Annotated in this window: 45 protein-coding genes, 1 tRNA gene and 1 pseudogene (1 of these 47 running past the window's edge); 23 read left to right on the top strand and 24 right to left on the bottom strand. The window is 72.4% G+C overall.

All coding sequences use genetic code 11. The annotated features are described in order from the left end of the window. Window positions 1-335, bottom strand: a pseudogene (gene aroA, locus IF37_RS39440) (3-phosphoshikimate 1-carboxyvinyltransferase) (it extends 900 nt beyond the left edge of the window). A 188-nt stretch (window positions 336-523) separates the two neighbouring features. Here aroA and IF37_RS0115405 point away from each other — a divergent pair. Beyond that, a complete protein-coding gene (locus IF37_RS0115405; RefSeq protein WP_030742183.1) occupies window positions 524-2,419 on the top strand; it encodes a glycoside hydrolase family 3 protein in 1,896 nt (631 codons plus the stop codon). Between the two features lie 16 nt (window positions 2,420-2,435). On the opposite strand, the gene IF37_RS0115400 is transcribed toward IF37_RS0115405, so the two are convergent. The 6 genes from IF37_RS0115400 to IF37_RS0115375 form a co-directional block, all read right to left on the bottom strand. After that, window positions 2,436-3,851, bottom strand: a complete 1,416-nt coding sequence (locus IF37_RS0115400; RefSeq protein ID WP_030742181.1) for a S28 family serine protease — start codon at window positions 3,849-3,851, stop codon at window positions 2,436-2,438. 152 nt (window positions 3,852-4,003) lie between these two features. Then, entirely contained in the window at window positions 4,004-4,393 is a 390-nt protein-coding gene (locus tag IF37_RS0115395; protein ID WP_030742179.1) for a hypothetical protein, read from the bottom strand. A 110-nt stretch (window positions 4,394-4,503) separates the two neighbouring features. Continuing rightward, window positions 4,504-8,232 carry an ABC transporter ATP-binding protein gene (locus IF37_RS0115390; protein ID WP_030742177.1) on the bottom strand — a complete coding sequence of 1,243 codons (3,729 nt, stop codon included), beginning with the start codon at window positions 8,230-8,232 and terminating at the stop codon, window positions 4,504-4,506. A 92-nt stretch (window positions 8,233-8,324) separates the two neighbouring features. Further along, window positions 8,325-9,359 (bottom strand): esterase-like activity of phytase family protein, encoded by a 1,035-nt coding sequence (locus IF37_RS0115385; RefSeq protein ID WP_030742175.1) that lies wholly within the window; start codon window positions 9,357-9,359, stop codon window positions 8,325-8,327. A gap of 112 nt (window positions 9,360-9,471) precedes the next feature. Then, entirely contained in the window at window positions 9,472-10,395 is a 924-nt protein-coding gene (locus tag IF37_RS0115380; RefSeq protein WP_030742173.1) for a serine hydrolase, read from the bottom strand. Between the two features lie 331 nt (window positions 10,396-10,726). After that, entirely contained in the window at window positions 10,727-11,485 is a 759-nt protein-coding gene (locus IF37_RS0115375) for a GntR family transcriptional regulator (protein WP_030742171.1), read from the bottom strand. 198 nt (window positions 11,486-11,683) lie between these two features. Here IF37_RS0115375 and IF37_RS0115370 point away from each other — a divergent pair, with 198 nt between their 5' ends. Next, window positions 11,684-12,139, top strand: coding sequence for an ATP-binding protein (locus IF37_RS0115370; RefSeq protein WP_079165749.1), 456 nt, complete (start codon window positions 11,684-11,686; stop codon window positions 12,137-12,139). On the opposite strand, the gene IF37_RS0115365 is transcribed toward IF37_RS0115370, so the two are convergent. Genes IF37_RS0115365 through IF37_RS0115355 form a run of 3 tightly spaced genes read right to left on the bottom strand, consistent with a single transcriptional unit; the run spans window position 12,123 to window position 16,302 of the window. Next, window positions 12,123-13,808 carry a thiamine pyrophosphate-binding protein gene (locus IF37_RS0115365; RefSeq protein ID WP_030742166.1) on the bottom strand — a complete coding sequence of 562 codons (1,686 nt, stop codon included), beginning with the start codon at window positions 13,806-13,808 and terminating at the stop codon, window positions 12,123-12,125. The two genes, IF37_RS0115370 and IF37_RS0115365, sit on opposite strands and share 17 nt — an antisense overlap. Then, the gene (gene speB / locus IF37_RS0115360) at window positions 13,805-14,785 is read right to left on the bottom strand and encodes an agmatinase (protein WP_030742164.1); all 981 of its coding nucleotides are present in this window, start codon (window positions 14,783-14,785) and stop codon (window positions 13,805-13,807) included. Before speB ends, IF37_RS0115365 begins: the two co-directional genes overlap by 4 nt. 56 nt (window positions 14,786-14,841) lie before the next feature. Continuing rightward, the gene (locus IF37_RS0115355) at window positions 14,842-16,302 is read right to left on the bottom strand and encodes a sodium:solute symporter (protein ID WP_030742162.1); all 1,461 of its coding nucleotides are present in this window, start codon (window positions 16,300-16,302) and stop codon (window positions 14,842-14,844) included. 189 nt (window positions 16,303-16,491) lie between these two features. On the opposite strand from IF37_RS0115355, the gene IF37_RS0115350 reads away from it, so the two are divergent. Both IF37_RS0115350 and IF37_RS0115345 read left to right on the top strand, forming a co-directional pair. Beyond that, window positions 16,492-18,027 carry a PucR family transcriptional regulator gene (locus IF37_RS0115350; protein WP_173456833.1) on the top strand — a complete coding sequence of 512 codons (1,536 nt, stop codon included), beginning with the start codon at window positions 16,492-16,494 and terminating at the stop codon, window positions 18,025-18,027. A 63-nt stretch (window positions 18,028-18,090) separates the two neighbouring features. Beyond that, window positions 18,091-18,882: a phosphatase gene (locus tag IF37_RS0115345; protein ID WP_030742157.1), complete on the top strand. Its 792-nt coding sequence runs from the start codon at window positions 18,091-18,093 to the stop codon at window positions 18,880-18,882. A gap of 96 nt (window positions 18,883-18,978) precedes the next feature. On the opposite strand, the gene IF37_RS44930 is transcribed toward IF37_RS0115345, so the two are convergent. The 4 genes from IF37_RS44930 to IF37_RS0115325 all read right to left on the bottom strand — a co-directional run bounded on the left by IF37_RS44930 (window position 18,979) and on the right by IF37_RS0115325 (window position 22,533). Continuing rightward, window positions 18,979-19,398 carry a hypothetical protein gene (locus IF37_RS44930; RefSeq protein ID WP_173456831.1) on the bottom strand — a complete coding sequence of 140 codons (420 nt, stop codon included), beginning with the start codon at window positions 19,396-19,398 and terminating at the stop codon, window positions 18,979-18,981. Window positions 19,399-19,711: 313 nt separating this feature from the next. Continuing rightward, window positions 19,712-20,587, bottom strand: coding sequence for an acyl-CoA thioesterase II (locus IF37_RS0115335; RefSeq protein ID WP_030742153.1), 876 nt, complete (start codon window positions 20,585-20,587; stop codon window positions 19,712-19,714). 35 nt (window positions 20,588-20,622) lie between these two features. Then, window positions 20,623-21,780: an acyl-CoA dehydrogenase family protein gene (locus IF37_RS0115330; RefSeq protein ID WP_030742151.1), complete on the bottom strand. Its 1,158-nt coding sequence runs from the start codon at window positions 21,778-21,780 to the stop codon at window positions 20,623-20,625. A gap of 153 nt (window positions 21,781-21,933) precedes the next feature. Further along, window positions 21,934-22,533, bottom strand: a complete 600-nt coding sequence (locus IF37_RS0115325) for a TetR/AcrR family transcriptional regulator (protein ID WP_030742149.1) — start codon at window positions 22,531-22,533, stop codon at window positions 21,934-21,936. A gap of 98 nt (window positions 22,534-22,631) precedes the next feature. Here IF37_RS0115325 and IF37_RS0115320 point away from each other — a divergent pair, with 98 nt between their 5' ends. The 10 genes from IF37_RS0115320 to IF37_RS0115275 all read left to right on the top strand — a co-directional run bounded on the left by IF37_RS0115320 (window position 22,632) and on the right by IF37_RS0115275 (window position 35,494). Then, window positions 22,632-24,248 carry a carboxyl transferase domain-containing protein gene (locus IF37_RS0115320; protein WP_030742148.1) on the top strand — a complete coding sequence of 539 codons (1,617 nt, stop codon included), beginning with the start codon at window positions 22,632-22,634 and terminating at the stop codon, window positions 24,246-24,248. An 11-nt stretch (window positions 24,249-24,259) separates the two neighbouring features. Then, window positions 24,260-26,176, top strand: coding sequence for a biotin carboxylase N-terminal domain-containing protein (locus tag IF37_RS0115315; protein ID WP_030742146.1), 1,917 nt, complete (start codon window positions 24,260-24,262; stop codon window positions 26,174-26,176). Then, a complete protein-coding gene (locus tag IF37_RS0115310; RefSeq protein WP_030742144.1) occupies window positions 26,173-27,117 on the top strand; it encodes a hydroxymethylglutaryl-CoA lyase in 945 nt (314 codons plus the stop codon). The genes IF37_RS0115315 and IF37_RS0115310 overlap by 4 nt, the downstream gene beginning before the upstream one ends. A gap of 5 nt (window positions 27,118-27,122) precedes the next feature. Continuing rightward, window positions 27,123-28,283 (top strand): acyl-CoA dehydrogenase family protein, encoded by a 1,161-nt coding sequence (locus IF37_RS0115305; protein WP_030742143.1) that lies wholly within the window; start codon window positions 27,123-27,125, stop codon window positions 28,281-28,283. A gap of 137 nt (window positions 28,284-28,420) precedes the next feature. Further along, the gene (locus IF37_RS0115300) at window positions 28,421-29,467 is read left to right on the top strand and encodes an ABC transporter substrate-binding protein (protein WP_030742141.1); all 1,047 of its coding nucleotides are present in this window, start codon (window positions 28,421-28,423) and stop codon (window positions 29,465-29,467) included. 58 nt (window positions 29,468-29,525) lie between these two features. Further along, window positions 29,526-30,371 carry a siderophore-interacting protein gene (locus IF37_RS0115295; protein WP_030742139.1) on the top strand — a complete coding sequence of 282 codons (846 nt, stop codon included), beginning with the start codon at window positions 29,526-29,528 and terminating at the stop codon, window positions 30,369-30,371. 123 nt (window positions 30,372-30,494) lie between these two features. Beyond that, complete coding sequence (gene desA / locus IF37_RS0115290; RefSeq protein ID WP_030742137.1) at window positions 30,495-31,937, top strand: lysine decarboxylase DesA; 1,443 nt, start codon at window positions 30,495-30,497, stop codon at window positions 31,935-31,937. Further along, window positions 31,921-33,207 (top strand): lysine N(6)-hydroxylase/L-ornithine N(5)-oxygenase family protein, encoded by a 1,287-nt coding sequence (locus IF37_RS0115285; protein ID WP_030742135.1) that lies wholly within the window; start codon window positions 31,921-31,923, stop codon window positions 33,205-33,207. Before desA ends, IF37_RS0115285 begins: the two co-directional genes overlap by 17 nt. Next, window positions 33,204-33,728, top strand: coding sequence for a GNAT family N-acetyltransferase (locus tag IF37_RS0115280; RefSeq protein ID WP_030742130.1), 525 nt, complete (start codon window positions 33,204-33,206; stop codon window positions 33,726-33,728). The genes IF37_RS0115285 and IF37_RS0115280 overlap by 4 nt, the downstream gene beginning before the upstream one ends. Next, complete coding sequence (locus tag IF37_RS0115275) at window positions 33,725-35,494, top strand: IucA/IucC family siderophore biosynthesis protein (RefSeq protein ID WP_030742129.1); 1,770 nt, start codon at window positions 33,725-33,727, stop codon at window positions 35,492-35,494. The genes IF37_RS0115280 and IF37_RS0115275 overlap by 4 nt, the downstream gene beginning before the upstream one ends. A gap of 55 nt (window positions 35,495-35,549) precedes the next feature. On the opposite strand, the gene IF37_RS0115270 is transcribed toward IF37_RS0115275, so the two are convergent. Then, the gene (locus IF37_RS0115270; RefSeq protein WP_030742128.1) at window positions 35,550-37,115 is read right to left on the bottom strand and encodes a metallophosphoesterase family protein; all 1,566 of its coding nucleotides are present in this window, start codon (window positions 37,113-37,115) and stop codon (window positions 35,550-35,552) included. Window positions 37,116-37,280: 165 nt separating this feature from the next. Here IF37_RS0115270 and IF37_RS0115265 point away from each other — a divergent pair, with 165 nt between their 5' ends. Further along, a complete protein-coding gene (locus tag IF37_RS0115265) occupies window positions 37,281-37,538 on the top strand; it encodes a hypothetical protein (RefSeq protein WP_030742126.1) in 258 nt (85 codons plus the stop codon). 60 nt (window positions 37,539-37,598) lie between these two features. Then, entirely contained in the window at window positions 37,599-39,416 is a 1,818-nt protein-coding gene (gene glmS, locus IF37_RS0115260) for a glutamine--fructose-6-phosphate transaminase (isomerizing) (protein ID WP_030742124.1), read from the top strand. A gap of 220 nt (window positions 39,417-39,636) precedes the next feature. On the opposite strand, the gene IF37_RS0115255 is transcribed toward glmS, so the two are convergent. Next, the gene (locus tag IF37_RS0115255) at window positions 39,637-40,164 is read right to left on the bottom strand and encodes a universal stress protein (RefSeq protein ID WP_030742122.1); all 528 of its coding nucleotides are present in this window, start codon (window positions 40,162-40,164) and stop codon (window positions 39,637-39,639) included. 855 nt (window positions 40,165-41,019) lie between these two features. Here IF37_RS0115255 and IF37_RS0115250 point away from each other — a divergent pair. The 3 genes from IF37_RS0115250 to IF37_RS0115240 all read left to right on the top strand — a co-directional run bounded on the left by IF37_RS0115250 (window position 41,020) and on the right by IF37_RS0115240 (window position 43,170). After that, a complete protein-coding gene (locus IF37_RS0115250; RefSeq protein ID WP_030742116.1) occupies window positions 41,020-42,240 on the top strand; it encodes a helix-turn-helix domain-containing protein in 1,221 nt (406 codons plus the stop codon). Between the two features lie 100 nt (window positions 42,241-42,340). Continuing rightward, window positions 42,341-42,943: an oligoribonuclease gene (orn, locus tag IF37_RS0115245; protein WP_030742113.1), complete on the top strand. Its 603-nt coding sequence runs from the start codon at window positions 42,341-42,343 to the stop codon at window positions 42,941-42,943. A gap of 154 nt (window positions 42,944-43,097) precedes the next feature. Then, window positions 43,098-43,170 (top strand) — tRNA-His (locus IF37_RS0115240). A 113-nt stretch (window positions 43,171-43,283) separates the two neighbouring features. Here IF37_RS0115240 and IF37_RS0115235 read toward each other — a convergent pair. The 5 genes from IF37_RS0115235 to IF37_RS0115215 all read right to left on the bottom strand — a co-directional run bounded on the left by IF37_RS0115235 (window position 43,284) and on the right by IF37_RS0115215 (window position 49,599). Next, on the bottom strand, window positions 43,284-44,339 hold the full coding sequence (locus IF37_RS0115235) for a LacI family DNA-binding transcriptional regulator (protein WP_030742111.1): 1,056 nt from the start codon (window positions 44,337-44,339) through the stop codon (window positions 43,284-43,286). A gap of 112 nt (window positions 44,340-44,451) precedes the next feature. Continuing rightward, on the bottom strand, window positions 44,452-45,894 hold the full coding sequence (locus tag IF37_RS0115230; protein WP_030742109.1) for a GH1 family beta-glucosidase: 1,443 nt from the start codon (window positions 45,892-45,894) through the stop codon (window positions 44,452-44,454). Window positions 45,895-46,012: 118 nt separating this feature from the next. Then, a complete protein-coding gene (locus tag IF37_RS0115225; RefSeq protein ID WP_030742108.1) occupies window positions 46,013-46,933 on the bottom strand; it encodes a carbohydrate ABC transporter permease in 921 nt (306 codons plus the stop codon). 14 nt (window positions 46,934-46,947) lie between these two features. Then, window positions 46,948-47,940 (bottom strand): carbohydrate ABC transporter permease, encoded by a 993-nt coding sequence (locus IF37_RS0115220; RefSeq protein WP_030742106.1) that lies wholly within the window; start codon window positions 47,938-47,940, stop codon window positions 46,948-46,950. Window positions 47,941-48,279: 339 nt separating this feature from the next. Next, the gene (locus tag IF37_RS0115215; protein WP_030742104.1) at window positions 48,280-49,599 is read right to left on the bottom strand and encodes an ABC transporter substrate-binding protein; all 1,320 of its coding nucleotides are present in this window, start codon (window positions 49,597-49,599) and stop codon (window positions 48,280-48,282) included. A 492-nt stretch (window positions 49,600-50,091) separates the two neighbouring features. On the opposite strand from IF37_RS0115215, the gene IF37_RS0115210 reads away from it, so the two are divergent. After that, window positions 50,092-51,141 (top strand): LacI family DNA-binding transcriptional regulator, encoded by a 1,050-nt coding sequence (locus IF37_RS0115210; protein WP_030742101.1) that lies wholly within the window; start codon window positions 50,092-50,094, stop codon window positions 51,139-51,141. 171 nt (window positions 51,142-51,312) lie between these two features. Here the strand turns inward: IF37_RS0115210 and IF37_RS0115205 are convergent, their stop codons facing one another. After that, entirely contained in the window at window positions 51,313-52,179 is an 867-nt protein-coding gene (locus IF37_RS0115205) for a spermidine synthase (protein WP_030742099.1), read from the bottom strand. 34 nt (window positions 52,180-52,213) lie between these two features. Beyond that, window positions 52,214-52,648, bottom strand: coding sequence for a hypothetical protein (locus tag IF37_RS0115200; protein WP_030742097.1), 435 nt, complete (start codon window positions 52,646-52,648; stop codon window positions 52,214-52,216). A gap of 266 nt (window positions 52,649-52,914) precedes the next feature. Between IF37_RS0115200 and IF37_RS0115195 the strand changes: the two genes are divergently transcribed. Further along, on the top strand, window positions 52,915-54,435 hold the full coding sequence (locus tag IF37_RS0115195) for a hypothetical protein (RefSeq protein ID WP_030742095.1): 1,521 nt from the start codon (window positions 52,915-52,917) through the stop codon (window positions 54,433-54,435). Window positions 54,436-54,847: 412 nt separating this feature from the next. Here IF37_RS0115195 and IF37_RS0115190 read toward each other — a convergent pair whose 3' ends face one another. Further along, a complete protein-coding gene (locus IF37_RS0115190; RefSeq protein ID WP_030742093.1) occupies window positions 54,848-55,444 on the bottom strand; it encodes a histidine phosphatase family protein in 597 nt (198 codons plus the stop codon). 239 nt (window positions 55,445-55,683) lie between these two features. Here IF37_RS0115190 and IF37_RS0115185 point away from each other — a divergent pair, with 239 nt between their 5' ends. Further along, window positions 55,684-56,628 (top strand): phosphatase PAP2 family protein, encoded by a 945-nt coding sequence (locus IF37_RS0115185; protein ID WP_030742091.1) that lies wholly within the window; start codon window positions 55,684-55,686, stop codon window positions 56,626-56,628. 1 nt (window position 56,629) lies between these two features. Further along, window positions 56,630-57,671, top strand: a 1,042-nt coding sequence (locus IF37_RS0115180; protein ID WP_052845200.1) for a hypothetical protein, incomplete at its 3' end; no start/stop codon positions are given.

Here is a 57,671-nt window from a genome sequence, read left to right as displayed (position 1 = left end):
GCCGAGGGGGCGGCGGCGCATCTGCGGGGAGGCGTCGAAGCGGTAGGTGCCGTGGCCGGCGGCGGCCAGGGTGGGCAGGAAGCGGGCGGTGGTGGCGCCGTCCCGGCAGAAGACGTCGGCCTCGGGGCGGGCCGGGCCTTGCGGGCGGCCGTCGATCCGCCAGGCGTCGGGGGTGCGCCCGACCCGGTAGCCGAGCCGGATCAGGCCCTCGGCGAAGCCCTCGGTGTCGTCGGAGCGCAGGGGCCGTACGAGGTGCTGACGCCGTCGGCTGCGGCGGCGAGGAAGAGCGCGCGGGCGGTGACGGACTTGGAACCGGGGATGTCGACTGCGGGCATGATCGCCATGATGACGGCTCGCCCGCGCCCCCGTCCGAGCCTTCCGGGAGCTGGACGCGCGCCCCGTGCGTCCGCGGTCGGCGGCCCCCCGCTGGTTACTGTGCGGTCCCTTGACGGAAAGAAACTTCCCGGATATTGGTGACTCCTTGGAAGTTTCCTTCAGCGGTTCTCCTCCGGAAGGAGCGCACGTGCACGACACCAGCACGGGAAGCGACACCGACACGGGCAGCGGCACCGGAAGTGGAAGCGGAAGCGGAAGCGATACGCGGACGGGAAGCACCGCGCGGCCGTCCAGACGCGCCGTCCTCACCGCGACCGCGGGTCTCACCGCCGCGCTGACCGTCCCGACGACCGCCCAGGCCGCCCCCGACGCGGCCGACGACCGCCGGCTGCGCGCCCTGATCTCCCGTATGACGCTTCAGGAGAAGGTCGGCCAGCTCTTCGTGATGCGGGTCTACGGCCACTCCGCCACCGCCCCGGACCAGGCGGATATCGACGCCAACCTGAAGGAGATCGGCGTCCGCACCGCCGCCGAGCTGATCGCGAAGTACCGGGTCGGCGGCATCATCTACTTCACGTGGGCGCACAACACCCGCGACCCGCACCAGATCGCCGAGCTGTCCGACGGCATCCAGCGGGCCGCGCTGGACCAGCCGCGCGGCCTGCCGGTGCTCATCGCCACCGACCAGGAGCACGGCGCGGTCTGCCGGATCGGCAAGCCCGCCACCCTGTTCCCCGGCGCGATGGCGATCAGCGCGGGCCGCTCCCGCTCCGACGCCCGCACCCTCGGCCGGATCTCCGGAGCCGAGCTGCGCGCGATGGGCATCAACCAGGACTACGCCCCGGACGCCGACGTCAACGTCAACCCGGCCAACCCGGTGATCGGGGTCCGCTCCTTCGGCGCCGACCCGGACGCGGTCGCCGCGCTGGTCGCCGCCGAGGTGAAGGGCTACCAGGCGGCCGGGGTGGCGGCGACCGCCAAGCACTTCCCGGGCCACGGGGACACCGCCGTCGACAGCCACTACGGCTTCCCGGTCATCACGCACAGCCGGGAGCTGTGGGAGGAGCTGGACGCCGTGCCCTTCCGGGCGGCGATCGCGGCCGGGATCGACTCCATCATGACCGCGCACATCCAGTTCCCGGCCCTGGACGGCTCCGGTGACCCCGCGACCCTGTCCCGCCCGATCCTCACCGGCATCCTGCGCGGGGAACTCGGCTACGACGGGGTGGTGATCACCGACTCGCTCGGCATGCAGGGCGTGCGCTCGAAGTACGGCGACGACCGGGTGCCGGTGCTCGCGCTCAAGGCCGGGGTGGACCAGCTGCTCAACCCGCCGTCGCTGGACGTGGCCTGGAACGCGGTGCTGAAGGCGGTCCGGGACGGCGAGCTGACCGAGGCCCGGCTCGACGAATCGATCCTGCGCATCCTGCGGCTGAAGGCCCGGCGCGGGCTGCTCGACGACCCCTACACCCGCCGCTTGGGCGTCGACCGCACCGTGGGGACCCGGTCCCACCTGGCCACCGCCGACCGCATCGCCGAACGCACCACGACCCTGCTGGTCAACGAGGGCGGCACACTGCCCTTCGACCGCCGCCGGGAGCCCCGGGTGCTGGTGGTCGGCGCCGACCCGGCCTCCCCGTCCGGCACCACCGGCCCGCCCACCGGTGTCCTGGCCGCCGCCCTGACCGGGCTGGGGTTCACCGCCACGGCCCTGTCCACCGGCACGGCGCCCTCCGCCGCGACCGTCGACAAGGCGGTCGCGGCGGCGCGGGACGCGGACGCGGTGGTCGTCGCCACCTACAACGTGACGGCGGACAGCTCCCAGCGGACGCTGGTGGAGCGCCTGCTGGCGGCGGGCGGACCGGTGGCGGTGGTCGCGATCCGCAACCCGTACGACATCGCGCACCTGCCGTCCGCCCGGGCCTGTCTGGCCACGTACTGCTGGACGGACGTCGAACTGCGCGCCGCCGCACGGGTCATCGCCGGACGGGTGGCACCGCGCGGGAGGCTGCCGGTTCCGGTGCAGCGGGCGGACGACCCGGCGCGGGTGCTGTACCCGATCGGCCATGGGCTGACGTACTAGCCGGCCGCTCAGCCGCTCAGGGCCTGAGCGCGGGCTCCCGTTCCGGGTCCCGGACGTCCAGCTTCGCGTCGTACCCGGCCAGCGGCCTGGCCTGGGCGACGGTGGCCGGCGGCAGGCCCGCCCAGTCGAGGATGCGGGCCGTGGCGAGGCTCCTTAGGTCCGGGACCAGGCCCGCCACGTTCGCCCCGTGGTTCAGGCCGGGCGCGGTGAGGACGTAGGAGTCACGGGCGCCCGCGCCGAGCCGGAAGCGCTCCGACCCCCAGGGGTCGTTCTGGCCGTAGACGAAGAGCATGCGCGTGGCGTGGTGCCGTACCCAGGTGTCCACGTCCCGCATCGCCCCCGGCTGGAAGCGCATCGGGACGGAGCGGGGCACGTACTCGCGCGGCGGCTGGTAGCCGTAGCGGATCAGCCGCTTCTCGATGTACGGGAAGTGGATGGTCGGCGCGCCCAGCTGGGTGCCCGCCTGGTAGTAGTACGGCGTGTACTGCGCGAGGCCCTGGTCGGTGTAGGCGGAGAAGCCGGAGATGGCGTCGACCGAGTCCCAGATCTCCTCGTCGCTCGCCGTGGCCGCGTCCGCCGGGACCGTGTCGCAGTCCTTCAGCAGGCTGTACTGCCAGAAGCCCCAGACGTAGTCGAGGACGACCGCCTCGTAGGCCTTGTCCAGGCTGCCGACGGTGTCGAAGGTGTAGCCCTCGTCTGCCGCGTACCGCGCGTACCGCTGCTCCAGCGGCGCGCGCCGCATGAGTGCCTCGCGCTGTACGGCGTTCAGCCGGTCCCGGCACTCCTTGGTGCCGACGCGGGCGAAGAACCGGTCGTAGGCCGAGTCCTCGTCGTTCACGACGTCGTTCGGGGCCACGTAGGCGACGACGCCGGCCATGTCACCGGGGTGGAAGCGCTCGTAGTAGGTGGCCGTCATGCCGCCCTTGGAGCCGCCGGTGGCCAGCCAGTTGGCGGGGTAGATGCCCTTCAGCGCCCGGTACACGCGGTGCTGGTCGCTCGCCGCCTGCCAGATGTCGAGCTTGGACCAGTCGGCCGGGTCGGGGCGGGACGGGGTGAAGAAGCGGTACTCCAGGGAGACCTGGTTGCCGTCCACGATCTGGGTGGGCTCGCGGCGCGAGGGGGTCGTGGAGACGTTGTAGCCGCTGGTGTAGAAGACCGTGGGACGGCTGGTGTCCCGGTGCAGCACGGTGATCCGCTGCCGGAAGGTGCCCCGGTCCGGATGGCGGTGGTCGACGGGCTGGGTGTAGTTCAGGACGAAGTAGCGGTAGCCGGGGTACGGCTTCTCCTCGATCAGGCTCATGCCGGGTATCGACAGGAGCCGGTCCTTGATGTCGGTGGGCTCGGATGCGGCGGCGGTGGCCGCGGCGGCCGTCGTGCCCGGCGTGCCCACGCACACCAGGAGCGCGAGCAGCCATCTGAGCGCCTTGCGCATGCGCACTCTCCCCTGTGAGACGGATGTGCGCCGGAAGCTATCCCAGCAACCGCTGTCCCACCAGGGGGTGTTGACGGGCCCCCGGACCACGTACCAGGCCCGGGGACCCGGCTCAGCGGCTCAGCGGCTCAGCGGCTCAGCGGCTCAGCGGCTCAGCACAGGATCCAGCCGGAGCTGACCGAGGACCCGCCCACCGCGCCCTTGATCCAGACGCAGCGGTGGCCGGCCTGCACGGTCACCGGGCCGGCCTGGATCCTGTAGCGGCCCTGGTCCACGACCGGCCGGCTGCCCCGGGCCTGGACGCTGACCGACATGGTCCGGGCGGACCCGGGGTGTCTGGCGACGGTGACGGCGCAGAGGTAGCCGTCGCGCTTGTAGACGTGGGTGACACCGGTCTTGAACGGCAGCGTCCGCACCTCGCGCCCGCCGCAGCCGCCGGACGCGGCCTGCGCCGTCCCCGTCGCCGTCAGCGCCAACGCGCCGGACGCGGCCAGCACGGCCGCACCGAGCGCCATCCGCCGGCGTATCGCACCACTGCCCACTGTCGTCCTCCCCGTACCGCTCGCACACCCCCGTGCCCGTACTGCTGTACGGACGCGCGGATGTGTCGGATGGTTGCACGGCCGTCAGCGATCCGCCCCGGCCCGATCCCTCAGCGGGTCACGCCCACCGGCTCCTCCGGCTCCGACCGGCCGACGAAGGTCCGCCACAGCTCGGCGTACCGGCCGCCGCGGGCCAGCAGCTCCTCGTGGGTGCCGTCCTCGGCGACCCGCCCGTGGTCCATGACCACCACCCGGTCGGCGCGCGCCGCCGTGGTCAGCCGGTGCGCGACCACCAGGGTGGTGCGGCGGCCCGCCAGGCGGTCGGTGGCCTGGTTGACCTGCGCCTCGGTGGCCAGGTCGAGGGCGGCCGTGGCCTCGTCCAGGAGCAGGATGTCCGGGTCGACCAGTTCGGCGCGGGCGAGGGCGATCAGCTGGCGCTGGCCCGCCGAGAGGTTGCGTCCGCGTTCGGCGACCTCGTGCAGGTAACCGCCCTCCAGCAGGGCGATCATCTCGTGCGCGCCGACCGCCCGGGCCGCCGCCTCCACCTCGGCGTCGGTGGCGTCGGGACGGCCGTAGGCGATGGCGTCGCGGACGGTGCCCGGGAAGAGGTACGCCTCCTGCGGCACGACCCCGAGCCGGTGCCGGTAGGCGGTGAGGTCCAGGTCGCGCAGGTCCGTGCCGTCGACCGTGACCCGCCCGGCGGTCGGGTCGTAGAACCGCGCGACCAGCTTGACGAGGGTCGACTTGCCGGCGCCGGTCTCGCCGACGAAGGCCACCGTCTGCCCCGCCGGGATGGCGAGGTCGATGCCGGACAGGGCCTCCTCGGGCGCGTCCGCGGGGCCGTACGCGAAGCGCACGTCCTCGAAGGCGATGTCGCCCCGCAGGGAGAGCACGTCGAGGGGTTCGCCGGCGGAGCGCGTGGAGGTGGGCTCGCGCAGCAGCTCCTGGATGCGGCCCAGCGAGACGGTGGCCTGCTGGTAGCCGTCGAAGACCTGGGAGAGCTGCTGGACGGGGGCGAAGAACAGGTCGATGTAGAGCAGGTAGGCCACCAGCGCGCCGGTGGTGAGGGTGGCCGCCTCCACCCGGCCCGCGCCCGCGATCAGCACGGCCGCCGCGGCGACCGAGGAGAGCAGCTGGACGAACGGGAAGTAGACCGATATCAGCCGCTGGCCGCGGATGCGGGCGCGGCGGTAGTCCGCGCTGCGCCCGGCGAACCGCCGTCCGCCGTCCCGCTCCCGCCGGAAGGCCTGCACGATCCGCAGCCCGGCGACGGTCTCCTGGAGGTCGGCGTTGACCGTCGAGACGCGCTCGCGGGCGAGTTCGTACGCCTTCACGCTGGCCCGGCGGAAGAAGAAGGTGGCCACGGCCAGCGGGGGCAGGGTGGCGAAGACGACGAGGGCGAGCCGCACGTCGAGCACCAGCAGGGCGACCATGATGCCGAAGAAGGTGACGACCGAGACGAACGCCGTGACCAGCCCCGTCTGGAGGAACGTCGACAGGGCGTCGACGTCGGTCGTCATGCGGGTCATGATCCGGCCGGTCAGCTCGCGCTCGTAGTAGTCCAGGCCGAGCCGCTGGAGCTGGGCGAAGATCTTCAGGCGCAGGGAGTACAGGACGCGTTCGCCGGTGCGGCCGGTCATCCGGGTCTCGCCGATCTGCGCGGCCCACTGCACCAGCACGGTCAGCAGGGCGAGCAGGGAGGCGGACCACACCGCGCCGGTCGCCATCCTGGTGACACCGGAGTCGATGCCGTGCCGGATCAGCACCGGCAGCAGCAGGCCCGCGCCCGCGTCCACGGCGACCAGCAGCAGGCTGACCAGCAGGGGCAGCCGGAAGCCATGCAGCAGCCGGCGCAGGCCGTAGGAGTCCTCGGGCAGGACCGCGCGGCTCTCGTCGATGTCCGGGGTGTCGTCGGCCGGGGGCAGCGCCTCGACCTGGGCGAGCAGTTCCGGGGTGGCCGGGGTGCCGGCGAGCGCCAGGTCCCTGGGTGCGCGGTCGCCGGTCCACAGCCGGGGGGTGACGCCCCGCTCGGCGTCGAACTCGGCGTCCAGCTCCTCGCGGAGGGAGGTGTCCTCGGCGGGTTCGGCCGCCGGGGCGCGGCCCGGGGAGACCCCGCCCAGTTCGTCCGGGTCGGCGAGCAGGCGGCGGTAGAGGGCGGAGCGCTCCTGGAGCTCCTCGTGGGTGCCGAGGTCGGCGAGCCGGCCGCCGTCCAGGACGGCGATGCGGTCGGCGAGGTTCAGGGTGGAGCGGCGGTGGGCGATGAGCAGGGTGGTACGGCCCCGCATGACGTGCTTGAGGGCCTCGTGGATCTCGTGTTCCACCCGGGCGTCGACGGCGGAGGTGGCGTCGTCGAGGACGAGCAGGCGCGGGTCGGTGAGCAGGGCGCGGGCGAGCGCGATGCGCTGGCGCTGGCCGCCGGAGAGGGTGAGGCCCTGTTCGCCGACCTTGGTGTCGTAGCCGTCGGGCAGCTCGGCGATGAAACGGTCCGCCTGGGCGGCGCGGGCGGCGGCCTCGATCTCCTCCGCGGTGGCGTCCGGGCGGCCGTAGGCGATGTTGTTCCGGACGGTGTCCGAGAAGAGGAACGAATCTTCGGGGACGAGTCCGATCGCGGCCCGCAGCGAGTCCAGGGTCAGCTCGCGGACGTCATGGCCGCCGATCAGGACGGCGCCGTGGGTGACGTCGTAGAAGCGCGGCAGGAGCAGGGAGACGGTCGACTTGCCGGAGCCGGAGGAGCCGACGACGGCGAGGGTCTCGCCGGACCGGATCTCGAAGCTGAGCCCTTGGAGGACGGGGCGGTCGTGGTGGTAGCCGAAGGAGACGTCGTCGAACTCGACGGTCGCGGGCGCGTCGGCGGGCAGCTCCTTGGTGCCGTCCTTCAGCGTCGGCTCGGTGTCGATCAGCTCCAGCACGCGCTCGGTGCCGGCCCGGGCCTGCTGGCCGACGGTGAGCACCATGGCGAGCATCCGGACCGGGCCGACCAGCTGGGCCAGGTAGGTGGAGAAGGCGACGAAGGTGCCGAGCGTGATGTGGCCGCGTACGGCGAGCCAGCCGCCGAGGGCCAGCATGGCGACCTGGCCGAGCGCCGGGACGGCCTGGAGCGCCGGGGTGAACCTGCTGTTCAGGCGGATCGTGCGCAGGCGGCCCGCGAACAGCCGGCGGCCGACCTCGCGCAGCTTGCCGGTCTCCTGGTCCTCCTGTCCGAAGCCCTTCACCACCCGGACGCCGCTCACCGCGCCGTCCACCACGCCGGCCACGGCGGCGGCCTGGGCCTGCGCGTACCAGGTGGCGGGGTGCAGCCTGCTGCGGCTGCGTCTGGCGATCCAGCCGAGGGCGGGCGCGACGGCCAGGGCGACCAGGGTCAGCGGCGGTGACAGCCACGCCATGATCCCCAGGGAGATCAGGAAGAGCAGCACGTTCCCGATGGTCATCGGGAGCATGAAGAGCAGGCCCTGGATCAGCTGGAGGTCGCTGGTGGCCCGGCCGACGACCTGCCCGGTGGACAGCTCGTCCTGACGGCGGCCGTCCAGCCGGGTGATCGTGGCGTACATCGCGGTCCGCAGGTCGTGCTGGACGTCCAGGGCGAGCCGGCCGCCGTAGAAGCGGCGGACGTAGGTGAGGACGTAGACGAGGACGGCCGCGCCGACCAGGGCACCGGCCCAGGGGGCCATGGCGCGGGTGTGGCCGCCGATCACATCGTCGATGATCACCTTGGTGATCAGCGGGACGACGGCCATGACCGCCATGCCGGCGAGCGAGGAGCCGAGGGCGAGGATCACGTCCGCCGGGTAGCGCCAGGCATAGCCCGCCAGCCGTCTCGCCCATCCCCGTTGCGGTACCACGCCGGTGCCTTCCTGTCGTCCTGCTCGTCCGGAAGACACCAACGCCGAAGGGAGCGGATTTCATCCCTCCGCAACAAGGCCGGGGGCCGCGGTCAGACGCGTACCCGCAGGTAGTAGAAGCGGGTGGTCTGTTCCGCGTTGTGGTTGTCGTCGCTCACCAGAAGGACCTTCAGGCGGCCCGAGGCGTCCCGGCCGGTGATCGTCATGCCCTCGATGTTGTCCAGCAGCGGATTGGGCTGGGGCTGCTTCGCGGTGGCACCCAGGGAGGGGCAGCTGACGATGTCCGTCAGGAGGGTCTTCTTGATCAGCCGGACGCCGGCCTGGCCCGTCAGGTTCTCCACGCCGCTGGTGTCCGTGGCGTGCCGGGGGTCGGCCAGGTAGAGGCGGACCGTGTTGCCGACGCCGGGGGTGAAACCGCGCTCCAGGACGAGGAGGCGGCCGTCGGGGATGGCCTGGACCTCGGGGACGCCGAGGCCGGCGGCGTCGGTGCGGTAGGCGTACTGGGCGCCGAGCACGAAGCGTCCCCGGTGGCGCTCCCAGGTCTGGAAGCGGAGGGTCCCGGTGCTGTCACCCGCTATCGCGTACTCCATGGAGGCCAGCAGGGTGTGGCCGCCGGGCAGCATGGTCAGGCCCTCGAAGGTCTGGTTGACGGCGGCCCGGCCCGCCGGGGTGACCCGGAGCGCGGGCGGCACCGGCAGCCGGTCGAGGATCTTGCCGTCGGCGGAGTAGCGGCGCACGGAGGGCTCGACCTCGGAGCTGATGAGCCGGGTGCCGTCGCGGTCGATGACGAGGCCCTCGGAGTCCAGGTCGGCGCCGTTCTCGTCGGCCAGGTGGACGACGGCCTTCGGCCGGAGGGTGCGCGCGTCCAGGCGGAACAGGTCCGAGCGGTCCGACAGGGCCGCGAGCGAGCCGTCCCGGTCGGTGGCGAGGGCGGAGAAGTTGCCGACGTAGGAGCCGTCGTACGTCGTCTTGTCGAGCGCGTCGGAGAAGCGGTCGAGCGAGACGTACGGCGAACAGTCCTGGCCGGTCCGGCCGGCGTGCGAGTCGGCGGCGGCCGGCCCGGCGGTGAGGCAGGTGGCCGCCGCCAGGCCGGCGACGAGGCCGGTGAGTACGGTTCTGAGGTGCATGCGGGGGACCGTAGGACGGAAGTGTGTCCGTGGGGAAGCCGTGCCGTAAAAGATCGCCCCCGCAGCGGCCCTGTCTTCCCTTTGGATCAGCCCTGCGGCGGCACGGCTTGGATCAGCCCTGCGGCGGCACGGCGACGAACGCCTCGCGCGGCTCGCTGGTCGGGGTGAAGCGGGTGACGCCCGCGGTGGTCGGCACCAGGTCCTTGTGGATCGCCTTGGCCACGTTCTGGATGGTGGTGACGCCGTAGTCCATGGTGCTGTTGTCCTGCGTGAGCACCGTGATCATGTAGTCGTGGCCGGCGCCGTTGAAGGTGCCCAGGCTGTGCACCCGCCAGCCGTGGGTGGAGCGCTGGAGCCAGCCGTTCTTGACGTGCACGGCGACCTGGGACGGAGCGCCGGCCGGGGTGCCCCAGCGCTGCGAGGAGACGACCTGGCCCATCAGCTTCAGGATGTAGGCGCGGGAGTTGTCGCTGAGCACGCTGTTCCTGGCGGTGATCAGCTTGAGGAGCTTCTGCTCGTCGCCCACGTTCTCCTGCGTCAGCCCCCAGTAGCCGTTCGCGCCCGGCACGGTCTTGGTCATGCCCGCGGCGGCCAGGAAGCCCTTGATCTTCGTCGTGCCCAGCTGCTTCCACAGCTTGCTGGTCGCGTTGTTGTCCGACTGCGTGATCATGGCCTTGGCGAGCGACTGCTCGGTGGTCGTCAGGTACCGGTTGTGCTTCTTGGCGTCCCACAGCAGCGTGGCGAGCACGGTGACCTTGACGGTGCTGGCCGAGTCGTAGGCGCTGGTGGCCCGCAGCGTGCAGGTCGTCTTGGTGCTGCGGTCGTACAGACCGATGGCGACGGTGCCCTTGCGGTTCGCCAGCGCGGCCGTGATGTCCTTCTTCAGTTTGTCGGCCAGGCCCGCCTTGGCGGAGGTGCAGGCCACGGCCGGCGTGGCCGCGGCGGCCGGGGTGGCGGCGGTGACGGCCGGTATGAGCAGCGCGGCACTGACGGCGGCCGCGAGCACACCGGCCCGACCGGATGTCCGGTAAGTCATGAATTTCCCCTCGAACGTCGTACGGGCGTCCCCCTGAACGCCGTTGAGCGCACCCGTGCGCTACCTGACTGGACTCGCCAAGGGGATCGAAAGTTGCACGCGCGTTCGGAAAAGGGGTTGCCCGGACCGCCGAGGGGGCACCGAGCCGCCGCTGCCGCCCCCGTTCAGCCCAGGTGGGTGGGGGCGAACATGCGGAGTACGGCGGGGAGTACGAGGACGACCGAGGTGCCAACGCGACCGGACGGAGCGACCGCCCGGCCAAGTCGGCACCTCACGACGTCAAGTCATGCGGAACGCACCGCACTTGCCGCCTGTGCGGCGGCCACACGGTTCATGCCTCGAAGTCGTACTCCAGCACATAAGCGGCCGAGTCCAGCACCATCTCGTTCACCTCGACGACCCGCCGCTCGGCATCGAAGGCGGTGCGCACGATCAGCACCACCGGCACTCCGGACGGCAGCGCCAGCCGCTCGGCTTCCCCCTGTGCGGGCATCCGGGAACGGATCTCCTCACGGAAGCGGACCGGACCGTGACCGAGGTCCGCGAGCCTGGCGTACGTTCCACCGGGCCCCGTCTCCGGCCGCGTGATCGGGGAGCCCGCCACGAGGTCGGCCGGAAGGTAGGACGTGGACAACAGCACCGGCTTGCCGTCGAGGACGAAGCGACGCCGTCGAATGCAGACGGTCACACCCTCCTCCAGTCCCATGACCGCCGCCACGACGGCCGGCGCCACCCCTTCCGACACCTCCACGGAGTCGACAACCAGCTCCCGGTCACCGATGTCGGCCGACCACACCGAGCGCCCCTCACCCCACCGCGCACGCGCGAGACGCTCGATTCCGCGGCGGCGGACGGGCCGGAAGTCCCGGACGAACACCCCGGCGCCCTTGCGCGCCTCGGCGATGCCCTCCGCCTGGAGCACACCCAGCGCCTGCCGAGCCGTCATCCGGGCGACCCCGTGCGCGGCCATCAGGTCGTTCTCACCGGGGAGCCGGTCGCCCGGCCCGTACCGTCCGGCCTCGACAGCCGCACGCAACTCCGCGGCGATGCGCTGATATTTGGGCTGGCGCCCCGAGTCCCGGCTGCTCATCCAGACTTCTCCCTCGATCATCTCTAGACATCCTAGGCATCAAAGGTCTCGCACCCCCAGTCAGACAGCGGTCACCTACGGCCACTACGGCTCACATCTCTAGAGATGCATTGCGCTGGACGGAGCCACCGGCTTTACTTCCTACATCTCTAGAGATGTAGGCCTTTTCATTCACATCCTGATCACCTCGGAGGTCCCGTGTCCGACGACACCGTAGCTACGCCACCCGAAGCTCCCGTCACGACCGAGGTCCAGTGGCGGTTACCCCACGACCCGCGCAGCGCCGGACGTGCTCGCGAGCTGCTTCGCGGGCAGCTTGCCGCATGGGGAGTCGACGGCGACCTCGCCGACACGGCCGGGCTACTGCTCTCGGAACTGATGAGCAACGCCATCCGGCACGCGCGGACACCGGCCGGTCGGGAGATCGGAGTGCGTGTCGCCCGGTGCGAGGGGCGGCTGCGTGTGGAGGTCGCCGACGCCGGCCGGACCCGGCCGGTGCCGAGAGAGGCGGCGGCCGACGACGAGCAGGGCCGTGGCCTCGCCATCATCAGCGCCCTGGCGACGCGCTGGGGTTGTTGCCCCCGGCGGCACGGCATCGGCAAGGCGGTCTGGGCGGAGTTGCCGATGCCGCCCCCGTTCAGCCCAGGTGGGTAGGGGCGAACATGCGGAGTACGGCGGGGAGTACGAGGACCGAGGGGCCGGGGGTCGCCAGGGCCTTCGCCAGGTCGGCCTCCAGGGTTTCCGGGGTCGTGCGGAGGCCCGGGACGCCGAAGGACTCCGCCAGGGCCGCGTAGTCGGGGCGGGTCAGTTCCGTCGCCGTGGCCTGGCCGAAGGCGTCCGTCATGTACTCGCGGAGGATGCCGTAGCCGCCGTCGTCGACGATGAGCCAGGTGACGGGGAGGTCGTACTGGCGGGCCGTGGCGAGTTCGGCGACCGAGTAGAGCGCTCCGCCGTCGCCGGAGACCGCCAGGACCGGGCGCGTGGGGTCCGCCGCCGCCGCGCCGAGGGCCGCCGGGAAGCCGTAGCCGAGGCCGCCGGCGCCCTGGGCCGAGTGCATGGTGTTGGCGCCCCGGGGGTCGAACGCCGACCAGGCCCAGTACGCCAGGATCGTCATGTCCCAGAAGGACGGGGAGCCGGCGGGCAGGGCGCGGCGGACCGAGGCCAACACGTCCTGCTCCAGCGTCAGTTCCTGGGACGCGATGCGGTCGGCGACCTTCGCGAGCAGCTCCCGCACCCGGTGCGGCGCCGTCTCGTCCGTCCGCTCCTCCACCGTCTCCAGCAGGGCCTGGAGGGCCGGCCGGGCGTCCGCGTGGATGCCGAGCGCCGGGTGGTTGGACTCCAGCTTGCCGAGGTCGGCCTCGATCTGGATCACCCGGCCGCGGGGCCTGAACGTGTGGTAGTTGGAGGAGAGTTCACCGAGTCCGGAGCCGACCACCAGGAGGACGTCGGCATCCTCCAGGAAGTCCGTGGTGTGCCGGTCCTCCAGCCAGGACCGAAGGGACAGCGGGTGCTCCCAGGGGAAGGCGCCCTTGCCGCCGAAGGTCGTGACCACGGGCGCGTCCAGCTTCTCCGCCAGGCGCAGGAGTTTGCCGGAGGCGTCCGCGCGCACCACTCCGCCGCCCGCGACGATCACCGGGCGGGCGGCGCGGGACAGCAGGTGGGCCGCCACCGCCGTCAGTTCGGGGCGCGGCACCAGGTCCTCGGGGGTCGCGTCCGGGGCCGTCACCACGGGCAGCGAGGTCTCGGCCAGCAGGACGTCCTGCGGGATCTCCACGAACACCGGGCCGTGCGGGGCCGTCAGCGCCGACTTCCAGGCCGCCGCGACGGCCGAGGGGATCTGGGACGGGGTGCGGACGGTGTGGACCGACTTGACGACACCCCGGAACGAGGCCGCCTGGTCGGCGAGTTCGTGGAGGTAGCCGTGCCGGCCGCCGCCCAGGCCCGCCGTCGGGATCTGGCTGCTGATCGCCAGCACCGGCGCGCTGGCCGCTGCCGCCTCCTGGAGCGCGGCCAGTGACGTCAGCGCGCCCGGGCCGGTCGAGAGCAGCAGCGGGGCCGCCTCGCCGGTGATCCTGCCGTACGCGTCGGCCGCGAAGCCCGCGTTGTTCTCCACCCGCAGGCCGACGTAGCGCAGGGACGAGCGGCGCAGGGCGTCGAACATGCCGAGCGCGTGCTGGCCGGGCAGACCGAAGACGGTGGTCGCGCCGAGCCCGGCCAGCGTCTCCACGACCAGGTCTCCGCCGTTGCGCCCCTGGGGCGGGTCGAGGGCGGCGGCGATCTGCGCCTCGGTCGGGCGGAGTACCAGGTCGTGGTCGTGGGTCACTTCGCTTCCGCGTCCTTCCGGGCCGCCGCGATCCGGCGGCTCATGAGCGTGGTCAGTTCGTAGGCCGTGTGGGAGGCGGCGACCGAGGTGATCTCGGCGTGGTCGTACGCCGGGGCGACCTCGACCACGTCCGCCGAGACCAGGTTGCAGGAGGCCAGCCCGCGCAGGATCTCCAGCAGTTCGCGGGAGGTCATGCCGCCCGCCTCCGGGGTGCCGGTGCCGGGCGCGTGGGCCGGGTCCAGGCAGTCGATGTCGATGGAGATGTACAGCGGGCGGTCGCCGATGCGCTGGCGGAGCTGGTCGGCGACCTCGTCGGCGCCGCGGCGGTAGACGTCCGCCGAGGTGACGATGCCGAAGCCCATCTTCTCGTCGTCGGTGAGGTCCTGCTTGCCGTAGAGCGGGCCGCGGGTGCCGACGTGGGAGAGGGCGGAGGTGTCGAGGATGCCCTCCTCCACCGCGCGGCGGAACGGCGTGCCGTGGGTGTACTCGGCGCCGAAGTAGGTGTCCCAGGTGTCGAGGTGGGCGTCGAAGTGCAGCAGGGCCACCGGGCCGTGCTTCCTCGCGACCGAGCGGAGCAGCGGCAGCGCGATGGTGTGGTCGCCGCCGAGGGTCATCAGCCGGGCGCCGGTGCCGAGCAGGTCGTCGGCGGCGGCCTCGATGGTCTCCACGGCCTCGTTGATGTTGAACGGGTTCACGGCGATGTCACCGCCGTCCGCGACCTGCGCCAGGGCGAACGGGGAGGCGTCCTGCGCCGGGTTGTACGGGCGCAGCAGCCGGGACGCCTCGCGGATGGCGTTGCCGCCGAAGCGGGCGCCCGGCCGGTACGAGACGCCGGAGTCGAACGGCACGCCCACCACGGCGACGTCGGCGGTGCCGACCTCGTCCAGGCGGGGCAGCCGGGCGAAGGTGGCGGGGCCGGCGTACCGCGGGACGCGGGAGGAGTCGACGGGGCCGCGGGGCGTCTCGTTGCTGCTCATGGTGGAATGCCTTCTTTCCTGCGCTTCGTCGCGCATGTACTGCTTTCCGGACGACTCTACTGGTGAGCCGGGACCGGTTCGGACGCGAGTTCGGGTGACCGTCCGGCGAGGCGCTCGCGCCAGGCGGCGAGGACCGCCTCGTCGGTGGGCCGGGTGGCCAGGGAGACGGCGACGTAGGCCGCCAGGGAGGCCGGCAGGCCGTAGTAGACGGGCTCGTTGGCCAGGATGCCGTAGCCGGCCATCAGGCCGATGACGGCGAGACCGCCGACGGTGACGGCGGCCAGCGCGCCCTGGACCGTGCCGCGCTTCCACAGCAGGCCGCCGAGGATGGGCACCAGCAGGCCGCCGACGAGGAGGTTGTAGGCCACGGTGAGCGCCTCGACCACGTTGTTCAGCGCGATCGCCGTGCCGATCACCGCCACCCCCATGACCAGGATGAAGACGCGGTTGCCGCCCACCTCGTCGGGCTCCTCGCCGTCCCGGCGCACGAGGCCGCGCAGCCGTGACCAGATGTCGTTGTTGGCGACGGTGGCGCAGGCGATCAGGGCGCCGGAGGAGGTCGACATCACGGCGGCCAGGGCGGCGGCCAGCACCAGTCCGCGCACGCCGACGGGGAGTTCGTCCTTGACGATGGTGGCGAAGGCGTCGTCGGGGTTGCCCAGCTTCGGATAGAGCACCTTGGCGGCCGTGCCGATCACCGCGCCGGCGAGGGCGTAGGCCAGGCAGTAGGTGCCGGCCGCCGTCCCGCCCCACCTGGCCGTGGTGTCGCCGCGGGCGGTGAACACGCGCTGCCAGATGTCCTGCCCGATCAGCATGCCGAACGTGTAGATCAGCACGTACGTGAAGATCGTCTCGCCGCCGATGCCCAGCGGGTCGAAGTACGAGGTGGGCAGCTCGGCCCGCATCGCGCCGAAGCCGCCCGCCTTCACGACGGCGATCGGCAGCAGGAGCAGCAGCACGCCGATGGTCTTGACGACGAACTGCACCATGTCGGTCAGCGTGATGGACCACATCCCGCCGAGGGTCGAGTACGCGACGACGATCGCGCCGCCGATGACGATCGAGACCGTGCGGTTCAGGTCGAACAGGACGTCGAAGATCGTGGCGTAGGCGATGGTGGAGGTCACCGCGAGCATGAGGGTGTACGCCCACATGACCACGCCCGAGATCACCCCGGCCCGGCCGCCGTAGCGCAGGTCCAGCATCTCGGAGACGGTGTAGACCTTCAGGCGGGCGATGCGGGCGGAGAAGAAGACCGACAGGGCGAGCAGGCCGAGGCCGATGGTGAAGACCATCCAGGCGCCGGAGAGCCCGTACCGGTACCCGAGGCCCACCCCGCCGATGGTGGAGGCGCCGCCGAGCACGATGGCCGCCATGGTCCCGGAGTACATGACGGGACCGAGGCGGCGTCCGGCCACCAGGAACTCGCTCTTGGACCTGGCGCGGCGCATGCCCCACCAGCCCATCGCCAGCATGCCGGCGAGATAGACGACGATCACGGTGTAGTCGACGGCCATGGGCGGCCCTCCTTCGCGCACTTCCGGTGGCGTGTCGTGCAGATGCTTCGGCTGTACCGGCAGCGGCTCGCGGGGACATCCGCCCGTACCCGCGGCTGCCGTGCTCACTCGACAGTAGGTGGCCGGAAAGCGACTGCGAAGTGTACGTTTCATCCACAGGAACGGGGCGGGATGGAGGGTGTGCACACCATGCCGGAGACGACCGCCCCAGCGGTCCCGCCCACCCCGCCGGTGGCCCTCCAGGCGCTGCTGGCCCGGGAGGACCTCGCCCTGCGGCGGATCGCCGGTCCCCGGGAGCCGGGGATCGCGATCCACTGGGCGCACACCTCGGAGATGGCCGACCCCTACCCGTACCTGCTGGGCGGCGAGCTGCTGCTGACGGCCGGGGTGCACATCCCGGAGGCGGCCGGGGCGGGCCCGTACGCCGACGACTGCTTCGACGACTATTTCGACGGCTACGTGTCCCGGATCGTGGCCGCCGGCGGCGCCGCCCTCGGCTTCGGGGTGGCCCCGGTGCACGACACGGTCCCGCGCGCCCTGGTCGCCGCGTGCGACCGGCACGGCCTGCCGCTGCTGGAGGTCCCGCCGCAGACCACGTTCTCCGCCGTGGCCCGCGCGGTGTGGCAGCTGATGGCGCAGGCCCGGCTGGCGGAGCTGCGCCGGGTCACGGAGGCCCAGCAGAGCCTCGCGGCGGCCGCGTCCCGGCCCGACCCGGTCCCGTCGGTCCTGCGCCGGCTGGCCCAGCACCTGGGCGGCCGCGCGGTGCTGTACGGCCCCGACGGCACGGAGGTCGCCGGGGCGGGCCGGGAGGCGGTCACGGGGACGGGCGGGGAGACCCGGGAGGGGCTGCGGGCGGCGCTGGCGGAGCTGGCCGGGGTGGTCGGACCGGCCGCCCGGCCGCGTCCCTCCTCCGCCACCGATGCCTTCGGCGGCACCCACCTCGCCGTCTACGCCCTCGGTTCCGGTGAGGGGTTCGTGCTCGGGGTGGCCACCCCCCGGCGGGATCCCGGCGACCACACCATCGCCTCCGTCGCCGCCGTGCTGCTGGCCCTGCTGACCGGGGAGCACCAGAGCGGAGCCGGCGCGGCCCGGTCCTCCGCGCTGGTCCGGCTGCTGCTGGGCGCCCCGCCCGAGGAGGTGGCCCCGCTGCTCGGTGCCGGGCGGTGGCTCGTCGTGCACGCCCGGCCGGAGGTCCAGGCACCGGACCCGGTCGCCGCCTCCGCGCTCGGCGCGGCCCTCGGTTCACCCCTGGTCGACCTGGCGCGTGACGTCGTACGGGTGCTGGTGCCGGCGGACCGGGAGCCGGGGCCGCAGCCGGGCTGGACGCTCGGGGTGAGCGCCCCGGCGGGACCGCGGGAGTGGCCGGCCGCCGACACCCAGGCCGGCCGCGCCCTCGCCCGGGCCCGTGCCACCCGCGTACCGCTGCTCCGGCACGCCGCCCGGCCCGCGCTCGCGGACCTGGTGCCGCCGGTGGACGCCGAGACGCACGCCCGTACGCTGCTCGCGCCCCTCGCCGGGCAGCCCGCGCTCGCCGAGACGCTGCGCGGCTGGCTGTCGCTGCACGGCAGCTGGGACCGGACGGCGGTGGCGCTGGGCGTGCACCGCAACACCGTGCGGCAGCGGATCGCCCGCTGCGCGGCCCTGCTCGCCGTCGACCTGGACGACCCGGACGTGCGCATGGAGCTGTGGTTCGCGCTGCGCCGGGGTGACGGCGCCGGCACGTGAGGCCCGTCCCGGCGGGCGGTCGCGCCGGGGTCCGAGGAGGTGGGCTGCCCCACAATGGGGGGCATGCCGATACCCGGGACACCCAGCCGCGCCCAGCTCGTCGACCACCTGGTGCGCACCCGTATCGCGGGGGACGTCGCCACGCCCCGCGAGAACAACCTCTCCCACTACCGCCAGCTCGCCAACGGTGTCCGCGCCTTCTGGTTCGGCCTGGAGCTGGGCGAGCGCTGGACGGACGAACAGGACGTGCTCGCGGTCATGGCCGAGCGGGTGGGCGTCAACGACGACCCGGAGTACCGGTACGGACAGGACACCATCGACCCGGAGCTGACCGTGGACGCGCTGGAGCGGATGGCGGCGCGGCTGCGCAAGGCGGCCGAGGGGCGGCAGCGGGTGCTGTTCGCGACCGGGCACCCGGGCGGCCTGCTGGACGTCCACCGGGCCACGGCCGCCGCGCTGCGCGCCGCCGGCTGCGAGATCGTCGTCATCCCGGACGGGCTCGGCACGGACGAGGGGTACGTGATGCAGTTCGCCGACGTGGCGGTGCTGGAGCACGGCGCGACGCTGTGGCACACCCACTCCGGGGAGCCGATGCGTGCCGTCCTCACGGGCCTTGAGCGGGAGGGGCGTCCGCTGCCCGACCTGGTCGTGGCCGACCACGGCTGGGCGGGGTACGCGGGGCAGCACGGTGTCGACTCCGTCGGGTACGCCGACTGCAACGACCCGGCGCTGTTCCTCGCGGAGGCCGAGGGCACCGTGCAGGTGGTCGTGCCGCTCGACGACCACGTGGTCAGCCCGCGCCACTACGACCCGATGACCGCGTATCTGCTGGACCAGGCGGGCCTCCTCGCCTGACCGGGCCGCGGCCGCCCGGCGGGGCGGAGGGCGGGCGGCACACAAAGGTGCGGCCCCGCGAACGGGGCCGCACGTCGTGCTCAGTGGGCGTTCGGGTCAGTGGCCGCCACCGCCGCCGTGGCCTCCACCGCCACCGCCGCCGTGACCGCCGCCGCCACCACCGTGGCCGCCGCCACCGCCGCCGTGACCGCCGCCACCGTGGCCGCCGCCACCGTGGCCGCCACCGCCGTGGTCACCACCGCCGCCATGGCCGCCGCCGTGGCCGCCGCCATGGTCGCCACCGTGGCCGCCACCGTAGCCGCCGTTGCCGTAGCCGTAGTCGCCGTTGTGGTTGCCCCAGCCGTAGCCGCCGTCGTCGTCGCCCCAGCCGCCACCACCGTGGTCGCTGCTGTAGGAGCTGTTGTTGCCGTGCTCCGAGGCGAAGGCGCTGCCGGCCGTGCCGATTGCCGCTCCACCGGCCAGCAGCAGGCCTGAGGCGGACAACGCGACAAGACGCCGCGTGCGCTGTGATCGCATGGGAATACCTTCCATCTCCATCGTCTCTCGCGGGTCCCGGAAGGGGAGGCGCGAGGTGGATGGCCGTCGCCGCTGCCGAATAGGGAGGTGCGGCGCGGTCTTCAGGTGTCACCGCAGCGGGCTCGAACGGACCGGCCTCTCCACCGATGCCCTCGCGGTCCACCCGCGCGTGATCGCTCTGCGGGTGCCGCGGCCGGGAGCCCGGGGTCCGGGCGGCCCGTGCGCAGGGCATGCCGTTCACTGCGGCCCTTCACTCAACGAGCCTAGTCCCGCTTGCGCCACACGGCATCTCGGGCGGCACGTCCGGTGACGGTCACCTCGGGACGCGGACCACGCCCTCCTGGATGACGCTGATGGCGAGCCGCCCGTCCTGCGTGTATATCCGGGCCTGGCCGAGGCCGCGACCACCGTGCGCGGACGGCGACTCCTGGTCGTACAGCAGCCATTCGTCGGCCCGGAAGGGCCGGTGGAACCACATCGCGTGGTCCAGCGAGGCCCCGACGACGTCGCCGACGGCCCAGCCGCCGCGCCCGTGCGCGAGCAGCACCGAGTCGAGCAGGGTCATGTCCGAGACGTAGGTGGCGAGGACGACGTGGAGCAGGGGCTCGTCGATGGCGCCCTGGAGCTTGCCGTTGGTGCGGAACCACACCTGGGAGTGCGGCTCGCGCGGCTCGCCGTACCGGCCGTACGGCGGCTCGTCCGCGTACCGGAGGTCGATCGCCTCGCGGGCCTGGAGGAGCCTTTCGACGACCTCGGGGTCGAGGTGGCCGTGGCCGAGCAGCCGCTCCTGGGAGGTGGGCAGGGTCGCCGGGTCCGGTGCGACGGGCATCGGCGTCTGGTGCTCCAGCCCCTCCTCGTGCGCCTGGAAGGACGCCGACAGGTGGAAGATCGGCTTGCCGTGCTGGACGGCGACGACCCGGCGGGTGGTGAAGGAGCGGCCGTCGCGGATGCGGTCGACGGTGTAGACGATCGGGGCGCCCGGGTCGCCGGGGCGCAGGAAGTAGGCGTGCAGGGAGTGGGCCGGCCGGTCCGCGGGGACCGTCCGGCCGGCGGCGACCATCGCCTGTGCCGCGACCTGCCCGCCGAAGACGCGCGGGACGACGGCGGAGCGGGACCGGCCGCGGAAGATGTTCTCCTCGATCTGCTCCAGGTCGAGCAGATCGAGGAGATCCTGGAGTGCCTGGCTCATGGCGTCGGTTGTACCGGCCGGTGATCGCCCGGTCGTTACAGGCCCATGTCCTTGGCGATGATCGACTTCATGATCTCGCTGGTGCCGCCGTAGATGCGGTTGACGCGGTTGTCCGCGTACAGGCGGGCGATCGGGTACTCGTTCATGTAGCCGTAGCCGCCGTGCAGCTGGAGGCAGCGGTCGATCACGCGGTGCGCGACCTCGGTGCAGAACAGCTTGGCGGAGGCGGCCTCGGCGGGGGTCAGCTCGCCGGCGTCCAGGGCCTCCGTGGCGCGGTCGGCGACGGCCTCGGCGGCGTCCACCTCGGCCTGGCAGGCGGCCAGCTCGAACTTGGTGTTCTGGAAGTGGGCGACCGGCTTGCCGAAGACGGTGCGGTCCTGCACGTAATTCTTGGCGAACCGGACGGCGGCCTTGGCCTGGGCGTAGGCGCCGAAGGCGATGCCCCAGCGCTCGGAGGCCAGGTTGTGGCCGAGGTAGTAGAAGCCCTTGTTCTCCTCGCCGAGCAGGTCCTCGACCGGCACCTTGACGTCGACGAAGGCCAGCTCGGCGGTGTCGGAGGTGCGCAGGCCGAGCTTGTCCAGCTTGCGGCCGACGGAGTAGCCCTCGGACTTGGTGTCGACGGCGAAGAGGGAGATGCCGTGGCGGCGGTCCTCGGCGGTCGGCGCGGCCGTGCGGGCGCAGACGATGACCTTGTCGGCGTGGACGCCGCCGGTGATGAAGGTCTTGGCGCCGTTGAGGACGTAGTGGGTGCCGTCCTCGGAGAGCTTCGCGGTGGACTTCATGCCCGCGAGGTCGGAGCCGGTGCCCGGCTCCGTCATCGCGATGGCCCACATCTCCTCGCCGGTGACGAACTTCGGCAGGTAGCGCTTCTTCTGCTCCTCGGTGGCGAGCATCTTGATGTACGGCAGGGCGAGCAGCACGTGCACGCCGGAACCGCCGAACTGGACGCCCGCGCGGGCGGTCTCCTCGTAGAGGACGGCCTCGAACTTGTGGCTGTCCATGCCCGCGCCGCCGTACTCCTCGGGCACGTTGATGCCGAAGATGCCCAGCTCGCCGAGCTTGTAGTAGAAGTCGCGCGGCGCCTGGCCGGCGGCGAACCACTCGTCGTAGACGGGTACGACCTCGGCCTCGATGAAGGCGCGAAGGGTCTCCCGGAACGCCTCGTGATCTTCGTTGAACACCGTACGGCGCACGCCGCCACCTCCACGTACCTCGGCATGACTCCGGCCATGTCTAAGCGCTTGCTCATTCACCGTACCGGCGAGTACGGAAGTCCGTCCAGAGGTATCCGGCCGTAACCCTCGTCACGGCCGCGCGCCGGCGCGCACAGCGGCCGGGGCCACGGCCTACGAATCCTCCCCCGCCGCCGCGAACGCCCCCCGCGCCATCCGGTGCAGCAGGGCCGCCGTCGTCTGGCGGCCGGGCAGCGTGCCGGCGCGGCCCAGGTGGGGGGTGGAGTTGAGCAGGCCGAAGACCGAGTGGACGGCCGAGCGGGCGGCCGGCTCGGTCAGACCCGGGTACACCTCGCGGACCACCCCCACCCACAGCTCCAGGTACTGCCGCTGGAGCTGCCGCACCAGCTTGCGGTCGCTGTCGCGCAGCCGGTCCAGCTCCCGGTCGTGCAGGGTGATCAGCGGGCGGTCGTCCAGGGCGAAGTCGATGTGGCCCTCGATGAGCGAGTCCAGCGTCCGGCCGGCCGGCTCGCCGTCGGCCTCCGCCAGGCGCCGCCTGGCCCCGGTGAGCAGCTGCCCGCTGATGCCGACCAGCAGCTCGGCGAGCATGGCGTCCTTGCCCGGGAAGTGCCGGTACAGACCGGGGCCGCTGATGCCGACCGCGGCGCCTATCTCGTCGACGCCGACGCCGTGGAAGCCGCGCTCGGCGAAGAGCCGCGCGGCCTCCTTCAGGATCTGCTCGCGGCGGGTGGGGGCGTCGGTTCTGCTGGCCATGCGGTCGATTCTAGACAGCGCGGTTAGCGGTCGTTAACCTGGTGGGCGTAGGTTAACGCTCATTAACAGGTTCGGACACCGGGTGAGGGGACCGCAGGATGCAGGAGGCACCGGAGCTGACGAGCGCGGCGGACCCCGCGTCGGAGGGCTGGCGGGCCAATGAACGGGCCCATCTCGCACTCGTGGAGGAGCTGCGCGCCAAACTGGCCGCGGCGGCCCTCGGCGGCGGCGAGAAGGCGCGGGCCCGGCATACGGCGCGGGGCAAGCTGCTGCCCAGGGACCGGGTGGACACGCTGCTCGACCCGGGCTCGCCCTTCCTGGAGCTGGCCCCGCTGGCGGCCGACGGGATGTACGACGGGCAGGCGCCGGCCGCCGGGGTGATCGCCGGGATCGGCCGGGTCGCCGGACGCGAGTGCGTGATCGTCGCCAACGACGCCACGGTCAAGGGGGGCACGTACTACCCGATGACGGTGAAGAAGCACCTGCGCGCCCAGGAGGTGGCCCTGGACAACCGGCTGCCGTGCGTCTACCTGGTCGACTCCGGCGGGGCCTTCCTGCCGATGCAGGACGAGGTCTTCCCCGACCGGGACCACTTCGGCCGGATCTTCTACAACCAGGCCCGGATGTCCGGCGCCGGCATCCCGCAGATCGCGGCCGTCCTCGGCTCCTGCACGGCGGGCGGGGCGTACGTCCCGGCGATGAGCGACGAGGCCGTGATCGTCCGCGGCCAGGGCACGATCTTCCTCGGCGGTCCGCCGCTGGTGAAGGCGGCCACCGGCGAGGTCGTCACGGCGGAGGAGCTGGGCGGCGGCGAGGTGCACTCCCGGGTCTCCGGGGTCACCGACCACCTCGCCGAGGACGACGCGCACGCGCTCCGGATCGTCCGGAACATCGTGGCCACGCTCCCTGCCCGGCAGGCGCTGCCCTGGGAGGTGCGGCCGTCCGTCGAGCCGAAGGCCGACCCCTACGGGCTGTACGGCGCCGTGCCGGTCGACTCCCGCACCCCCTACGACGTCCGCGAGGTCATCGCGCGCGTGGTCGACGGCTCCCGGTTCGCCGAGTTCAAGGCCGAGTTCGGGCAGACGCTGGTCACCGGCTTCGCCCGGATCCACGGCCACCCGGTCGGGATCGTCGCCAACAACGGCATCCTGTTCTCCGAGTCCGCCCAGAAGGGCGCCCACTTCATCGAACTGTGCGACCAGCGCGGCATCCCGCTGGTGTTCCTCCAGAACATCTCGGGGTTCATGGTCGGCAGGGACTACGAGGCGGGCGGCATCGCCAAGCACGGCGCCAAGATGGTGACGGCGGTCGCCTGCGCACGCGTGCCGAAGCTGACGGTGGTGGTCGGCGGCTCCTACGGCGCGGGCAACTACTCGATGTGCGGCCGGGCCTACTCCCCCCGCTTCCTGTGGATGTGGCCCAACGCCAAGATCTCCGTGATGGGCGGCGAGCAGGCGGCCTCCGTCCTCGCCACCGTCAAGCGCGACCAGCTCCAGGCCCGGGGCGAGGAGTGGCCCGCCGAGGACGAGGAGACGTTCAAGGCGCCGATCCGCGCGCAGTACGAGCGCCAGGGCAACGCCTACTACGCCACCGCCCGGCTCTGGGACGACGGCGTGATCGACCCGCTGGACACCCGCCAGGTGCTCGGTCTCGCCCTGACGGCCTGCGCCAACGCGCCCCTGGGAGATCCCCAGTTCGGCGTCTTCCGGATGTGAGGAGGGGAACCGTGTTCGACACAGTGCTGGTGGCCAACCGGGGCGAGATCGCCGTCCGCGTGATCCGTACGCTGCGTTCGCTGGGCGTGCGCTCGGTGGCGGTCTTCTCCGACGCAGACGCCGACGCACGGCACGTCCGGGAGGCCGACACGGCGGTCCGGATCGGCCCGGCGCCCGCCGCCGAGAGCTATCTGTCGGTGGAGCGGCTGCTGGCAGCCGCCGCCCGCACCGGCGCCCAGGCCGTCCACCCGGGGTACGGCTTCCTCGCCGAGAACGCGGGCTTCGCGCGCGCCTGCGAGGAGGCGGGGCTGGTCTTCGTCGGCCCGCCGGCGGACGCGATCGCGCTCATGGGCGACAAGATCCGGGCCAAGGAGACCGTCCGGGCCGCCGGGGTGCCGGTGGTCCCCGGCGGACGCGACCCGGAGCTGGCGCGGGCCGCCCGCGACCTGGGCGCGCCCGTGCTGCTGAAACCGTCCGCGGGCGGTGGCGGCAAGGGCATGCGCCTGGTGCGGGACCTGACAGCGCTGGAGGAGGAGATCGCCGCCGCCCGCCGGGAGGCCCGCGCCTCCTTCGGTGACGACACCCTGCTGGTGGAGCGGTGGATCGACCGCCCCCGGCACATCGAGATCCAGGTGCTGGCCGACGGCCACGGGAACGTGGTCCACCTCGGCGAGCGCGAGTGCTCCCTCCAGCGGCGCCACCAGAAGATCGTCGAGGAGGCGCCCAGCGTGCTCCTGGACGAGGCCACGCGCGCGGCGATGGGCGAGGCGGCCGTGCAGGCGGCCCGCAGCTGCGGGTACCGGGGCGCGGGCACGGTGGAGTTCATCGTGCCGGGCGGTGACCCGTCGTCGTACTACTTCATGGAGATGAACACCCGTCTCCAGGTGGAGCACCCGGTCACCGAACTCGTCACCGGGCTCGACCTGGTGGAGTGGCAGCTGCGGGTGGCGGCCGGGGAGCCGCTGGGCTTCGCGCAGGAGGACGTGGCGCTGACCGGGCACGCGGTCGAGGCCCGGATCTGCGCCGAGGACCCCGCGCGCGGGTTCCTGCCGTCCGGCGGCACGGTCCTGCTGCTGAACGAGCCGTCGGGCGACGGCGTCCGCACCGACTCCGGGCTCAGCGAGGGCACCGAGGTGGGCAGCCTGTACGACCCGATGCTGTCCAAGGTGATCGCCTACGGTCCCGACCGCGCGACGGCGCTGCGCAGGCTGCGGGCGGCCCTGGCGGAGACGGTCACGCTGGGCGTGCAGACCAACGCCGGGTTCCTGCGCCGGCTGCTGGCCCACCCGGCCGTCGTCGAGGGCGACCTGGACACGGGTCTGGTGGAGCGGGCGGTGGACGACCTGGTCCCCGCCGAGGTGCCGGAGGAGGTGTACGAGGCGGCGGCGGCCGTGCGCCTGGAGGCGCTGACCCCGCGCGCGGAGGGCTGGACCGACCCCTTCTCGGTGCCGAGCGGCTGGCGGCTGGGCGGCACCCCTCGGCCGCCCGTCTTCCACCTGCGGGTGCGGGAACCGGTGGCGTACCGCCCCCGGGGCACGCACACCGTCAGCGGCGACCGGGTGAGCGTCACCGTGGACGGCGTCCGGCACACGTTCCACCGCGCCGGTGACTGGATCGGCCGCGACGGCGACGGCTGGCAGGTCCGCGACCACGACCCGGTCGCCGCGGCGCTGAACCGCGCGGCCCACGCGGGCGCCGACTCGCTCACCGCCCCCATGCCGGGCACGGTGACGGTGGTCAAGGTGGCCGTCGGCGACGAGGTGACCGCGGGACAGAGCCTGCTGGTGGTCGAGGCGATGAAGATGGAGCACGTCATCTCCGCCCCGCACGCCGGCACGGTCGCCGAGCTGGACGTGGCGCCGGGCGCCACGGTCGCCATGGACCAGGTGCTGGCCGTGATCGCACCGCACGAGGAGGTGGCCCCGTGACCGTCGGTGGACTGCCCATGGTCGTACCGGCCCAGGACCTGCCCGCCCGGGTGCGGATCCACGAGGTCGGCGCGCGCGACGGGCTCCAGAACGAGAAGTCGGCGGTACCGGTGGAGATCAAGGCGGAGTTCATCCGCCGGCTGGCCGCCGCGGGCCTCACCACGATCGAGGCGACGAGCTTCGTGCACCCGGAGTGGGTGCCCCAGCTCGCGGACGCCGAACAGCTGTACCCGATGGTCAGCGACCTCCCCGGGGTCGACCTGCCGGTGCTGGTCCCCAACGGGCGGGGTCTGGACCGGGCGCTCGCGCTCGGCGCCGACCGGGTCGCCGTCTTCGCCAGTGCCACGGAGTCCTTCGCTAAGGCCAACCTCAACCGCACGCTGGACGAGTCGCTGGCGGTGTTCGAGCCGGTGGTGCGGCGCGCGAAGGACGAGGGCGCGCACGTGCGGGGCTATGTGTCGATGTGCTTCGGCGACCCGTGGGAGGGCGCGGTGCCGCCGCACCAGGTGGCGCGGGTCTGCACCGCCCTGCGGGACATGGGCTGCGACGAGCTGAGCCTCGGCGACACGATCGGGGTGGCCACCCCGGGCCATGTCCTCGCACTGCTCTCCCTGCTGAACGAGGAGGGCGTGCCGACGAACGTGATCGGCGTGCACTTCCACGACACCTACGGACAGGCGCTCGCCAACACCCTGGCCGCCCTCCAGCACGGTGTCACCACGGTGGACGCCTCCGCGGGCGGCCTCGGCGGCTGCCCGTACGCCAAGTCCGCGACCGGCAACCTCGCCACCGAAGACCTCGTATGGATGCTGCACGGGCTCGGCATCGAGACCGGGGTCGACCTCGGCCGTCTGACCGCCACCAGCGTGTGGATGGCCGCCCATCTGGACCGGCCCAGCCCGTCCCGTACCGTCCGCGCCCTCTCCCACAAGGACCAGTGATCAGCATGGACCACCGTCTCAGCCCCGAGCTGGAGGAACTCCGCCGCACGGTGGAGGAGTTCGCGCACGACGTCGTGGCGCCGAAGATCGGCGACTTCTACGAGCGGCACGAGTTCCCGTACGAGATCGTCCGCGAGATGGGCCGGATGGGCCTGTTCGGGCTGCCGTTCCCGGAGGAGTACGGCGGCATGGGCGGCGACTACCTGGCGCTCGGTCTCGCCCTGGAGGAACTGGCCCGGGTGGACTCCTCGGTGGCCATCACCCTGGAGGCGGGCGTCTCGCTGGGCGCGATGCCGCTCCACCTGTTCGGCACCGAGGAGCAGAAGCGGGAGTGGCTGCCCCGGCTCTGCTCCGGCGAGGTGCTGGGCGCGTTCGGCCTGACGGAGCCGGACGGCGGCAGTGACGCGGGCGCCACCCGCACCACGGCCCGGCTGGACCCGGACACGGACGAGTGGGTGATCAACGGCACCAAGTGCTTCATCACCAACTCGGGTACGGACATCACCGGGCTGGTCACCGTGACGGCGGTGACCGGACGCAAGCCGGACGGCCGCCCGCGGATCTCGGCGATCATCGTCCCGTCCGGCACGCCGGGCTTCACAGTGGCGGCGCCCTACTCCAAGGTCGGCTGGAACGCCTCCGACACCCGTGAGCTGTCCTTCCAGGACGTCCGGGTGCCGGCCGCCAATCTGCTCGGCGAAGAGGGGCGCGGCTACGCGCAGTTCCTGCGCATCCTGGACGAGGGCCGGATCGCCATCGCGGCGCTGGCGACGGGGCTGGCCCAGGGCTGTGTGGACGAGTCGGTGAAGTACGCGCGCGAGCGCCACGCCTTCGGCCGCCCGATCGGCGCCAACCAGGCCATCCAGTTCAAGATCGCCGACATGGAGATGAAGGCCCACACGGCCCGGCTGGCCTGGCGGGACGCGGCCTCCCGCCTGGTGGCGGGCGAGCCCTTCAAGAAGGAGGCGGCGCTGGCCAAGCTCTACTCCTCCACGGTCGCCGTCGACAACGCCCGCGACGCCACCCAAGTCCACGGCGGGTACGGCTTCATGAACGAGTACCCGGTGGCCCGGATGTGGCGCGACTCCAAGATCCTGGAGATCGGCGAGGGCACGAGCGAGGTCCAGCGCATGCTGATCGCACGGGAGTTGGGGCTGGTGAGCTGAGCCGTACCCGGCGGCCCGGGGGCCGCTGACGGGCCGGTGCGGGGCGCCCCGCCCCCTGGACATCAGCTGAGGTTAGGCTAACCTACCTTCGAACGTGTCCGGCGGGCGTCCCGCCCCGGTCGAAAGCAGTCATACCCATGCCCCATGCCCGTGCCACCCACCTCACTCGCCGCGGTCTGCTCGCCGCGGGCGGCGCCCTCGGACTCGGTGCGGCGCTCGCCGCCTGCGGGGACGGCAAGGGCAAAGACAGTGGCTCCGGCGGGGACAAGGGCACGGGCGCGTCGGGCCCCTGGTCCTTCAAGGACGACCGCGGCACGACCGTGAAGCTGGACAAGGTTCCCGCGAACATCGTCGCGTTCACCGGTGTAGGCGCCGCGCTGTACGACTACGGCATCCGGGTGAAGGGCGTCTTCGGCCCGACGAGGACCACCGACGGCCAGCCCGACGTCCAGGCCGGCGACATGGACGTCAGCAAGGTGACGGTCCTCGGCAACGCCTGGGGCCAGTTCAACATCGAGAAGTACGCCTCCCTCGCGCCGGACGTGCTCGTCACCACGATGTTCGACGGCGCCGGCACCCTCTGGTACGTCCCCGACGAGTCCAAGAAGAAGATCGGCCGGCTGGCCCCGAGCGTCGGCATCTCCGTCTACGACCGCCAGCTCACCCAGCCGCTCCAGCGCATGTGGGACCTGGCCGAGTCGCTGGGCGCGGACATGAAGGCCACGAAGGTCACCGACGCCAAGAAGCGGTTCGAGGACGCCGCCGCCCGGCTGCGCGCCGCCGCCAAGGCCAAGCCCGGTCTCAAGGTGATGGCCGGCAGCGCCAGCGACCAGCTGTTCTACGTCTCGGGCAGCAACCTCTCCGTCGACCTGGAGTACTTCAAGGCCCTCGGCGTGAACTTCGTCGAGCCGCCGGAGAGTGCCAAGAAGCAGGGCGGCGGCTGGTACGAGTCGCTGAGCTGGGAGAACGTCGACAAGTACCACGCCGACATCATCATGATGGACGACCGCACCTCGGCCATCCAGCCGGCCGACATCACCAAGGCGACCTGGAAGAAGCTGCCCGCGGTCAAGGCCGGCCAGGTCATCGCCCGCTCCCCCGAGCCGATCCTGTCCTACGACAAGTGCGTGCCGCTGCTGACGAACCTGGCCGAGGCCCTGGAGAAGGCCCAGAAGGTCGGCTGACCCCGCCCCCCGCCCCCCGCCCCCACATAGCCCTGACACCACCTCTCAGGAGCCACACATGACGACGGCCGTAGCCGCCCCGTTCCGTTTCTTCTCCCTCCAGGTCGTACGGACGAGGCGGCTCGGCCCGTCCCTGGTCCGGGTCACCTTCACCGGGGCCGACCTGCACATCTGCCACTCCGACGGGCATGACCAGTCCCTGTCGCTGTTCCTGCCGCAGCCGGGGCAGAGCGAGCCCGTCGTCCCGCTGGACCTGGGCGACAGTTGGTGGCAGGCGTGGCGCGAACTGCCGGACGACGTGCGGGCGGTGATGCGCTCCTACACGCTCCGGGCGCTGCGGCGCGACCCCGACGAGATCGACATCGACTTCGCCCTGCACGGCGTGGGGCCCGGTGCCGCCCACCCCGCCGGCCCGGCCTCCCGCTGGGCCGCGCGCGCCGCCGCGGGCGACCGGGTGCTGCTGCTCGGGCCGGCCGTCGCCGACAACCGCGCGATCCGCTTCCGGCCGCCCGCGGACACCGATCTCGTCGTCCTGTGCGGTGACGAGACGGCCCTGCCGGCCGCGACCGCGATCCTGGAGTCCCTCCCCGCCGGCACCCGGGTCCGGGCCTGGCTGGAGGTGCCGCACGCCGGGGACGTCCAGGAGGTGCGCACGGCGGCGGACGCGGAGATCACCTGGCTCGTACGGCACGACGGGTCCCCCACGACCGTCGACGCCGTACGGGCCGCCCCACTGCGCGGCGCCGAACGGCCGTACGTATGGATCGCCGGTGAGTCCGGCCAGGTCAAGTCGTTGCGGCGGCACTTCGTCGGTGAGCGCGGGGTGGACCGCCGACGTGTCACCTTCGTCGGCTACTGGCGGCGGGGCCTGTCCGAGGAACAGCTCCGCGCCACGGGCGAGTAACCGCCCCCGCACCACCTTCCGCTGTGCCGCCGGGCCCGGGGACAGCCATGCCCCGGACCGTCAAACTTAGGTTAGGCTAACCTAAGTTCAATCGCCACGGACCGTCCCTCGGAGGACCCCCACATGCGCTCGCACCTGCTCAATGGCCTCACCGCGGAGCACTACCGCCGCTCCGTGACCGAAGGAGTCGAGCGGGTGGCGGCCAAACTCGCCACCACCGACCGTCCGTTCACCGGCATCGGCGTGGACGCGCTCGCCCCGCGCATCGACGCGATCGACCTCGACCGTCCGCTGGGCGACACCACCGCCGTGCTGGACGAGCTGGAGGACGTCTACCTGCGGGACGCGGTCTACTTCCACCACCCCCGCTACCTCGCCCACCTCAACTGCCCGGTCGTCATCCCGGCGGTGCTCGGCGAGGCCGTGCTCTCCGCCGTCAACTCCTCGCTGGACACCTGGGACCAGTCGGCCGGCGGCACCCTCATCGAGCGCAGGCTCGTCGACTGGACGGCCGCCCGGATCGGCCTCGGCCCGGCCGCCGACGGCGTCTTCACCTCCGGCGGCAGCCAGTCCAACCTCCAGGCGTTGCTGCTCGCCCGGGAGGAGGCCAAGAGCGACGACCTCGGCAGACTGCACATCCTCACCTCCGAGGCAAGCCACTTCAGCGTGCGCAAGTCCGCGAAGCTGCTCGGCCTCGGACCCGACTCCGTGATCACCGTCCCGGTCGACCACGACAAGCGCATGCGGACCGTCGCCCTCGCCCACGAGCTGGAGCGCTGCACCGGCGACGGCCTGATCCCGATGGCCGTCGTCGCCACCGCCGGCACCACCGACTTCGGCTCCATCGACCCGCTGCCGGAGATCGCCGAACTCTGCGCCCGGTACGGCGTCTGGATGCACGTCGACGCCGCCTACGGCTGCGGACTGCTGGCCTCCCTGAAGCACCGTGACCGCCTCGACGGCATCGAGCGCGCCGACTCCGTCACCGTCGACTACCACAAGTCCTTCTTCCAGCCGGTCAGTTCCTCCGCCCTGCTGGTGCGGGACGCGGCCACCCTGCGGCACGCCACCTACCACGCCGACTACCTCAACCCCCGCCGCATGGTGCAGGAACGCATCCCCAACCAGGTGGACAAGTCCCTCCAGACCACCCGCCGCTTCGACGCCCTCAAGCTGTGGCTCACCCTGCGCACGATGGGCGCCGACGGCATCGGCCGGCTCTTCGACGAGGTCTGCGACCTCGCCCGGGAGGGCTGGCGGCTGCTGGCCGCCGACCCCCGCTACGACGTCGTCGTCGAGCCCACCCTGTCCACCCTGGTCTTCCGCTACGTCCCGGCGGCCGTCACCGACCCGGCCGAGACCGACCGCGCCAACCTCCACGCCCGCAAGGCCCTGTTCGCCTCCGGCGACGCCGTGGTCGCGGGCACCAAGGTGGCCGGCCGCCACTACCTGAAGTTCACCCTGCTCAACCCCGAGACCACCACGGCCGACATCGCCGCCGTCCTCGACCTGATCGCCGGCCATGCCGAGCAGTACCTGGGAGTGTCCCTTGACCGCGCGTCCTGAAGCCCCGTCCGCCACCCACGACTTCGTGGGCATCGGGCTCGGCCCCTTCAACCTCGGGCTCGCCTGCCTGACCGAGCCGATCGCCGCGCTCGACGGCGTCTTCCTGGAGTCCAAGCCCGACTTCGAGTGGCACGCCGGCATGTTCCTGGACGGCGCCCACCTCCAGACCCCGTTCATGTCGGACCTGGTCACCCTGGCCGACCCGACCTCGCCGTACTCCTTCCTCAACTACCTGAAGGAGAAGGGCAGACTGTACTCGTTCTACATCCGCGAGAACTTCTACCCGCTGCGCGTCGAGTACGACGACTACTGCCGCTGGGCCGCCGGGAAACTGAGCAGCGTCCGCTTCGGCACCACGGTCACCGAGGTGACCTACGAGGACGAGCTGTACGTCGTGCGCACCGAGGCCGGGGACACCTACCGCGCCCGGCACCTGGTCCTGGGCACCGGCACCGTCCCCCACCTCCCGCCGGCCTGCCGGGGACTGGGCGGGGACCTGCTGCACACCTCGCAGTACATGCACCGCAAGGCGGAGCTGCTGAAGAAGAAGTCCATCACGGTCGTCGGCAGCGGCCAGAGCGCGGCCGAGATCTACTACGAGCTGCTCTCCGGGATCGACGTCCACGGCTACCAGCTCAACTGGGTCACCCGCTCCCCGCGGTTCTTCCCGCTGGAGTACACCAAGCTGACCCTGGAGATGACCAGCCCGGACTACATCGACTACTTCCGGCAGCTGCCCGAGGACACCCGCTACCGGCTGGAGAAGCAGCAGAAGGGCCTGTTCAAGGGCATCAACTCGGACCTGATCGACTCGATCTTCGACCTGCTCTACCAGAAGGACGTCGAGAGCGGCGACCGCCCGGTCCCCACCCGGCTGCTCACCAACTCCAGCCTGCGCACGGCCGCGTACCGGGACGGGACGTACACCCTCGGCTTCCACCAGGACGAACAGGACAAGGACTTCACGCTGCGCACCGAGGGCCTGGTCCTGGCCACCGGCTACCACTACACCCCGCCCGCCTTCCTCGAACCGGTCCGCGACCGCCTGCGCTTCGACGCGCACGGCCGCTTCGACGTCGCCCGCAACTACGCCGTCGACAGCACCGGGCGCGGCGTCTTCCTCCAGAACGCCGGCGTCCACACGCACAGCATCACCAGCCCCGACCTCGGCATGGGTGCCTACCGGAACGCGTACATCATCCGTGAGCTGCTCGGCACGGAGTACTACCCGGTGGAGAAGACCGTCGCCTTCCAGGAGTTCGCCGTATGACCTTCACGTTCCGACCCGTCGACCCCTCGGCCGACGCCGCGCTGCTGCACTCCTGGGTCACCCACCCCAAGGCGGCCTTCTGGATGATGCAGGACGCGACGCTCCAGGACGTCGAGCGCGCCTACCAGGAGATAGCCGCCGACGAGCACCACCACGCGCTGCTCGGCCTCGAGGACGGCACCCCCGCCTTCCTCATGGAGCGGTACGACCCGGCGCTCCGGGAACTGACCGGGCTGTACGAGCCGCTCCCCGGGGACGTCGGCATGCACTTCCTGACCCCGGCGACCGACACGCCCGTGCACGGGTTCACCAAGGCCGTCATCACCGCCGTCATGGCCCATCTCTTCGAGGACCCGGTCGTCGAGCGGGTCGTCGTCGAGCCGGACGTCCGCAACAAGGCCGTGCACGCCCTGAACGAGGCCGTCGGGTTCGTGGCCGAGCGGGAGATCGACAAACCGGAGAAGCGGGCCCTGCTGAGCTTCTGCACCCGCGAGCGGTTCGCCGAGGCGGTGGCCGCGTGACCCCCGCCGACGCCGTGGCCCACCTGTCCCCCGAACGCTGGGCGACCGCCAACCGGCTGCTGCTGCGCAAGGCGCTCGCCGAGTTCGCGCACGAGCGGCTGATCACGCCCGAGGAGGACGGCGACCGGTACACCGTCCGCAGCGACGACGGCCTGACCCACTACCGGTTCAGCGCCGAACGCCGGGCCCTGGACCACTGGCAGATCGACGCCGGCTCCCTCACCCGGCACCGCGACGGCACCGAACTCCCGCTCTCCGTGCTGGACTTCTGCATCGAGCTGCGGGAGTCCCTGGGGCTGAGCGACGAGATCCTGCCGGTCTACCTGGAGGAGATCTCCTCCACCCTCTCCGGCACCTGCTACAAGCTCACCAAACCGCGGATCACCTCCGCCGAGCTGGCGACGAGCGGTTTCCAGGCCATCGAGACCGGGATGACCGAGGGCCACCCGTGCTTCGTCGCGAACAACGGGCGGCTCGGCTTCGGCGTCCACGATTACCTGTCGTACGCGCCCGAGACGGCGAGCCCGGTACGGCTGGTGTGGCTGGCCGCGCACCGCTCGCGGGCCGCGTTCACGGCGGGCGTCGGGATCGAGTACGAGTCCTTCCTGCGCGAGGAGCTGGGCGGGACGACGGTGGAGCGGTTCCGCACCCGGCTCACCGACCGGGGCCTGGACCCCGCCGACTACCTGTTCATCCCGGTGCACCCCTGGCAGTGGTGGAACAAGCTCAGCGTCACCTTCGCCGCCGAGGTCGCCCGCGACCTCCTGGTCTGCCTCGGCGAGGGTGACGACGAGTACCTGGCCCAGCAGTCGATCCGCACCTTCTTCAACGCCAGCGCCCCGCACAAGCACTACGTGAAGACCGCCCTGTCGGTCCTCAACATGGGCTTCATGCGCGGTCTGTCCGCCGCCTACATGGAGGCGACCCCGGCCATCAACGACTGGCTGGCCGGGCTGATCGAGAGCGACCCGGTGCTGAAGGCCACCGGTCTCACGATCATCCGGGAGCGGGCCGCCGTCGGCTACCGGCACCTGGAGTACGAGCGGGCGACCGACCGCCACTCGCCGTACCGCAAGATGCTGGCCGCGCTGTGGCGGGAGAGCCCGGTGCCCGCGCTGCGGGACGGCGAGACCCTGGCGACCATGGCGTCCCTGCTGCACGTGGACCACGAGGGCGCCTCCTTCGCCGGCGCGCTGATCGCCCGTTCGGGCCTGGAGCCGGCCGAGTGGCTGCGCGGCTACCTGCGGGCCTACTACACCCCGCTGCTGCACAGCTTCTACGCCTACGACCTGGTGTTCATGCCGCACGGCGAGAACACGATCCTGGTGCTTCAGGGCGGGGCCGTGCGGCGGGCGGTCTACAAGGACATCGCCGAGGAGATCGCCGTCATGGACCCGGACGCGGACCTGCCGCCCGAGGTGCGGCGGATCCGGGTCGACGTCCCGGAGGACACGAAGCTGCTGTCGATCTTCACGGACGTCTTCGACTGCTTCTTCCGGTTCCTCGCCGCCCACCTCGCCGCCGAGTCCGTCCTGGCGGAGGACGACTTCTGGCGCACGGTCGCCGAGGTCACCCGCGAGTACCAGGAGGCGAACCCCCGGCTGGCCGACCGGTTCCGCCGGTACGACCTGTTCGCCCCCGAGTTCGCGCTGTCCTGCCTCAACCGGCTCCAGCTGCGCGACAACCGGCAGATGGTGGATCTCGCCGACCCGTCCGGCGCGCTCCAGCTCGTCGGGACCCTGAAGAACCCCCTCGCCGGGTTCTGACCCCCGAGGGCGGGCGGGCACCCCGGAGACGGTCCTCCGGGGTGCCCGCCGGTGGCTACTTCGCCTTGCGGGACACCGTGAAGTGGTCGATGCGGTCGCCGGTCTCGGCGATGCCCGACACCTTCAGGGTGGCCTGGCGGCCCTTCGGCGCGGGCACGACGTCCACGCGCAGGAAGGAGTAGTTGAGGTAGCGCACCCGGGACCAGCCGACGGTCTCGTTGACCTTGCCGTCCTTGGTGTTGACGAACGAGGCCACGGAGTCGGTCTCGTGCTCGTGCCCCTCGTAGGAGTCCGGGGCGGAGAAGGCGTACAGGCTGCGGCCCGCCGCGCCCGCGGTGACGTAGACCACACCCTCGGTCTCCGGGTAGGCCGTGGCGCCGATCGGCAGCTTCTTGGTGACCTTGCCGTCCTTGATGACGTCGGTGCGCTCGTACTGGTGGTTGTGGCCGTTGATGACGAGGTCCACCGTGTACTTCTCGAACAGCGGCACCCACTCCTGACGCACCCCGCCCTCGGAGGCGTGCGCGGTGGAGGTGCAGTAGGCGCAGTGGTGGAAGAAGACCACGATGAAGTCGACGTCCTTCGCCGCCCGGTACTTCTTCAGCTGGGCTTCAAGCCACTTCGTCTGGGTTCCACCGGATATGCCCAGGTTCGCTGGGATCTCAAAGGAGATGTCGTTGGCGTCGAGCGAGATGACCGCCGTGTTGCCGTAGACGAAGGAGTAGACGCCCGGCAGGTTCTTCCGGTCGGGGCCGTTGTCCGGGAGGTTCCAGCGGGCGTCCTCGCCGCCGTAGCCGTTGGGCGAGTACCAGGCCTCCATGTCGTGGTTGCCGTACGCCGGCATCCACGGCACCTGCTTGGCGACCGTCTCGGTCTGGGCGAGGAAGGAGTCCCAGGTGCGCGCGTCGAAGCCGGTGTCGGCGGTCTTGCCGGCGCCGGACGGGTCGGCGTAGGCGATGTCGCCGGCGTGCAGGTGGAAGGCGGGGTTCTGGCCGAGGAGCAGGCTGTTGTTGGCCAGCCCGTGGTAGCCGACGCCCTCGTCGCCGAACGCGGTGAAGGTGAACGGCACCTTGTCGGCGGGGGCGGTGGTGAAGGTGCCCAGGGTGCCCAGCAGGTGCGGCGCGGCCGGGTCGAAGCCCTGGTGGCCGACGCCGTAGTAGTACGTCCTGCCGGGGCGCAGGTGGGTCAGCTTGGCGTGGATGTAGTACTGGGTGTGGTCGCCGCCGGCGCCGACACCGGCCGGGGTGTAGAGGGTGCGGACCTCGGCCTCGATCTTGCGGGAGAGGTCCCACGGGTGGGCGCCGACGCGGATGAAGGGCTTCTGCACGGCGACCGGGACCTGCCAGGAGACGGTGATCTCGGTCCGCGGGTCGTTGCCCCACGCGAGGTGCCGGCCGAAGGGGGCGACGAGGGCGCCGTCGACCCGCTCGGGGGTGGCGGCGGTGCGCTGCGTCGGCACGGCGGCCTGGGCGGTGGCGCCCGTCACGAACGCGCCACCGGCGACGGCGCCCAGCGTGACGGCGCCGCCGCGGAACATGGTGCGCCGCGAGAACTTGGCGCGCAGGTACTCATGCTGCTCGGCCATGCTCATGCGCTCGGCCAGCTTCTCGGGAACGCCCATACGAGGAATGTCCATGGCGTCTGAAACTCGTCTGTCCGGGCAACGAGATACAGGACACAGGATGGACGGGACGCAAACAGAGATCCATAAGAGTTTCAACAGCCCTCTGCCCGGAATCGGGCACGATTCTTGCGAAACCGGCTCCGGTACCCGAGGATCTACCGGGTGCACGACGAACTGGTTGATCATCTGACGCGGTCCACGGCCCTGAGCCGGGGCGAGGCGCTGCGGGTGGTCCAGGACGTGCTCGCCTACTTCGACGAGACGACCCAGGAGTTCGTCCGCCGCCGCCACCGCGAACTCCAGGCCCGGGGCCTGGTGAACGCGGAGATCTTCCAACGGATCGAGGCGGACCTGAAATACCGGGCGGTGGCGCCGCCGGAGCTGACGCTCAGGCAGCTGCGCCGCATGGTCTACGGCTGAGGACCGGCCGTACCGACCCAGCAGTACCGGACCAGCGACAGCCAAGGGATACCTCTGTAAATGTGCGGGATTGTCGGTTACATCGGGAAGCGTGACGTGGCCCCCCTCCTCCTGGAGGGCCTCCAGCGCCTGGAGTACCGCGGCTACGACTCCGCGGGCATCGTCGTCACCTCCCCGAAGACGCCCGGCCTGAAGATGGTCAAGGCCAAGGGCCGGGTGCGCGACCTGGAGGCCAAGGTCCCGGCACGCTTCAAGGGCACCACCGGCATCGCCCACACCCGCTGGGCCACCCACGGCGCCCCGTCCGACGAGAACGCCCACCCGCACATGTCGGCCGACCAGAAGGTCGCGGTCGTCCACAACGGCATCATCGACAACGCCGCCGAGCTGCGCCGCAAGCTGGAGGCGGACGGCGTCGCCTTCCTCTCCGAGACCGACACCGAGGTGCTCACCCACCTCATCGCCCGCTCCACGGCCGAGAAGCTGGAGGACAAGGTCCGCCAGGCGGTGCGGTTGATCGAGGGCACCTACGGCATCGCCGTGCTGCACGCCGACTTCCCGGACCGGATCGTGGTGGCCCGCAACGGCTCCCCGGTCGTGCTCGGCATCGGCGAGAAGGAGATGTTCGTCGCCTCCGACATCGCCGCGCTGGTCATGCACACCCGGCAGATAGTGACCCTCGACGACGGCGAGATGGCCACCCTCAAGGCCGACGACTTCCGCACCTACACCACCGAGGGCACCCGGACGACGGCCGAGCCCACGACGGTGGAGTGGGAGGCCGAGTCCTACGACATGGGCGGCCACGACACCTACATGCACAAGGAGATCTTCGAGCAGGCCGACGCGGTCGACCGCGTGCTGCGCGGCCGCATCGACGACCGGTTCTCCACCGTGCACCTCGGCGGCCTCAACCTGGACGCCCGCGAGGCCCGGCAGATCCGCCGCGTGAAGATCCTGGGCTGCGGCACCTCGTACCACGCGGGCATGATCGGCGCCCAGATGATCGAGGAGCTGGCCCGCATCCCCGCGGACGCCGAGCCGGCCTCCGAGTTCCGCTACCGCAACCCGGTGGTCGACCCCGACACCCTGTACATCGCGGTCTCCCAGTCCGGTGAGACGTACGACGTCCTGGCCGCCGTCCAGGAGCTGAAGCGCAAGGGCGCCCGGGTCCTCGGCGTGGTCAACGTGGTGGGCTCGGCGATCGCCCGCGAGGCCGACGGCGGCATCTACGTGCACGCGGGACCCGAGGTCTGCGTGGTCTCCACCAAGTGCTTCACCAACACCACGGTCGCCTTCGCCCTGCTCGCCCTGCACCTGGGCCGCACCCGGGACCTCTCGGTCCGCGACGGCAAGCGGATCATCGAGGGCCTGCGCCGGCTGCCCGGGCAGATCACCGAGATCCTGAAGCAGGAGGAGGAGGTCAGGGAGCTGGCGGAGCAGTACGCCGACGCCCGCTCGATGCTCTTCATCGGCCGCGTCCGGGGCTACCCGGTGGCCCGCGAGGCCTCCCTGAAGCTCAAGGAGGTCTCCTACATCCACGCCGAGGCCTACCCCGCCTCCGAGCTGAAGCACGGCCCGCTGGCCCTCATCGAGCCGGCCCTGCCCACGGTCGCGATCGTCCCCGACGACGACCTGCTGGAGAAGAACCGCGCGGCCCTGGAGGAGATCAAGGCCCGCGAGGGCAAGATCCTGGCGGTGGCCCACCAGCACCAGGAGAAGGCGGACCAGACGATCATCGTCCCCAAGAACGAGGACGAGCTGGACCCGATCCTCATGGGCATCCCCCTCCAGCTCCTCGCCTACCACACGGCGAAGGCCCTGGGCCGGGACATCGACAAGCCGAGGAACCTCGCCAAGTCGGTCACGGTCGAGTAGGACCGCGGAACGGACCCCCACGTGCGCCACCTGACACGTGGGGGTCCTTCCCGTGCCGCTGGATGCCGGCCGGTGGCCGTCACCCCCCGGCCGGCGGCACGCCGAGGAAGGACGGTCGCCCACCGCGGTGCCCGGTATATGCCCCCCACCAGGGCGCGAACACCTTCTACGCGCGAGTAGTCCCCATGTGCCGTACGGGAGTTGACGGAGCGTCGGGCGGCTACGGGATGACGATCACGGGCCGCTGCGCCCGCTTGGCGAGCCGGCCCGCCACGGAGCCGAAGATCCGGCCGACGATGCCGTGCGTGGAGCCGACGACGATCGCGTCGGCCTCGTACTCCTTGCCGACCTCTTCCAGCTCGTGGCAGATGTCCCCGCCCCGCTCGACCAGGATCCACGGCACCTCGGCCAGGTAGTCCGCGCACGCCAGCTCGAGGCCGAGGACCTCGGTGCGGTGGTCCGGCACGTCGACGAAGACGGGCGGCTCGCAGCCGGCCCACACGGTGGTGGGCAGCCGGTTGGCGACGTGCACGATGATCAGGCCGGAGCCGGAGCGGTGGGCCATGCCGATCGCGTAGGCGAGGGCGCGCTCGCTTGAGGTGGAGCCGTCGAAGCCGACGACGACTCCGTGCCGGAAGGCGGGGTCGCAGGAATGACGTGCCTCTTCCGCCGCCAGGGGATCGGCCGCCGTGGGATCGGCGACCGGCCGCTTGCGGTCCGCGGGTTCGAAGAATTCGTGACCGGCCATGGCTGTCTCGGCGTTGTGATCCTTTATGGGGAGGGACGACAGTGTGCGGCGGAGCTGTGTCCGGGAAACATCTTCCCAAGCCCATACCCCCAAGGGTACGGCGGCACTCCTTCTGAGCCCAGATACCGCGCACGCTCCGTAAGCGGTCCCCCGGCATGCGCAGGGGTTCACCGGAGCATGCACGAGCCGCGCCCGTAACGCAATGGTTGCTGCCCCGTACAGGCGGTTCGCCCGGGGTCCGGGTCCGTCCGGCGGGTGACCGACCCGCCGGACGGACGTTGAACCCCGGACCACCGCCACCTCGGAAAGCACGGGACGCGCCACCGCGGAAAGCACGGACACGCGGACGCCGGTCCGACGGCGCACCACCCCCCGCGCCGGACACCGCCGGCGATGTGATCCGCTGGGCCGTGCGCCCTCGCGTCACGGTGCGCGGCGGGAAGCGCGGGCGCCACACCGGACGACAGACACCGGTCGACTGACCTGTTTTCGCGCCTCAGGACGCTGCTTTTCAGCCAACTTCTGGATATCGCCCAGAGGGGGTTCCGACCACCCTCCAACCCCCGTTCCACCTGCACGGAAAGGGTCCGGAAGCCGCTGTGCACCCTACGCGGTTTGGCCACTGCGACAAGGCGCACTTCCCCGCACGCCTCGCGAGTGCAACGCTTCGTGATCGAATGCTTCACGCCAAGTTGTCATGTCGACAATGTCCGGCGTGTCGAACTGGTCACCGCGTGATCGCGGAAGCCAGTAGATTCGATCTTGTTTACGGCGGGGGACTCGTGCAGGACCGAGGGGAAACGTGCAGGAGCGACACAACCGAGGAGCCGCGACCACCGAGGGGGGCTTAGCAGTATGAGCCACGACTCCACTGCCGCGCAGGATGCCGCGGCCCGGAAACTGTCCGGGCGACGCCGCAAGGAGATCGTCGCGGTGCTGCTCTTCAGCGGCGGCCCCATCTTCGAGAGTTCCATTCCGCTGTCGGTGTTCGGGATCGACCGCCAGGACGCCGGCGTGCCGCGCTACCGCCTTCTGGTGTGCGCCGGCGAGGAAGGCCCGCTGCGGACCACAGGGGGCCTGGAACTCACCGCGCCGCATGGGCTGGAGGCGATCTCACGCGCCGGGACGGTCGTCGTGCCGGCCTGGCGCTCGATCACCTCACCGCCGCCGGAGGAGGCACTCGACGCGCTGCGCCGGGCACACGAGGAAGGCGCCCGCATCGTCGGGCTGTGCACCGGTGCCTTCGTGCTCGCGGCGGCCGGACTGCTGGACGGCCGCCCGGCGACCACCCACTGGATGTACGCGCCGACGCTGGCCAAGCGCTATCCGTCGGTGCACGTCGATCCGCGGGAGCTGTTCGTCGACGACGGTGACGTGCTGACGTCGGCGGGCACCGCGGCCGGAATCGATCTCTGTCTCCACATCGTGCGGACGGACCACGGCAACGAGGCGGCCGGCGCGCTCGCCCGGCGCCTGGTGGTCCCGCCGCGCCGGACAGGCGGCCAGGAGCGCTATCTCGACCGGTCTTTACCCGAGGAGATCGGCGCCGACCCGCTCGCCGAGGTCGTCGCCTGGGCGCTGGAACACCTCCACGAGCAGTTCGACGTGGAGACGCTGGCGGCACGCGCCTACATGAGCCGCCGTACGTTCGACCGCCGGTTCCGGTCGCTGACCGGGAGCGCCCCGCTCCAGTGGCTGATCACCCAGCGGGTGCTCCAGGCGCAGCGGCTGCTGGAGACGTCGGACTACTCCGTGGACGAGGTGGCGGGCCGGTGCGGGTTCCGCTCGCCGGTCGCGCTGCGCGGGCACTTCCGCCGCCAGCTCGGCTCGTCCCCGGCCGCCTACCGGGCCGCCTACCGGGCCCGCCGGCCGCAGGGCGACAAGCCCGGTGAGGCCGAGCAGGCGGTGCCGGCGCCCGGCCAGCAGGGCCTGTCCGCGGGCCTGCCCGGTCCCGGGCCGGTGGGCCCGGCGCCCGCCCTGCTGCACGAGCACCGGGACGGCGGGGTGCCGTTGCAGAGCCGCCGGGCCCCGGCCGGCGCGGTGGGCCTGCTGCCGGGACCGCGCAGCGCGAGCTGACCGGGGAGGGGGGCGGGCGGCAGCCCGCCCCCCTCCTTCTTGCCGGGCCGGTACCGGCACGCGGCGTCACAAAGGCTCAGGCCCGCTTTAGGGTGGTCGCATGAACGATCGCATGGTGTGGATCGACTGCGAGATGACCGGCCTCTCGCTGTCCGACGACGCGCTCATCGAGGTGGCCGCCCTCGTCACCGACTCCGAGCTGAACGTACTCGGCGAGGGGGTGGACATCGTCATCCGCCCGCCGGCCCGGGCACTGGAGACGATGCCGGAAGTGGTGCGTCAGATGCACACCGCGTCCGGGCTGCTCGCGGAGCTGGGGCGGGGCACGACCCTCCAGGATGCCGAGGAGCAGGTCCTGGCGTATGTGAAGGAGCACGTGAAGGAGCCCGGCAAGGCCCCGCTGTGCGGCAACTCCGTGGGCACCGACCGCGGCTTCCTGCTGCGGGACATGCCGACCCTGGAGGACTGGCTCCACTACCGGATCGTCGACGTCTCCTCGGTCAAGGAACTGGCCCGCCGCTGGTACCCGAGGGCGTACTTCAACAGCCCCGAGAAGAACGGCAACCACCGGGCCCTCGCCGACATCCGCGAGTCGATCGCGGAGCTGCGCTACTACCGCGAGGCCATCTTCGTGCCGCAGCCCGGCCCGGACTCCGAGACCGCCAAGGCGATCGCCGCCCGGCACGTCCTGCCCGCACAGTAGCCACCCGGGCGGGCTCCCCCGCGGAGCCCGCTTGGGAGCCCGCTTGGGAGCCCGCTTGGGGCTCGCGCGAAAACGTGTGCGCGAGCACCCCTTCGGACCCTGTAGACTTCTTCTCGGCCGGTCGGGGAAACGACAAGTTCCACCGCCGGTCATGGTGGGTGTAGCTCAGCTGGTAGAGCACCTGGTTGTGGTCCAGGATGCCGCGGGTTCGAGTCCCGTCACTCACCCCGGGTCAGCAGCCGGTGACTCCGTCGCGAGACGGGATCACCGGCTGCTGCGTTTTCCCCCGCCGACGCGAGGCGCCCGCCTTCCCGGCGCCGGTCCGGGAAGGCGACCGGTCTCACGAGGACGCCCGCACCACCAGTTTCGCCGGGAGGACCGCCTGCTGCCGGACCGGTTCCCGGGACGCGGCCGGGCGGCGGGCGGCGATCTCCGTGAGCAGCAGGTCGATCATCGCGCGGCCCATCTCCTCGATGGGCTGGCGGACGCTGGTGAGCGGCGGGTCCATGTGCCGGGCGATGGCCGAGTCGTCGTAGCCGACGAGGGCGACGTCGTCGGGGATGCGGCGGCCGGCCTCGCGCAGCACCTGGCGGGCGCCCGCCGCCATCACGTCCGAGCCCGCGAAGACGGCGTCGAGGCCGGGTGCGCGGGACAGCAGGGCCGTCATCGCGCGACGGCCGCCCTCCTCGGTGAAGTCGCCCGGTTCGATGAGCAGTTCGCTCTCCGGGTGGCCCGCGTCGCGCAGCGCGTCGCGGTAGCCGGCGACGCGGCGCTCGGCGCCGTAGACGTCCAGCCGGCCGGTGATGTGCGCGATCCGGCGGCAGCCCCGGCCCAGCAGGTGCTCCACCGCCGAGCGGGCGCCGCCGTAGTTGTCCGAGTCCACCGAGGGGAGCGACTCGGCCGCCGAGCGCGGGCCGCTGATCACGGCCGGGATCTCCAGCTGGGAGAGCAGGTCGGGGAGGGGGTCGTCGGCGTGGACGGAGACCAGCAGGACGCCGTCCACCCGGTGGGCCGCCAGGTACTGGGCCAGGCGCTGCCGCTCGCGGTCGCTGCCGGCGAAGATCAGCAGCAACTGCATCTCGGTGTCGGAGAGTTCCGCGCCGACCCCGCGCAGCATGTCGGAGAAGTAGGGCTCGGCGAAGAACCGGGTCTCCGGCTCGGGGACGACCAGGGCGATGGCGTCGGTGCGGTTGGCGGCGAGGGCGCGGGCCGCGGTGTTGGGCACGTAGCCGAGTTCGGCGACGGCCGCCTCGACGGCCGCGCGGGTGGCGTCGCTGACCCGGGGCGAGCCGTTGATCACCCGGGAGACGGTGCCCCGGCCGACCCCTGCCCGGGCGGCGACCTCCTCCAGGGTCGGCCGTCGGCCGCGCCGGCCTCTCACACCGTTGCCTGCCATGGACGCCGCCTTCCGTTCACCACCGTCAGGCCAGGAATGTAACAGCGTCACGGTGGCGCCCGGAGATTCCGCCGGACGGCGGGCCCGGGCCGGGCCCGCCGCGTGGCGTCCGTCAGGCGGGCAGGGCGTTGTCCCGGATCACCTCGGCGTACCACCGGGCACTGGCCTTGGGGATGCGGCGCTGGGTGGCGTAGTCGACGTAGACGGCGCCGAAGCGCTTCGAGTAGCCGTAGGACCACTCGAAGTTGTCCAGCAGGGACCACAGGAAGTAGCCGCGCACGTCGGCGCCGTCGGCGATGGCACGGCGGACGGCGTCCAGGTGGGAGTGGAGGTAGGCGATCCGCTCCGGGTCCTGGACCAGGCCCTCGGGGGAGACGTAGTCGTCGAAGGCCGCGCCGTTCTCGGTCACCATCAGGGGCAGCCGGGGGTGCGAGGCCGCCAGCCCCGTCAGCAGCGTGTGCAGGCCGTCGGCGTCGATGGCCCAGTTCATCGCGGTGAGCCGGTCGTTGGCGAGGTGGAAGGCGACGTTCTCGGAGCCGGTCCACGGGGAGTGGTCGCTCGCTCCATGGCCGTCGTTCTTGGTGCTGGCGGCTCCGTCGGCGGGCAGGGAGACCACGGTCGGCGAGTAGTAGTTGACGCCGAGCAGGTCGATGGGCCGGGAGATCTCCGCCAGGTCCCCGTCGTGCACCAGTTCCGCCCAGTCGACCAGGTGCGCGGTGTCGGCCAGCAGGTCCTCGGGGTAGGCGCCGTCCAGGAGCGGGCCGGTGAAGATCCGGTTGCCGACCGCGTCGATGCGGCGCGCGGCCTCGGCGTCCTCGGGGCTGTCGGTGAGCGGGCGCACCTGGTGCAGGTTCAGGGTGATGGAGGTCCGCGCGGACGCGGGCAGGGCCGCGCGCAGCGCGCCGACGGCCCGGCCGTGGGCCAGGTTGAGGTGGTGGGCGGCGCGCAGGGTGGCGGCCGGGTCGGTGCGGCCCGGCGCGTGCACGCCCGAGCCGTACCCCAGGAACGCCGAACACCAGGGCTCGTTGAGGGTGGTCCACATGCCGACCCGGTCGCCCAGGGCGCGGGCCGCCAGGTCGGCGTAGTCGGCGAACCGGTGGGCGGTGTCGCGCTGCGGCCAGCCGCCCGCGTCCTCCAGCTCCTGCGGCAGGTCCCAGTGGTAGAGGGTGGCGACGGGAGTGATCCCCGCCTCCAGGAGGGCGTCGGTGAGGCGGCGGTAGAAGTCCAGGCCGCGTTCGACGGCCGGGCCGCGGCCGGTGGGCTGGACGCGGGACCAGGAGATGGAGAACCGGTATGCCTTGAGCCCGAGTTCCTTCATCAGTGCCACGTCGTCGCGGAACCGGTGGTAGTGGTCGGCGGCGATGTCACCGGTGTCACCGTTGCGGACCTTGCCGGGGGTGTGGCTGAAGGTGTCCCAGATGGAGGGGGTGCGGCCGTCCTCGGCCGCGGCGCCCTCCACCTGGTAGGCGGCGGTGGCGGCACCCCAGACGAAGTCGGTCGGGAAGGCGGTGTCCGAGGCCGGCTGGACGGTCGTCTCAGGTCGTACGGCGGTCATGGTGAGAGCGCTCCCAAAGCGATGAGTGAGGAACGGCGGACGGCGGTCCGGCGTACGGGAAGGAGGAGGGGGCGGGACGGGCCGGCGCGTGCGGCCGGCCCGGCGGCGGGGCGGCGGCTCAGCCCTTGACCGCACCCGCCATGATCCCCCCGACGATCTGCTTGCCGAAGATGACGAAGACCACCAGCAGCGGAAGGGTGCTGATCAGCGCTCCGGCCATGACGATGGACTGGTCGGGCGTGTAGGAGGCGCTGAGCTGGCCGAGCGCCACCTGGATGGTGGGGTTCTCCTGGTTCAGCGCCAGGAAGGGCCAGAAGAAGTCGTTCCACGCCTGGACGAAGGTGAGCATGCCCAGCACCATCATCGCGGGCCGGGCCACGGGCAGGACCACGCTCAGCACGATGCGGATGTTGCTGGCCCCGTCCACCTTGGCGGCCTCGACCAGCTCGTAGGGCAGGGCCTCCAGCAGGTACTGGCGCATGAAGAAGACACCGAAGGCTCCGACCAGGGTCGGGAAGATCACCGACTCCAGCTTTCCGCCCCACCCGATGTCCGACATCATCATGAACAGGGGGACGACGCTGAGCTGGGGCGGGATCGTCAGCGTGGCGATGACCGCGGTCATCAGCGCACCACGGCCGCGGAAGCGCATCTTGGCGAAGGCGTACCCGGCGAGGGTGCAGAAGAACAGGGTGGCGGCGGTGATGCAGCCGGCCACGATGATGCTGTTGACGATGGCCTTGCCCAGGTGGGCCTGGTCCCAGGCCGCCTGGAGGTTGCTCCACAGCCTGCCGCCCGGCACGAGCGGCGGCGGGTTGTCCAGGACGCGCTGCTGGTCGTGCGAGGCGGCCACCAGCGTCCAGTACAGCGGGAAGAGCGAGCCGAGGCCGACGACGACCAGGGCGGCGTAGGTGAACGGGCCGCCCCTGAGCTGCTGGCCGGCTCCCATGCGGAGACGGACGCGGCCCTTGCGGGGGGCGGTGGGAAGCGGTGCCGGGACGAGGTTCGGCGCGGTCTTGGTGGGACTGGTCGTGGTCATCGATGTCGCTCCCGTCAGGCCGCGCTCTTGCGCACGAACCGGCCGACGATCCAGTTGATCAGGGCGATGAGCAGCAGCAGGACGAGCATGGCCCAGGCCACGGCCGCCGCCGGCCCCAGGTGGCCCAGCTTCCAGCCGTAGTTGAAGAGGTAGATGCTGAGTGTCTCGTACTGGTGCTCGTTGCCGCCGATCGAGCCGAGGGTGCCGCCTTGCAGCAGCAGCGGCTCACCGAACAGCTGCATCGAGCCGATGGTCGAGATGACGATGGTGAACAGGATCGTCGGCCGCAGCGAGGGGATGGTCACCTTGCGGAACTGCTGCCAGCGCGTCGCTCCGTCGATGGAGGCGGCTTCGTACAGATCGGTGGGGACCGCCTGCATGGCCGCCAGGTAGATGAGGGCGTTGTAGCCGGTCCAGCGCCAGATCACGATGACCGAGATGGCGATCTTGGAGGTCCACTCCCCGTTTCCCCAGTCGGTGTTGCCGGCGCCGAAGAAGTGCAGCACCCAGTTGAGGATGCCGCCGTCGGCGCGGAAGACCAGCGCGAAGACCAGGGCGGCCGTGGCCACCGAGGTGGCGTACGGGGTGAGGATGACGGTCCGCCAGAACGTGCTCGCGCGCAGCTTGTAGTTGAGCAGGTGGGCCAGGCCCAGCGCCACCAGCAGCTGCGGGACGGTGGAGAGGACACCGATGACGAAGGTGTTGGAGACGGCCGTCCAGAACTCGGAGTCCTGGAGGATCTTGGCGAAGTTGTCCCACCCGACCCACTCGGACTGGTCGAGGCCCGTCATCTCCACCCGGTGCAGCGCGATCCACCCGGTGTACAGGAGCGGGTAGAGCCCGAAGGCGGCGAAGACCAGGAAGAAGGGGGCGATGTAGGCGTACGGCGACGCCTTGTCGTCGAAGCGCCACAGCCTGGTACGCCAGCTGTCGCGTCCGTTCGACGCGGCACCGGTGCCGCCGGGCGGCGGGGTGTAGGCACCCCGGGCGGGGGTTGTCGTTGCCACGGAGGGAGTCCTTCCCTGAAGGTTTCGGCCGGGTGGAGGCGGGGGCGGAGGCGGGCCCGGGAGCCGGTCCGCCGCTCCCCGCGCGGATCGGGCCGGTGGCGAACGACCCACGCCGCGGCCTGACGTGCGTGTGGGGCGGAGTCCGGCCGTCGGCTGCCGGTCCCCGCCGGGCGGCGTCGCGGCGGTGCCCTGACCCGGGCACCGCTCGCGCCGGCGGGCGCTCACCCGCGCGGACCGCCTCCCCCGTGCCGTGTACCTGCCTGCCGTACCCGGCGGCGGAGCCGGCGCGTCCGCGCGGACGGGGTGCGGGCGGCCGGCGGGCCCCCGCACCCGGGCCGGCTAGCCGAGCGCCTTGTCGATCGTCTCGGTGGCGGCCTTCCAGGCGTCGGCGGGCTTGGTGCCCCGCTGCTCCATGTTGTTGATCTGCGTGGAGATCGTGTCCTTGATGACGCCGTCCTTCGGGCCGAGCACCGCCTCGGGGATCGTCTTGGCCTCCTCGGCGTAGATCTGGCCGATGGGCGCGTCGTTGAAGTACGGCAGCTTGGCGTCCTTCACGTCGGCCAGCTCGTAGGCGCCCTTGTTGGAGGGGAAGACGCCGATCGCCTTGAACACCGCGGCCTGCTGCTCGGGGGCGGTCAGCCACTTGACCAGCTCCGTGGCCTCCTTGACGTGCTTGCCGCTCTTGGGAACGGTGAGGAAGGAGCCGCCCCAGTTGGCCGCGGTGGAACCGGGGGCACGGGAGATGTCCCACTTGCCCTTGTAGGCGTCCCCGGAGTTGGTGGAGATCTGTCCGGCCATCCAGGCGGGGCAGGCGACGGTGGCCACGCTGCCCTTGCGCAGGGCCGCGTTCCAGGCGTCGGTGAACTGCGGCAGGCCCTGGGTCAGCTTCTTGTCGGCGGCCTCGGCCGCCAGGTTCCAGCCCTGCTGCACGGACGGGCTGTCCTTGTAGTTCGCCTTGCCGTCGGCGTCGTAGTACTGCTGGGCGGAGGAGCTGACGACCCCGTTGTACATGGCGGACGCGGAGTCCATGAAGTAGGTGCCGCCGGGCGCCTTCTTCTTGTACTGCTCGCCGAGCTTGAGGTAGTCCTCCCAGCCGCCGGCGACGGCCTTGGCGACGGCCTCGCGGTCGGTGGGCAGGCCCGCCTTCTCGAAGAGGTCCTTGCGGTAGCACAGGGACATGGGGCCGATGTCGGTGCCGGCGCCGATCACCGTGCCGTCCTTGGCGGTGGCCTGCTTCTCCTTCCAGGACACCCAGTCGTCGACCTTGATCGCCTTGCTGAGGTCGGTGAACTTGGCCGCCTGGGTGTCCACGACCTCCTTGATGCGCCCGACCTCGACGCCCGTGACGTCCCCGAGGCCGCTGCCCGTGTTCAGCTGCTGAAGGAGCTTCGGGTAGTAGTCCTGCTCGTTGGCCGTGGTCTCTTCCTTGACCGTGATGTTCGGGTGCAGCTCGTGGTACTTGGCGAACAGGCCGGCCTCCTTGTAGCCGAACTGCCCGTAGTCGGCCAGCGTGAGGGTGATGTTCCCGTTGGCATCCGCGGTGTCCGAGTCGCCGTCGCTGCTACAGCCGGTCAGCAGCAGGGCGGAGGCCGTCAGGACCGTCGTGGTCACGACCGCGGCGCTGCGGCCGTGACCGCCGCCGGTACGGGTGATGCGCATTCCACTACTCCTTGTTCCAGTGGGGAACGGGACCTCAGGAATCGGACCGCCGGGCGCGGCGGTCCGGACCTGCCCTCTCGGTTCGAGCAGCGGCTTGCCGACAGCACAGGAGGTGCGGCGGAAAGGTGCTGGTCAACGGGTGCCATGCAGGGTGGAGGGGAAGGTCATGGGTGGTTTCGTCCGAACGGAAGAGAGCCCCGGTCACTGCGTGGGACCGCTCCCACGCGGCATGCCGGAAGACTCGTTGGTGCCGGGCCGAGTGTCAAGACTTGAAGATGGCGTTGTTGCGCAAGCGTGTTCCGCACGTCACGTGAACGTGTCGCGCCACCAGACGAAACCGGCCCGTCATCGGCTGTTTCCGTACAGCGTCGGGGCAGGTCACCGAAGGGTCAATCCCCGCTTCCGGACAACTGCGCCCCGGGGCGGAGCCGTTGCCGTGACTCCTGGGACAGAATGAAGCCCCTCCTCCCACGGACCGCCGGAAGGTGAACGATGAGTCCTGCCGAACCGCCGCAGCCGGACAGGACGGTGGACGTCCGGCGCCCGACCCTGAACGCCGTGGCCGCCCTCGCGGGCGTCGGCCGCGGCACGGTCTCGCGGGTGATCAACGGCTCCCCGAAGGTCAGCGACCGCTCCCGGGCGGCCGTCGAGCAGGCGATCGCGGAACTCGGCTACATCCCCAACCGCGCGGCCCGTTCGCTGGCCACCAGCCGCACGGACTCGGTGGCGCTGGTGGTGCCCGAGGCCGAGAGCCGGCTCTTCTCCGAGCCGTACTTCTCCGAGATCATCCTGGGCGTGTCCGCCGCGCTGACCAGCGCGGGCATGCAGTTGCTGCTGGTCCTCACGGGCGACGAGTCCGAACACGGGCGGCTGGCGACCTACCTGGCCGCGCAGCGGGTGGACGGGGTGCTGATGCTGGCGGTGCACGCCGACGACACCCTGCCCGACCGGCTGGCGGAGCTGGCCGTGCCGACCGTGCTGGCCGGGCGCCGCAGCGAGCGGGAGCGGCTGGGCCATGTGCGCGCGGACAACCGGGGCGGTGCCCGGCTCGCCGTCCGGCACCTGCTGGCGGGCGGCCGGCGGTCCATCGCCACCATCACGGGCCCTTCGGACATGGACGCGGCGAGAGCGCGGCTCGACGGCTACCGCGAGGCGCTGTGGGACGCCGGGGTCGCCGTCGAGGACGAGCTGATCGAGACGGGCGACTTCACGGAGCAGGGCGGACGCGCGGCCATGCGGGAACTGCTGCGGCGGCGCCCGCGGCTCGACGCCGTCTTCGCCGCCTCCGACGTGATGGCCTCCGGCGCGATGCTGGAACTGCGGGCGGCGGGGCGCCGGGTGCCGCGGGACGTCGCGCTGGTCGGCTTCGACGACTCGATCGTGGCCCGGCACGTCGACCCGCCGCTGACCAGCGTGCGCCAGCCGCTGGCCGCGATGGGCCGCACGATGGCGGGCCTGCTGCTGGACGAGATCGCCGACCGCGGCACCGGTCGGCGCGGTGTGGTGCTGCCGACGCAACTCGTGGTGCGCGCGTCGGCCTGAGGGGGCGTCCGCCGCGCGGCACGGGACGCACTCCTGTATCATGGGAGCGCTCCCATGCATCATGCGAGGGTGTCGGTCCTCCGTACCTGGCACGACGGGCCGCCGCGGGTGCGGGTGGGCACGTACTGACGGTCCGCGGCCCGGGCGTGCGGGGGTGACCCGGGCGCGGGGTCAGCGGAACACCGAGGGCGGCGGGGCCGGGGAGGCCACCGCGACGGCGTCCGTCACGGGCACCGCTCCGCCGGTGAAGTCAGTGAGGGCGCGGCCGTGTTCGACCCGGCCGGGGTGCGGGTCGGAGGCGGCGCGGCGGGTGAGTTCGGCGAGCGGCAGCGGGAGATCGGCGGCGACCAGGATCGCGTTGCCGAAGCGCTTGCCGCGCAGCACGGCCGCGTCGGCGACCAGCGCGAGTTCGCCGAACCGGGCGGCGGCGGTGGCGATCTGGCCGCGCAGGTGGGCGAGCGGCGGGCCGTCGGCGAGGTTGGCCGCGTAGACGCCGGACGGCTTCAGGGCGCGGCGGACCTCGTCGAGGAACTCGGTGGAGGTGAGGTGGGCGGGGGTGCGGGCGCCGCTGAAGACGTCGGCGACCACCAGGTCGGCCCAGCCGTCCGGCACCTTGGCCAGGCCGTCGCGGGCGTCCGCCGACCTGATGCGGATGCGCGCGTTGGGGTCCGGCGGGAGTTCCCGGCGGACCAGCCGGACCAGGGCCGCGTCGCGTTCCACGACCTGCTGGGTGGAGCGGGGCCGGGTCGCGGCGACGTACCGGGCGAGGGTGAGGGCGCCGCCGCCGAGGTGCACGGCGTGCACGGGCTTGCCGGGCGGGGCGACGAGGTCGATGACATGGCCGAGGCGGCGCTGGTACTCGAAGGACAGGTACGCCGGGTCGTCCAGGTCCACGTGCGACTGGGGCGCGCCGTCGATCAGCAGCGTCCAGGCCCGGTCGCGGTCCGGGTCGGGCACGAGCTGCGCGAGTCCGCCGTCGACCGGTTCCTCGACGGCCGCGGCGGCCGGCCTGCGCCGTGTGTTCCTGGACCTGCCCATCCGTCCATTTTCGCAGGCCCCGCGCGGGCGCGCGTCACCGGCAGTTGTCGGCCGCCTCGATCAGCCGGGCCGCTTCCCCGAGGGCCCGGCGCAGCACCGCCGGATCGGTGGCGAGGTCGGCCTCGCCGGGCGGCAGCAGCCAGTCCGAGCCCTCGACCGGCGGCCCCGGGTCGAGCCGCAGCCCGCGCCCGTCCGTCTCGGTACAGGTGCTGCCGGGCACGTCCCAGCAGGCGGCGGTGCCGGCCGGCACCAGGAAGCCGAGGGTGTCGCAGCCGTCGTCGTGCAGGACGGGTCCCACCGCGTCCGCGGCCCCGCGCCGCAGGATGTCGACCGCCTCCAGGCCCTGCCGGGCCGGTACCGTCACGAGGTCGCACACCGGGTCGCACACCGGGTCGGCCGCCGGGTCGCCCGCCGCGGACGGCGAGGACGCCGACGGCGTACGGGGTTCGTTGCTCTGGCTGGTCTTCACTGCCGGCCTCCACCACGCAGCCCTGTTGCGGTCCACGGGGTTCAACGCGCGAAGCCGTCAACGGCAACGGCACAAGTGCGCCGCAAAGGATGGCACTTCATGGCAGATCTCACAGGAGATATCCGGTTTGTGGCCAAACACCGCGTGGCGGGTCCTTCACACCAGGTACGTTCAACCCCGCCGGAACCAAGGCGTCACACGGGCGACTCGTCCCGGAACCGCCCGGTTGCGGCATGGTTCGACGGTTCGCACGAGAGGACCCGGCCATGGCGTCGTCAACGGTGACCTCGTCGCAGCCCGAACGGCCCCCCCGGCCGAACCTCGCCTTCCGGCGGCTGCGCGGCCGGCGTTCACCCGCCGAGTTCGCGGCACTGGTGCGGCGGGCGGCGCGCGAGATCGGTGAGCGGGTGAGCTGTGACGCGCGCTACATCGGGCGGGTCGAAGCGGGCGAGATCCGCTGTCCCAACTACGCGTACGAGCGCGTGTTCCTGCACATGTACCCGGGCCGCACGCTCACCGACCTGGGCTTCGCGCCCCGCTCCTCCGTCCGCGGACGAGCGGCGCGTACGGCCCCGGAGGCACCCGGGGTACCCGAAGCGCCCGGGACACCGGCCGGGTCCGCCCCCGCGGGGGCGCCCGACGGGTCACCCGGGGGCGACGGGCCGTACGACCCGCACAACCCCCAGGAACCGCCCCCCCGTTCCCGGCTCCGCCCGAACCGGGGGGACCCCCATGCGAAAGACCCCCTGAACCACGAGGAGAGCGACGTGCTGCGTCGCGCATTCATGACCGGCGGAGGCGCCACCGTGGCCGCCGCCACGCTGGCCCCGCTGGGGCTCACCACCGGCGCCGCCGCGGCCCGGCCACCGCTGCGGCGCGTCGGGACCCCCGAGGCGACGGCGGTGGAGGAGGCGGTCCGCCGTATCCGGCTGCTCGACGACCGGCACGGCGCGGACGGGCTGTACCGGCGCGCGGCGGCCCCGCTGCGCGCGGCCTACGCGCTGCTCGACGCCGGCGCGACCCGGCAGACCACCGCCGACCGGCTGCACACGGGCGCCGGTGAACTCGCCATCTCCGTCGGCTGGCTGGCCCACGACTCCGGCCGTTTCGACGACGCGCGCTCGCACTACGCGGAGGCGCTGGCCACCGCCCGGACGACCGGGGACCCGGGGCTGGAGGCGCACGCCTTCTGCAACACCGCGTTCCTCGCCCGGGACGCCGGCCGCCCCCGGGAGGCGGTGCGGGCCGCGCAGGCCGCGCAGCGCGCCGCCGGGCCGCTCGGCTCGGCCCGGCTGATGTCGCTGCTCGCGCTGCGCGAGGCGGGCGGCTGGGCGGGGCTCGCCGACCGCACCGGCTGCGAGCAGGCGCTGGGCCGCGCCCAGGCGTTCTTCGCGCGGGGCCGCTCGGACGCCGACCCCGAGTGGATGAGCTTCTACGGCGAGGCGGAGCTGGAGGGGCTCGAGGCGCAGTGCTGGTCCACGCTGGGCGACTGGCGGCGGGCGTCCCGGCACGCGCGGCGCGCGGCACGGCTCCAGGACCCGCACTTCACCCGGAACATCGCGCTGTACACCGCGGAGCTGGCCGACGACCTCGCGCGCGCGGGGCGTCCCGACGAGGCGGCGCAGGCGGGCCTGCGGGTGCTGTCGCTGCTGGACCAGGTCCAGTCCTCGCGCATCCAGACGATGCTCGCGGGGACGGCACGGGTGCTGTCGCCGCACCGGCGGGCCTCGGGGGTGTCGGAGTTCCTGGACCGGCACGCGTCCGTGCCGCGGACGGGGAGGATTTAGCTCCGGGGCTCCGCAGCTTCGGGGTTCCAGGGTTCCGGGACTCCGGGGCTCCAGGGTTCCGGGGCTTCGGGGTTCCGGGACTCCGGGGCTCCGGGGCTCCGGGGCTCCGGGGCTCCGGGGCTCCGGGGCTCCGGGGCTCCGGGGCTCCGGGGTTCCGGGTTCAAGGGTTCCGGGCCTCTCGATTCCGGAGTTCCGGGGCCCTACGTTCCGCTATTCCGGGGCTCCGGGTCTCCGGGCTTTGGGGGCTCCGGGCTTTCGGGCCTCCGGGCTTTCGGGGCTCCGCGGCTTTCGCATCGTGGGGCCCCGGGCTTCCGGGTCGGGTGGCCCCGCGCCCTTCCGGGTCGGGTGGCCCCGGCCCCTTCGGGGCCGGGTGCCCCGCACCTCTTCCGGCGTACTGCCCGCCGTGGTCCGCTCAGAGCGCCAGGTGGCCCACGTCGTTCCAGCTCTCGATCGCCGGTTCGCCGTACGCCCAGCCCAGGATGGACAGCGACGTCGGGTTCAGCCGTATCCGCGCGGCGAAGTCCAGCGGCAGTCCCAGCCACCGCGCGCCGATGGACCGCAGGATGTGCCCGTGGGCGAAGACCAGGACGTCCCGGTCGGCCGAGCGGGCCCAGGAGACCACCTCGTCCGCGCGCGCGGTGACGTCGGCGAGGCTCTCGCCCTCCGGCACCCCGTCCCGCCAGATCAGCCAGCCGGGCCGCACCGCCTGGATCTCGGCCGGCGTCATGCCCTCGTAGGCGCCGTAGTCCCACTCCATCAGCGTGTCCCAGCGCTCGGCGCGCTCGCCGAACCCGGCCAGTTCGCACGTCTCCCGCGCGCGGGACAGCGGGCTGGTGCGCACCTCCGCGTCCGCCAGCCCGTCCAGCGGCGGACGGTGCAGCCGCTCGCCGAGCAGCTTGGCCCCGCGCCGGCCCTCCTCCAGCAACGGCACGTCGGTCCTGCCGGTGTGCTTGCCGGACAGCGACCAGGCCGTCTGTCCGTGCCGGGCCAGCAGGATGCGCGGTGCCATGAGAGACCTCTCCGGGAGGGTGACGCCCCATCGGACGCCACGGGAACGACAGCTGTACGCGGTCCCTCCATCATCGCGCACCCCGCTCCGAGGCAACCCGGCGGGCGATCCCGGCGTCTTCGTGATCCGGGTACGTCGGGCGGGACCGGATCGCCCCGCATGGGCGGCGCGGGGACACCGTAAAGTGGCACGGTCGCCCGCCGGGCGCGCCGCACAGCAGAAGGGGGAGGGCGATCGGATTGCCGCAGACCGAGACACCGGGCACCGAGGTGGCCCCCCGTTCCCGGCTGCGCTGGTGGACCGAGCTGCCGCTGATCCTGCTGGTCTACGGCTGCTACTCGGCCGGCCGGCTCCTCGCGCGCGGTGACGTCGGCGGCGCCGTCGACCACGGCCTGGCGATCCTGCGCGTGGAGAAGGCGCTGTACCTCAACGCCGAGCACCCGCTGAACCGGCTGTTCACGCGGGAGCCGTGGCTCGGGGTGCCGGCCGACTTCTGGTACGCCTCGCTGCACTACCTGGTCACGCCCGTCATCCTGGTGTGGCTGTTCCGCGCGCGTGCGGCGCACTACCGCGCGGCCCGCACGTGGCTGATGACGTCCACGTTCATCGGCCTGATCGGCTTCACCCTGCTGCCGACCTGCCCGCCCCGCCTGCTCGCCGCCGACCACGGCTTCGTGGACACCATGGCGCAGTACAGCTCCTACGGCTGGTGGGGCGGCGAGGCCAGCGCCCCGCGCGGCATGGGCGGCATGACCAACCAGTACGCGGCGATGCCGAGCCTGCACGTCGGCTGGGCGCTGTGGTGCGGGGTGATGCTGTGGCGGCACGGCGGCACGCGCCTGGCGAAGGTCATCGGTGTCGCCTACCCGCTGCTGACCGCGCTCGTGGTCATGGGCACCGCCAACCACTACTTCCTGGACGCGGTCGCGGGCGTCGTCGTGATGGGCGTCGGCCTGCTGCTGGCGCCGCGCGTCATGCGGGCCGCGGACCTGCTGCGGACCCGGCTGTCGCGCCGTGCGGAGCCGGTCGCCGGGGACACGGGTTCCGCGATTGTCAGTGCCGGATGCCAGACTTCCGCGGGTGAGCGAATTCCACGGCAGCGCGAGTCGCGGCTCGACCCCGCGGCCGGACCGGACGCCTCCCCCACCGACGCGGGCGACGGGGCTCCGGCACCGGCTCGCTGAGCTGCGCGGACCCGACGTACCGGCCAAGGCCCTGGACGCGCGCGCCCTCGCGGCGCTCGCCGCGAACCCGGGGTGCGCGCGGCGCGCGGTCCTGGACGGGGCCGGGGTGGACAAGGCCCGGCTGGCGACCGCGCTGGGAGCGCCCTCCGGTTTCGGCCAGTCCCAGTTCGCCCTGACCCGGGGCAACGCGTTCGAGGCACGGGTGAAGGCGGACGGCGGCGCCGAGCTGCTGCGGCTGGCGCACGCCCGCCTCGACCCGGGCGCCGAGCCGCCCGCCGGCGCGGCCGTGCCGGACCTGACCGCGCACGGCCCCGAGGGGCGCACGGCCCGTACGGCGCTGGCGCTGCGCGAGGCCACGCGCGCGGGCGGCTGGACGCTGCTGGACCACCCGATGCTCGCCCTGGACGTGGCGGGCTCGCCCGCCTTCCTGGAGCCGGACGCGGTGGTGGTGCACCCGGACGGCGGCTGGTCGGTGGTGGAGATCAAGTCCTTCCCGATGGTGGACGGCTCCGCCGACCCGGCGAAGGCGGGCGCGGCGGCCCGTCAGGCGGCGGTGTACGTGCTCGCCCTGGAGCAGGTCGCCGCCCGTCTCGAACCCGCGCCGCGCGTGCACCACCGGGTGCTGCTGGTGTGCCCCAAGGACTTCTCCAACCTGCCCGCGGGCTGTGCCGTGGACGTGCGCAAGCAGCGCGCGGTCACCGCGCGCCAGCTCGCCCGGCTCACCCGTATCGAGGACATCGCCGGGGCGCTGCCCGAGGGCACCTGCTTCGCGCCCGACCGGCCCGCCGAGGAGCTGACGGCGGCCGTGGAGGCGGTCCCCGCGACGTACGCGCCCGAGTGCCTGTCCGCCTGCGAGCTGGCCTTCCACTGCCGGGACCGGGCCCGCGCCGACGGCGCGGTCACGCGCCTCGGCCGGCCGCTGCGGGCCGAGCTGGGCGGCCTGGCCACGGTCGGGGAGGTCCTCGCGGCGGCCCGCGGCGAGGCCGGCACCCTGGTCCACCCCCACCCGCCAGCACGCGGCGAGGGCGAGCAGTCCCCCTACG

The organism is Streptomyces sp. NRRL S-31 (genome assembly GCF_000718775.1).
In the GTDB taxonomy this organism is placed as follows: Bacteria; Actinomycetota; Actinomycetes; order Streptomycetales; family Streptomycetaceae; genus Streptomyces.
The sequence above is the reverse complement of the archived record's forward strand: the minus strand, read 5'-3'. Positions and strand labels throughout refer to the sequence as shown.

What these genes read in the sequence shown, in the direction of transcription:
- IF37_RS0115400 (WP_030742181.1), bottom strand. Translation starts at nt 3,851, where the DNA reads ATGCGCAAGGCGCTCAGATGGCTGCTCGCGCTCCTGGTGTGCGTGGGC.
- IF37_RS0115385 (WP_030742175.1), bottom strand. Translation starts at nt 9,359, where the DNA reads ATGCACCTCAGAACCGTACTCACCGGCCTCGTCGCCGGCCTGGCGGCG.
- IF37_RS0115380 (WP_030742173.1), bottom strand. Translation starts at nt 10,395, where the DNA reads ATGACTTACCGGACATCCGGTCGGGCCGGTGTGCTCGCGGCCGCCGTC.
- IF37_RS0115375 (WP_030742171.1), bottom strand. Translation starts at nt 11,485, where the DNA reads ATGAGCAGCCGGGACTCGGGGCGCCAGCCCAAATATCAGCGCATCGCC.
- speB (WP_030742164.1), bottom strand. Translation starts at nt 14,785, where the DNA reads ATGAGCAGCAACGAGACGCCCCGCGGCCCCGTCGACTCCTCCCGCGTC.
- IF37_RS0115355 (WP_030742162.1), bottom strand. Translation starts at nt 16,302, where the DNA reads ATGGCCGTCGACTACACCGTGATCGTCGTCTATCTCGCCGGCATGCTG.
- IF37_RS0115350 (WP_173456833.1), top strand. Translation starts at nt 16,492, where the DNA reads ATGCCGGAGACGACCGCCCCAGCGGTCCCGCCCACCCCGCCGGTGGCC.
- IF37_RS0115345 (WP_030742157.1), top strand. Translation starts at nt 18,091, where the DNA reads ATGCCGATACCCGGGACACCCAGCCGCGCCCAGCTCGTCGACCACCTG.
- IF37_RS44930 (WP_173456831.1), bottom strand. Translation starts at nt 19,398, where the DNA reads ATGCGATCACAGCGCACGCGGCGTCTTGTCGCGTTGTCCGCCTCAGGC.
- IF37_RS0115335 (WP_030742153.1), bottom strand. Translation starts at nt 20,587, where the DNA reads ATGAGCCAGGCACTCCAGGATCTCCTCGATCTGCTCGACCTGGAGCAG.
- IF37_RS0115325 (WP_030742149.1), bottom strand. Translation starts at nt 22,533, where the DNA reads ATGGCCAGCAGAACCGACGCCCCCACCCGCCGCGAGCAGATCCTGAAG.
- IF37_RS0115320 (WP_030742148.1), top strand. Translation starts at nt 22,632, where the DNA reads ATGCAGGAGGCACCGGAGCTGACGAGCGCGGCGGACCCCGCGTCGGAG.
- IF37_RS0115305 (WP_030742143.1), top strand. Translation starts at nt 27,123, where the DNA reads ATGGACCACCGTCTCAGCCCCGAGCTGGAGGAACTCCGCCGCACGGTG.
- IF37_RS0115300 (WP_030742141.1), top strand. Translation starts at nt 28,421, where the DNA reads ATGCCCCATGCCCGTGCCACCCACCTCACTCGCCGCGGTCTGCTCGCC.
- IF37_RS0115295 (WP_030742139.1), top strand. Translation starts at nt 29,526, where the DNA reads ATGACGACGGCCGTAGCCGCCCCGTTCCGTTTCTTCTCCCTCCAGGTC.
- desA (WP_030742137.1), top strand. Translation starts at nt 30,495, where the DNA reads ATGCGCTCGCACCTGCTCAATGGCCTCACCGCGGAGCACTACCGCCGC.
- IF37_RS0115280 (WP_030742130.1), top strand. Translation starts at nt 33,204, where the DNA reads ATGACCTTCACGTTCCGACCCGTCGACCCCTCGGCCGACGCCGCGCTG.
- IF37_RS0115270 (WP_030742128.1), bottom strand. Translation starts at nt 37,115, where the DNA reads ATGGGCGTTCCCGAGAAGCTGGCCGAGCGCATGAGCATGGCCGAGCAG.
- glmS (WP_030742124.1), top strand. Translation starts at nt 37,599, where the DNA reads ATGTGCGGGATTGTCGGTTACATCGGGAAGCGTGACGTGGCCCCCCTC.
- IF37_RS0115255 (WP_030742122.1), bottom strand. Translation starts at nt 40,164, where the DNA reads ATGGCCGGTCACGAATTCTTCGAACCCGCGGACCGCAAGCGGCCGGTC.
- IF37_RS0115250 (WP_030742116.1), top strand. Translation starts at nt 41,020, where the DNA reads ATGAGCCACGACTCCACTGCCGCGCAGGATGCCGCGGCCCGGAAACTG.
- orn (WP_030742113.1), top strand. Translation starts at nt 42,341, where the DNA reads ATGAACGATCGCATGGTGTGGATCGACTGCGAGATGACCGGCCTCTCG.
- IF37_RS0115235 (WP_030742111.1), bottom strand. Translation starts at nt 44,339, where the DNA reads ATGGCAGGCAACGGTGTGAGAGGCCGGCGCGGCCGACGGCCGACCCTG.
- IF37_RS0115230 (WP_030742109.1), bottom strand. Translation starts at nt 45,894, where the DNA reads ATGACCGCCGTACGACCTGAGACGACCGTCCAGCCGGCCTCGGACACC.
- IF37_RS0115225 (WP_030742108.1), bottom strand. Translation starts at nt 46,933, where the DNA reads ATGACCACGACCAGTCCCACCAAGACCGCGCCGAACCTCGTCCCGGCA.
- IF37_RS0115215 (WP_030742104.1), bottom strand. Translation starts at nt 49,599, where the DNA reads ATGCGCATCACCCGTACCGGCGGCGGTCACGGCCGCAGCGCCGCGGTC.
- IF37_RS0115210 (WP_030742101.1), top strand. Translation starts at nt 50,092, where the DNA reads ATGAGTCCTGCCGAACCGCCGCAGCCGGACAGGACGGTGGACGTCCGG.
- IF37_RS0115205 (WP_030742099.1), bottom strand. Translation starts at nt 52,179, where the DNA reads ATGGGCAGGTCCAGGAACACACGGCGCAGGCCGGCCGCCGCGGCCGTC.
- IF37_RS0115195 (WP_030742095.1), top strand. Translation starts at nt 52,915, where the DNA reads ATGGCGTCGTCAACGGTGACCTCGTCGCAGCCCGAACGGCCCCCCCGG.
- IF37_RS0115190 (WP_030742093.1), bottom strand. Translation starts at nt 55,444, where the DNA reads ATGGCACCGCGCATCCTGCTGGCCCGGCACGGACAGACGGCCTGGTCG.